Source organism: Streptomyces glomeratus (assembly GCF_021462825.1).
In the GTDB taxonomy this organism is placed as follows: Bacteria; Actinomycetota; Actinomycetes; order Streptomycetales; family Streptomycetaceae; genus Streptomyces; species Streptomyces glomeratus.
The window spans coordinates 228573-286243 of record NZ_JAKEEB010000006.1 but is presented as its reverse complement, the minus strand read 5'-3'; the positions used below and the strand labels follow the sequence as shown (position 1 = coordinate 286243).

The following is a 57671-nucleotide window of genomic DNA, read 5'->3' as shown; positions in this document are numbered from 1 at the left end:
CGACCGTCTCGACCACGGTCTCCGCGGTCCTGCGGGTGCGGCGGCGGCGCGGCTTGACCGGCTCGGCAGTGTCCGCCACGGCCTCGGCCGCCTCCGGCGCCGTCGGCTCCACCGTCTCGGTCACCGTGGCATCCGGCTCCGGCGCCACCCCGCCGCGCGTACGGCGACGGCGGCGCGGCGTGCGCGGCTCCACGGCCCCGGCCGTGTCGTCCGGCGTGTCCGTGGCGGTCGGGGCCTCGGCCTCGGTGGCGGCCGGTGTGTCGAGCGGTGCCCCGCTCCGGGTACGGCGACGGCGGCGCGGCGTACGCGCCGGACGCTCGGATTCTGCTTCCGCGGGCGGGACCGAGCCGCGGCGGCCGCGCGGCCCCCGGCCGCCCGTCTCGCCGAGGTCCTCCAGCTGCTCCGCGGCGAGCCCCGCACGCGTGCGCTCCGCGCGGGGCAGCACACCCTTCGTGCCCTCGGGGATACCGAGGTCGGCAAAGAGGTGCGGGGAGGTGGAGTAGGTCTCCACCGGGTCGTTGAAGTCCAGCTCCAGCGCCTTGTTGATCAGCTGCCAGCGCGGGATGTCGTCCCAGTCGACCAGCGTGATCGCGGTACCGGACGCGCCCGCACGGCCCGTACGGCCGATGCGGTGCAGGTAGGTCTTCTCTTCCTCGGGAGACTGGTAGTTGACGACGTGCGTGACGCCCTCGACGTCGATGCCGCGCGCGGCCACGTCGGTGCACACGAGCACGTCCACCTTGCCGTTGCGGAAGGCCCGCAGCGCCTGCTCGCGCGCGCCCTGGCCCAGGTCGCCGTGGACCGCGCCGGACGCGAAGCCGCGCCGCTGGAGCTGCTCGGCGATGTCGGCCGCCGTCCGCTTCGTACGGCAGAAGACCATCGCCAGTCCGCGGCCCTCGGCCTGCAGGATGCGGGCGACCATCTCGGGCTTGTCCATGGAGTGCGCGCGGTAGACGAACTGCTTGATGTTCGCGACCGTCGCGCCCTCGTCGTCCGGCGCCGTCGCACGGATGTGCGTGGGCTGCGACATGTAGCGGCGGGCCAGACCGATGACCGCGCCCGGCATCGTCGCCGAGAACAGCATGGTCTGCCGCTTGGCCGGCAGCATGTCCATGATCTTCTCGACGTCGGGCAGGAAGCCCAGGTCGAGCATCTCGTCGGCTTCGTCGAGGACCAGGCACTTGACGTGCTTCAGGTTCAGCTTCTTCTGGCCGGCCAGGTCCAGCAGGCGGCCCGGGGTGCCGACGATCACGTCGACGCCCTTCTTCAGGGCCTCCACCTGGGGCTCGTACGCCCGGCCGCCGTAGATCGCCGTGACCCGCACATTGCGCACCTTGCCCGCGGTGAGCAGGTCGTTGGTGACCTGGGTGCACAGCTCACGGGTGGGCACGACGACGAGCGCCTGGGGGGTGTCGGTGAGGGCCTCGGGCTTGGCGCGGCCCGCCTCGACATCGGCGGGAACCGTCACGCGCTCGAGGAGCGGGAGGCCGAATCCGAGCGTCTTTCCGGTGCCGGTCTTGGCCTGGCCGATGACGTCGGTGCCCGAGAGGGCTACAGGGAGCGTCATCTCCTGGATGGGGAAGGGATGGACGATGCCGACGGCCTCCAGGGCCTCGGCCGTCTCGGGAAGGATTCCGAGTTCTCGAAAAGTCGTAGTCAGGGTGCTGCCTCTTCTGTGTACGCGGTGCGAGGCGAGCGCGAGGGTCGTGACCATGCCGGATGACGTCGGCCGCTTGGGGGACGGGCCTGTGGCAGGGGACCACTCCGACGCTCCAGCGCTCGTACCGCTGAGGGTCCCTCCGGGTGCCGTACGCACGGTGCCGTACGGCCGAGGAGGGCTGTCGGGTCGGAGCCGATCGGGCCACCGACCGGGCATCCTCATACATGCGGCCCGTCGAGATACGTCAACGTACTCAGCAGGCGCATTACCACCATACCCCGGAATCACGCACACGCGATGGCCGATTCGGTCACGTAGTCGTCGTCACACTGATTGACCAGGGACTTCCGAGGGGCGGTGAGCGGGCTATTGTGCGCTTCATGACCACGCCTGACAACGCCCCCGAGGCATCCGCCGAACCCACCGGAGTCGCCGCCCAGGACTGGGCGACGGCCTCTGTCGATCCCCAGTACCGTGCCGCGGTCGTGGACCTGCTCGGCGCCCTGGCGTACGGGGAGCTGGCGGCGTTCGAACGTCTCGCGGAGGACGCGAAGCTCGCGCCCACGCTCGCGGACAAGGCGGAACTGGCCAAGATGGCGTCCGCCGAGTTCCACCACTTCGAGCAGATCCGGGACCGGCTGACCGAGATCGGCGTCGGGCCCACCGAGGCGATGGAGCCGTTCGTCGCGGCGTACGACAGCTTCCACAAGCAGACGGCGCCCTCGGACTGGCTGGAGGGGCTCGTCAAGGCATACGTGGGCGACTCGATCGCCAGCGACTTCTACCGTGAGGTCGCGGCCCGCCTCGACACCGACACGCGCGGGCTCGTGCTCGCCGTGCTCGACGACACCGGGCACGCCAGCTTCGCCGTCGAGAAGGTGCGCGCCGCCATCGAAGCCGAGCCGCGCGTGGGCGGCCGTCTTGCGCTGTGGGCGCGGCGGCTCATGGGCGAGGCACTGTCGCAGTCGCAGCGTGTGGTCGCGGAGCGGGACGCGCTGTCGACCATGCTCGTCGGCGGTGTCGCGGACGGCTTCGACCTCGCCGAGGTCGGCAGGATGTTCTCGCGGATCACCGAGGCGCACACGAAGCGGATGGCGGCGCTGGGCCTGGCCGCCTGACGACGTTTCCCCACGCTCGGCGGCCCGGCCGCCGAGCGTGCCGTCAGAGTCTGCGTGGGCGCCGGCTTCCGGCCTCAGGCCGTCGCCGACCGGCGCCGAAACCGCTCCGCCGGCCGCAGCAGCAGCGACAGTGAGGCCGCGGAGACGACCAGGGCACCCAGAAGGACCACCAGGAGTCCCGCGGCACCCAGGGCGCTGTGGGTGACGAAGGCGCCGAAGAGGGCTCCCGCCACGCCCGTCGAAAGCACCAGGGCCCGGGCCGGCAGGCGGTGCGGCAGCCGGTACGCGGCAGCCCATGCCAGGGCGAATCCGAGGACGGCGGAGCCGAGCGCTTCCAAGAACATGAGCGGTTCCCTCCCGCACGGCTGCTGCCAGGGCAAATCGGTCGTAGCCGGTCCTACCCGTGGCGCGCGGAAGACAATCCTCGGCTGTGCGCCGGATGTGCTCCATCCGTGCACGCCGCATCGGGGCGGAGGGCCGGACGCCCCTGCGGCGACGGGACGGGAAAGGGGCCCGGCGCCGTGCGCCACCGAGCCCCTCCACTGCTCCGTTCGGATCTACAGCGTGCCGAAGCCCACCTTGCGCGGGGCCGGCTCGCCGATCTCCACGTACGCGAGACGGTCGGCCGGGACCAGGAGCTTGCGGCCGTGCTCGTCCACGAGGCTCAGCAGAGCCGACTTGCCCGACAGCGCCTCGGCCACGACGTGCTCCACCTCCTCGGCAGTCTGACCGCTCTCCAGCACGATCTCGCGAGGCGCGTGCTGCACGCCGATCTTGACCTCCACGGCTTTGTCCCTCCGACGGTCAGTGATGTGCGCGGCCGTCCGCGCCGTACCAGCACACATTAGCCCGGTGAGGGGACGCACACGCTCTGCCCCGGAACGCCAGGAGCGAACAGCCGACGGGAACAAAAAACCGTGCGGCCCCACCCGGTGGGGCCGCACGGTCCAGCTCAGTGGTGCCGCACGGTCCGGCTCAGTGGTGCCGCACGGTCCGGCTCACTGGTGTCGCACGGTGCGGCTCACTGGTGCTGCTCGCTGTTGTACAGCGGGAAGCCCGCGATGCCCCGCCAGGCGAGTGACGTCAGCAGCTGCACCGCCTGGTCGCGCGGCACGCTGCGGTCGCTGTGCAGCCAGGAGCGCGCCACGACCTGTGCGAGGCCACCGAGCCCGGAGGCCAGCAGCATCGACTCGGCCCGCGACAGGCCCGTGTCCTCGGCGATGACGTCGCAGATCGCCTCAGCGCACTCGTGCGTCACCTTGTCGACGCGCTCGCGCACGGCGGGCTCGTTCGTCAGGTCCGACTCGAAGACGAGCCGGAACGCCCCGCCGTCGTCCTCCACGTACGCGAAGTACGCGTCCATGGTCGCCCGGACACGCTGCTTGTTGTCCGACGTCGACGCCAGCGCGGCGCGCACGGCCTGCAGCAGGGCGTCGCAGTGCTGGTCCAGCAGGGCCAGATAGAGCTCGAGCTTGCCCGGGAAGTGCTGGTAGAGCACCGGCTTGCTGACGCCTGCGCGCTCGGCGATGTCGTCCATCGCGGCCGCGTGGTAGCCCTGTGCCACGAAGACTTCCTGCGCGGCACCCAGCAGCTGGTTCCGTCGGGCACGGCGCGGCAGGCGAGTGCCCCGCGGGCGCGCCGCCTCTGTCTGCTCGATGGCTGTCACGCCGCCTCCCAAAATCGTCCACATGCGGTATGCGCCGCGCCGCCATCGTACTTTTCGGTAACCGTGCTGTGCGCGGTGCGAGCGCAGAATTTCATGGACCGGACGCCGGCAAAACCCCTGCGGAGCGTGCCCAACGGGGATGGGGCGGACAGATCGCCCCCTCGGGGCCGTCCGGCGACAGCCGGCTCTTACCTTGAGTGCCCGGCCTCTTACCTTGCGTGACGTCCCGCCCGGGCCGCTCGGCCCGTCCGGTGTGCCCGACCCGTCCGGCGTAGCCGTCCTCTCCGGCGTGGTCGCCGTCCCGTCTCACCGTTACCGAAACGAAGAGCGATGCCGAAACGAACACCGATACCGACGCGCACACCGATACCCACACGAATACCCACACGAACCCCGATGCCGAGCGCATGTGCCGCCGGGGCTCATCGATAGTCGTCCTCGTCGATGGAGACGACACGCGTCTGCTCCACGAGATCCGCCTCGTTGGCGCGCAGGATGTCCTCCTCGGTCAGTGGTTCGTCCCGCTCCGGGGCAAGCTCCCGGTGCTGATCGGCGGCGTCGTTCTCCGGGGCCTCCACGTCGAGTTCGTCGAGTTCCTCGAGTTCGGTCTCTTCGCCCTCGAACGTCTCGGGATCGGTGGGGTCTACGGCCATCATGGGCTCCCTTCCCAGAACTCCTGGAACGTTCCTGAAGAGGCAGGGTCCACATCCGGGTGCCCCGTTACGAGCCTAGGAGACACCCGATTCGGACGCTATGTGTGGTGAAAGGGGGCTCGTCGCGGTTGGCCGAAGCGTTACGGCGGCCGGTGTGCCGGGCCACGTCGCGTGTGACGGCGAACACATGAGCGTCTGCGTGATCGTCTCGTAACATTGGCCCATGTCTTCGACCGAGTTGCCGTCCGTCCCGGCCGCCACCGTTCTGCCGAGGGTGGCGCCCGTCCGGGTCGAGGAGGGCGAGCGGCTCAGGTCGGTGGAACTGCCCGGGATCACCCTGACGGTGCGGTCCAGGCCACCGCGGCACGCGGACCTGCCGTCCGCGCTGTATGTCCACGGGCTCGGCGGCTCCTCCCAGAACTGGTCCGCGCTGATGGCGCTGCTGGACGGGCTCGTCGACGGCGAGGCCGTCGATCTGCCGGGCTTCGGCGACTCCCCGCCGCCCGACGACGGCAACTACTCCGTCACCGGACACGCGCGCGCGGTCATCCGTTATCTCGACGCGGCCGGACGCGGGCCCGTGCACCTGTTCGGCAACTCGCTGGGCGGAGCCGTCGCCACGCGTGTGGCGGCCGTACGGCCCGATCTCGTCCGTACGCTGACTCTCGTCTCGCCCGCTCTCCCGGAGATCTTCGTGCAGCGCGGCGCGGTGCCGACGGCGCTGCTGGCGGTGCCCGGGGTCGCGGCCCTGTACACCCGGTACACCAGGGGATGGACGCCCGAGCAGCGCGTCCGCGGCGTCACGGCGTTGTGCTACGGCGACCCGGGGCGCGTCACGCCGGAGGGCTTCCGCAACGCCGTCGAGGAGATGGAGCGGCGGCTGCAGCTGCCGTACTTCTGGGACGCGATGGCCCGCTCGGCGCGCGGGATCGTGAACGCCTACACGCTGGGCGGACAGCAGGGGCTGTGGCGCCAGGCGGAGCGGGTTCTGGCGCCGACCCTGCTGGTGTACGGCGGACGGGACCAACTCGTGGCGTTCCGCATGGCGCGGCGTGCGGCGCGCGCCTTCCGCGACTCCCGGCTGCTGACGCTGCCGGAGGCGGGACACGTGGCGATGATGGAGTACCCGGACCTTGTGGCCATGGCCTTCCGTGAACTCCTCGTGGACACCGGTGAGTTGCCGCGGAGCGCGCGCGGCCTCGATGCGGGCGCGGTGCGGGGCGGTTCCGGGTCCCGCGGTGCCGGGGCGGGGAGCTGAGGCGCGGGGTGGGACGACACAGCCGCAAGGGGCGGGGCACCAGGGGCAACAAGGACACGGACACGGGCGCGGTGCCGGGTATACCGGCACCGGCCTCACCCCCGCCCACCTCCGGTACGACACCGCCGCTGACCCGTTCGGCGGCCGAGGCGACGGAACGCCGGGACGCGATGGCACGACCCCGGGAGGCGGCGGCACGCGGCCGGGTGCCGGCGAGGCCGGCTTCTCCACAAGGGGCGCGCCCTGCCGACGGCGCGCCCGCGCAAGGCGTGCGCCGTGCGGCCCAGGGCACTGCGGCCGTGGGCGCCCCGCGTTTCGCCGACGGCACCCCCGCCCACGGCGTGCCCCGCTTTCCGGCCGACGCCACCCCCGCGCACGGCACCCGCCCCGTCCGCGGCGATCACCCCCAGCAGCGTGAACCCGGCGGTGGCTGGGGCGACTTCGGGAGCGGCACCGGGTCCACGGGGGCGGCCCAAGCCGCGCCCACCGGCCGCCCCGTGCCCCGGATTCCACGCCAGCGGACGCAGAGCGGGCCCCGCCAGGACTATCTCGACGCCTTCGAACAGGACGCTTCCCCCCGCCGGGTCACGGAGAACCCGGCCGACGGCCCGGCGGCGACCGAGGGCGGTGCCGAACCCCGCAGAGGATCCGGCAGGGGACGTACCTTCGCCGGTATCGCCGCCGCCGCGGTCACCACCGCGCTCGCCGTCGTCGTCGCCCTTCAGGTCGCCGGAGGACACGGCGGCGCCGCCGCGCGCTCGCAGTCACCCACCGGCCAGGCCCGTGACACCCACGGCTCCGCCCTCGGCGGCGACGGCACCCGGCCGTCCGCCTCGCCCAGCGCCACGCCGCTGACGTACGAGCAGGCCATGGGCCGGACGTACCCGCTCGGCGCCACGCTGAAGGGCCCGGGCAGGTTCGCCGCCGTCCCCGGCTTTGCCAAGGCGCCCGGCACCGGGCGGAAGTACACCTACCGCGTTGACGTGGAGCAGGGGCTCGGCCTGGACGGCCGCCTCTTCGCCGAGGCCGTCCAGAAGACCCTCAACGACGACCGCAGCTGGGCCCATCACGGCGCCCGTACGTTCGAGCGCGTCTCCTCCGGCAAGCCCGACTTCGTGATCACGCTCGCCAGCCCGGGCACCACCGCCTCCTGGTGCGCGAAGTCCGGTCTGGACACCTCGGAGGACAACGTCTCCTGCGACTCGGCCTCCACCGAGCGGGTGATGATCAATGCCTACCGGTGGGCACAGGGTTCCACGACATACGGGGACAAAATTCACGCCTACCGCCAGATGCTGATCAATCACGAGGTCGGCCATCGCCTCGGCTACGGCCATGTCACCTGCGACAAGGACGGCGAGTTGGCGCCGGTCATGCAGCAGCAGACCAAGTTCCTCGACCACGACGGAATCCACTGCCTGCCCAACCCCTGGCCGTACCCCAGGAGTTGACCGGACCCGCTTTCGTCGGGGCCCAGGCGCAGGTCGTCGCCTTGCCGGGTGAACTGCAACGCGAACAGGGGCCCGTGCGCGGCCGAGCGGCGTGGACCGAGCGGCGCGCGGCCCGGGAGGTGCTCGCGACGGCTGAGCCGCCGTCCGGCAGGAGGTGCCGCACGATGGCTCGCGATCGCGCGATTCCTTGACACGAGTGAACGCGGTCTGCACGCGAAAGTTACGACCGTTCACCCCTTTTGATGGCGCGACGGACAACCGTCCGTCGCGCCACCGCCTCGTCCGCTTACGTTCGTCCCGCTGCGAGCCGTCGGCGCAACGGCGGCTCCCATATGGGAGATCGGGGGTGCACTCGTGCGCATCGGACTGCTTACGGAGGGTGGCTATCCGTATGTGAGCGGTGACGCCAGGCTTTGGTGCGACCGGCTCGTGCGCGGACTCAGGCAGCACGAGTTCGAGATCTACGCGCTCAGCCGCACCGAGCGGCAGGAGGCCGAGGGCTGGATCCCGTTGCCGCCGCAGGTCGCCCGGGTGCGGACGGCCCCCCTGTGGACCGCGGGGGACGACGGGTCCATCCAGGGGCGCCGGGCACGACGGCGGTTCACCGAGACGTACGCGGAACTGGCCGCCGTCATCTCCACGGCACGGCAACCAGGGGCGCCGCAGGACGCTCCGGAAACCGACGGCCCCGAGGCGGACCGTTTCGGCAGTGCGCTGTACGCGCTTGCCGAACTCGCCCGCGACACGGGTGGACTGATCGGCGCCCTGCGGTCCGAAGCCGCCGTGCGGGCCCTGGAACAGGCCTGCCGCGCACCACGCGCCCTACAGGCGGTGCGCACGGTGCGCGTCTCCGAGCTGCTCCGGACGGCCGCCCATCTCGAACGTGCCCTGCGCCCCCTCTCGCTCGACTGGTACGAGGACGACGGGCTCGGCTCGGTCGACCTGTGCCATGCCACCGCGGGCGGCACCGCGGCCCTGCCCGGGCTCCTCGCCCGGCACTTCACCGGAATCCCGCTGCTCGTCACCGAGTACGGCGTACAGCTCCGGGCGCACTACCTGGGGACCTCTCACGAGACACCCCCCGCGGTGCGCGCACTGCTCGCCTCCTTCCACCGCCTGCTGGCCGCGGAGGTCTACCACCGGGCCGCGTGCGTCACACCCGGCAACACCCACGCCCGCCGCTGGCAGGAACGCTGCGGCGCCGACCGCGACAAGCTCCGCACCGTCTACCCCGGCATGGAGGCCTCCCGCTTCACGGAGGTGGGCGAGGCGACCGACCGCGTGGACCCCCGCACGCTGGTCTGGGTCGGCCGCGTCGAACCGGCGAAGGACCTGATCTGCCTGCTCCACGCCTTCGCCGAGATCCGCAAGGAGGAGCCGAGGACCCGGCTGCGGATCGTCGGGGCCCCGGCGGGCGCCGAGGGCACGGCCTACCTCGGGCAGTGCAGGACGCTGGCCGCGCAGCTCTTCCCCGACGAAGCCGACGGCGTGCACGAGATCGGTGACAACCCGGTGTCCTTCGAGGAGATCGGCGGCCCGGAGGCGCCCGATCTGCCGGACGCCTACGCGGCGGGCGCCGTGGTCGTCCTGTCGAGCGTCGTCGAAGGCTTTCCCATCAGCCTGGTGGAGGCCATGTTCTGCGGCCGCGCGACGGTGTCCACGGACGTGGGCGCCGTGGTGGAGGTCATCGGCGGCACGGGCCTCGTCGTCCCGCCGCGCAACCCGCGCGCGCTCGCCGAGGCGTGCCTGGCGCTGCTGCGCGACCCCGAGCGCCGTGAGCGCCTCGGCGCGGCCGCCCGCGCCCGAGCCCTCGAACTGTTCACCGTGGAGCAGAACGTCGCGGCCTTCCACGACCTGTACCTGGAGATCGTCTCCCACTCGCCCGTGCGGCGCGTACTCGTGGACCGCACCGGTGAGCCGCTGCCCTTCGGGGCACCGGCGGAGGCCCATCTGCCCGGCCGCTGGACCGAGCCGAGACTGCCGCGCGGCCGCCCCCGCTGGGCGTGGGAGCCGGGAGAGGCGACGCCCACCGTACGCGCCACCGGCTTCCAGGAAGCCGTCCCGGCGGCGAAGGGCGCGTGATGAGCGGCTTGGAAGAACTGCACCGCCTCGGCACCACGGCCCCCGCAACCACCCAGGACCCGGCTCCGGCCGACGGGCTCACGACCGGCCTTGCCGCGGTCGAGCCCAGGCTTGCCGAGGGCACGGACCCGGCCCCCGGCCCCTCCGTCCGCCGTGGCGTCGCGGGGTCCGGGTCGCCCGGGGGTGTGGACCCGTTCTCCGTGCCCCCGTCCTGCGGTGACGCAGCCGAGTCGGTCCCAGCCCGCCGTGGCGCCGCAGGGTCCGGGTCGCCCGGGGGTGTGGACCCGTCCCCCGTGCCCCCGGCCTGCGGTGACGCAGCCGAGTCGGTCCCCGCCCGCCGTGGCGCTGCGGGGTCCGGGTCTCCCCGGGGTGTGGACCCGTCCCCCGTGCCTCCGGCCTGCGGTGGCGCAGCCGAGTCGGTCCCCGCCCGCCGTGGCGCTGCGGGGTCCGGGTCTCCCGGGGGTGTGGACCCGTCCTCCAGGTCACCCGCCCGCGGTGGCGCGGTAGACCCCGTGAAGGCCCTCATGCACCGGCACCGCGACCTGTGCGAGCGGGCCGTCGACCCCCTGGAGATCGCGGCCGGGCTCGAGGCCCACGGGCTGACCGACCGCGCCGCCGCGCGCTTCCGGCACCGGGATGTGTTCTCGCTCGCCGAGGAGATGTACGCGCGCGTACCCCGTGACGGCGAGCGCCCCCCACCGTCGCCGGCCCCGGCGGACGCCCTCCGTGAGTCCTGGGCGTGGGCCGCACCGGCTCTGCTGCCGGGCGTCCTGTGCACAGCCGCCGTCATCGCGTTCCGGCTCACCGACGGCAGGCTGCGCCTCGCGGCCGCCGCACTGGGCGCCCTCGCCGTCGCGCTCGGACTCCGCGCGGCCCTCGCCCGCGGCGCCCTGCGCGCCCCGGCGCGCCACTCACCCGCCGCCACGCGCGCGTGGACATGCTGGCTCCTCGTCTACGCACTGCTCGGCGACGGCCTGCTACGCGCCGCACTGGACGGCGGTCCCCACGGGCCCTGGCCTCCGGCCACCGCGCCGCTCCTCGGCCTCGCCCTGGCCTGCGCACCGGCCATCTGGTGCGCCCGGCTCTTCGCCGCGGGCGCCCGCCGCCGGCTCGCCGCCAGCCGGGGACTGACGGAGTTCACATCGTCGGTCACCCCGCTCCTCCTCGCCGTCGTCGCTCTCTTCGTCTGCGCACTGGCCGCCCTGCTCACGCTGTGCGCAGCCGTCCTCCACCAAGGCGCCGGCTACGCCGGAGCCGGCGCCCTGGGCACGCTCCTGCTGCTCGCCCGGCTGCTCACCGCCTACGGCCACAGCCGCGCCCCGGCCGTCGTCCTCGGCGCCGCGACCGCCGCCGAGGCCACCGCCCTGGCCACGGCCTTCGCGGGCCGCCTGCCCGGCTGCGGATTCCTGGCCACCCCGGTGCGCGCCCTGGCCGACGCCTTCGGCACGAACGCCGTCCCCGCCCTGGTCTGCGCGCCGGCGGCCCTGGCCCTGCTGATCCACGCGACCCGCACCCTGACCCGGGCCTCGGCCCATGCCCGGCCCCCGGGATCACCCTGAGCCCGGCCAATGGCAGCCCGCACCGCCGGCGCCATGAGCCGCAACCGCTGCCCGGGACCCGCTCCCGTGCACGTTCCTCCCGCGGGGCCGACACCGCGGGCCCCTCTCATCCCACGGCACCACCCCTGAAGGAGAAAGCCAGATGATCACCTCCCGAATCGGAGAATCCGCCCCGGGAGCCGCCCGATGAGGGTCCTGCTGATCGGAGCCAACGGATACCTCGGCCGCTTCGTCGCCGACCGCCTGCTCGCCGATCCGGCCGTGCAGCTCACCGCGCTCGGCCGCGGCGACGACGCCGACGTACGGTTCGATCTCGCGTCCGGCAGCCCCGGCGCACTCACCCGCTTCCTGGACGCCGTTCACCCCGGCGTCGTCATCAACTGCGCCGGCGCCATCCGCGGCGGCGCCCGCGAACTCGCCCGGCACAACACCGTCGCCGTCGCCACCATCTGCGAGGCCCTGCGCCGCAGCGGATGCGGGGCCCGCCTGGTGCAGATCGGCTGCGGCGCCGAGTACGGGCCCAGCCAGCCCGGCTCCTCCACTGCCGAGGACGCCGTGCCGCGGCCCGGCGGCCCGTACGGCGTCAGCAAGCTCGCCGCCACCGAACTCGTCCTCGGCTCCGGGCTCGACGCCGTCGTACTCCGCGTGTTCTCGCCCGCCGGGCCCGGCACACCCGCCGGATCCCCGCTCGGCCGCCTCGCCGAGGCGCTGCGCCGCGCCATGCAGTCGGGCGACGGCGAACTCAAACTCGGCGGCCTCGGCGTACAGCGCGACTTCGTCGACGTACGCGACGTCGCCCGCGCCGTCCACGCCGCGTCCCTGTCCGCCGCGCAAGGCGTGATCAACATCGGCTCGGGCCGCGCCGTGCGCCTGCGGGACGCGGCCTCCGTGCTCGCGCGGGTGGCCGGCTACGGCGGGGCCCTGCACGAACTCGACGGACCTCCCGGGCCGGTGCGGCCGTCCATCGGCCACCCCCGCACGGAATCGGAGCATCCCGCCCCGATCGCCTACCCCTACCCCGACGGCTGCGGCAGCTGGCAGCAGGCCGATGTGCGTACCGCCCGCGACCGGCTCGGCTGGCGGCCCCGGATCAACCTCGAGGAGTCCCTGGCCGACATCTGGATGGAGGCGGCGTGCCGCATCTGACCAGCACCACGACAGACACCGCGAGCACCGGTCTGGGCGTCGGCCTCGGCATCCCCGGATACGCGCACCCCCTGGTCGCCCCCGCGGAATGGGGTGCGCTCACCCGCCCGGGCACCCCGGTGCACTGGGCCGTGCTCAATGTGAGCGACGGCCCCGGCACCCTCCCCGACCCGCACTGCCTGGAGGCCACGGGACGCCTGCGCACCGCGGGTGTCCGGGTTCTCGGTCACCTCGACGTCACCCAGGGCGCACGACCGTTCGGGGAGGTGATCTCCGACGCTCACCGCTACCTCGACTGGTACCGGGTCGACGGCTTCCTCCTGGACCGGTGCCCCACCGACCGCGTCGCGCTCCCCGAGATCCACCGCGTGATCACCACGCTCCGGGCGCTCCTCGGCCACGGGCACATCGTCCTGGGGCACGGCACCCACCCCTACCCCGGATACGCCGAGAACGCCGACCAGCTGGTCACCTTCTCCGGCTCCTGGAACGACTACCGCTGGTCGCAGGTGGCCGAGTGGACCGCCGAGTACCCGCCCGAGCGGTTCTGCCACTTCGTGCACGGGGTGCCGCGCGGCCATCTGGAGGAGGCGCTGCGCATCGCCCGCTGGCAGGGCGCGGGAACCATCTGGTTCACCGACCGCACGGCCCGCGGCGGCTGCAGCGACCCCTGGGAGACCATGCCCGGCTACTGGGACGACATCGTCTCGCGCCTCGGAACAGGTGTCTCGGAATGAAGAAGGGCGTGGCAGTGTTACGAGGAGAACAACCGTAGTGATTGACCGACCAACGGAGTCCCCGTGTCGCTGCCACCCCTGGTCGAGCCGGCTGCCGAGCTCACCGTAGACGAGGTTCGCAGGTACTCCCGCCACCTGATCATCCCGGACGTCGGGATGGACGGGCAGAAGCGGCTGAAGAACGCCAAGGTGCTCTGTGTGGGCGCCGGCGGTCTGGGTTCGCCGGCGCTGATGTACCTGGCCGCGGCGGGCGTGGGAACGCTCGGCATCGTGGAGTTCGACGAGGTCGACGAGTCGAACCTCCAGCGGCAGATCATCCACAGCCAGGCCGACATCGGCCGCTCCAAGGCCGAGTCGGCGCGCGACACGGTCAAGGGCATCAACCCCTACGTGAACGTGATCCTTCACGAGGAGCGGCTCGAGGCCGACAACGTGATGGACATCTTCAGCCAGTACGACCTGATCGTCGACGGCACGGACAACTTCGCGACCCGCTACCTGGTCAACGACGCGTGCGTGCTGCTGAACAAGCCGTATGTCTGGGGCTCGATCTACCGCTTCGACGGCCAGGCCTCCGTCTTCTGGTCGGAGCACGGCCCCTGCTACCGCTGCCTGTACCCGGAGCCCCCGCCGCCGGGCATGGTCCCCTCCTGCGCCGAGGGCGGCGTGCTGGGCGTGCTGTGCGCGTCCATCGGCTCCATCCAGGTCACCGAAGCGATCAAGGTCCTCACCGGCACCGGCGAGCCGCTGGTGGGCCGGCTGATGGTCTACGACGCCCTGGAGATGCAGTACCGCCAGGTCAAGGTCCGCAAGGACCCCAACTGCGCGGTCTGCGGCGAGAACCCCACCGTCACCGAGCTGATCGACTACGAGGCCTTCTGCGGCGTCGTCTCCGAGGAGGCCCAGGCGGCGGCCGCCGGCTCGACGATCACTCCCAAGCAGCTCAAGGAGTGGATCGACGACGGCGAGAGCATCGACATCATCGACGTCCGCGAGCCGAACGAGTACGAGATCGTCTCCATCCCGGGCGCCCGGCTGATCCCGAAGAACGAGTTCCTCCTGGGCGCGGCCCTGCAGAACCTGCCGCAGGACAAGAAGATCGTCCTGCACTGCAAGACGGGTGTCCGCAGTGCGGAAGTCCTCGCCGTCCTGAAGTCGGCGGGCTTCGCGGACGCGGTTCACGTCGGCGGCGGCGTCATCGGCTGGGTCAACCAGATCGAGCCGGACAAGCCGGTGTACTGACCGGCGGTCCCGCCGACCAGCACGACAGAACAGGCCCACGGCTCTGACCGGTTCAGATGCTGTGGGCCTCTGTCGTGGCCGGACGCTCAGCCGTCTCGCACCGGGCGGTGGGCCCTATCCGCTCAGGCCAGGCCTTCGGGGAACCAGGTCACTCCGCGGCCCGCCCGGAGGCGTGCGCGCGCAGCCTCAGGCACAGATCTCGCCGTCCTTCGGAACCGTGCCGTCCAGGAGGTACCCGTTCACCGTCGAGTCCACGCAGGCGCTTCCGCTTCCGTACGCGCCGTGGCCCTCGCCCTTCCAGGTGAGCTCGACACCGACGCCCTTGCCCAGCCCGTCGGCCATCTTGCGGGCGCCCTCGTACGGAGTCGCCGGGTCCCCGGTGTTGCCCACCAGCAGCACGGGCGCGGCTCCCGGCGCACTGACCTCCGCGTGGTCGACCTGTCCGGCCACCGGCCAGTCGTGGCACCAGCCGACCGTGTCCCAGCCCAGATAGTCGCCGAACACGGGCGAAATCCTCTCGAACTCCGGCAGCAGTCGCCTCACCTGCCCGGCCGTCGGCCGCTGCTTCTCGTCCAGGCACGATATGACCCGCTGTGAGTGCGTTGTCGTGCCGTAATGCCCGAGGGCGTCGCGGTCGTTGTACTCGTCGGCCAGCCGCAGCAGTTCGGAGCCGTTCCCGTTCTGCGCTGCCTTGAGGGCGCTGGTGAGGATGGGCCAGCTCTCCTTGCTGTAGAGCGGCAGGACGATGCCGGTGAGGGCCAGGGTCTGGGTGAGCTTGCGACCGGACGACGTGGGCAGCGGCTTGGCGTCGATCCGCTTGAGCATGGCCGCTATCTTCCGGGAGCCCTGCCGGGGGTCCTGGCCCGTCGACGCGAGGTAGTTGTCGAGCGCGCGCTGGAAACCCCGGGTCTGGTTCTTCGCATGGCCCAGGCTGTCGGCGGTCGGGTCGACCACGGCGTCCAGCACCATCCGCCCCACGTTCTGCGGGAACAGGTGGGCGTACACACCGCCCAGTTCGGTGCCGTACGAGATGCCGAAGTAGTGCATCGTCCGGTCGCCGAGGACCTGGCGCATCAGGTCCATGTCGCGTGCGGTGTCGGTCGTCGACACGTGTGCGATCAGCTTCCCGGCCGCCTTCGCACACCCCCTGCCGAAGTCGACGGCGTCATCCAGGTACGCCTTCTCCTCGGCGGCGTCGTCCGGTGTGGCGTCGATGGACTCGGCCGCCTGGATCGCCCTGTCGCTGCGGCAGCGGACGCCTTCGCTCCGGCCGACTCCGCGCGGATCCCAGCTCACCAGGTCGTATCGCTCGTGGAGCGTGGAGACCGCGCTCGCGTACGACGGCATCGTCGCGATGCCGGAGCCGCCGGGGCCCCCGAAGTTGAACAGGAGCGAGCCTATGCGCTGGTCGCCGGTCGCCTTCGATCGGATCAGTGCGAGGCCGATCGTGTCACCGTCCGGCTTCGACCAGTCCAGTGGCGCCTTCAGCGTCGCGCACAGCCAGTCGCCGCCCGGCACCGAAGCGCCCTTGCACCGGCTCCACTTGAGCTTCTGGCCGGTGAGCGAGGCGGGCAGTCCCGGCCCTTCGGCCTGCCGCGGCGCCGACACCGGCGCACCCGAGCGGCCCTTGCCGTCGTCGTCCGTCCCCGAGCCGGACGAACCGCTGCCGCAGCCGGTGATCAGCAGAGCGGCCGCGACCGCGGCCGTCCACCGTGCGAAACGTGGCATGTGCATCCCCCTCACGAGCTCTCCGCACGGAGCAGCGGGGAGCGGTCAGGCCATAGTAGGCGGATCGAACCGAGCCCATGGCTGCCTGTGGACAACAGTCTGACCTGCACTTTTCCTCCGTCCGGGGATCAGGAGCAGACGGTGCCCGCCGCGGGGACCCTGCCGTTCAGCAGGTAGTTGTTGACGGCGGTCTGCACACACTTGTTCTTGCTGTCGTACGAACCGTGCCCCTGGCCCTTGTACGTCAGCTCCACGCCGACACCGGGTCCGAGCGCCTGCACCATCCTCCTCGCCCCCTCGTACGGGGTGGCCGGGTCGCCGGTGTTGCCGATCACGAGAATCGGCGGGGCGCCGGGTGCGCTCACGTCCGGGTGGACGGCGGCTCCGGCCACGGGCCAGTTGGTGCAGCTGAGCAGGCCCCAGGCCAGATAGTCGCCGAACAGCGGAGAGGCGGCCCGGAACCGCGGCAGCTGCGCCTTCACATCGGCGACGGTGTACCGGGGCTTCTGGTCCGCGCAGTTGATCGCGACGTTCGCGGGGATGAGATTGCTGTACTGGCCGTTCTCGTTGCGCCCGTTCAGCGCGTCCGACAGCGCCATCAGCACCTTGCCGTTGCCCGCGTACGCCTGTACCAGCCCCTCGGTGAGGTATCCCCAGAAGTCCTTGGAGTACAGGGCCTGCGCGATGCCGTTGGTGGCGGCGGTCTGGGTCAGGCGACGGGGGAAGATGCCGGGGATCGGCTTCTCGTCGAGGTCCTTGAGCAGTTTGGCGATCCGGTTCTTGACGTCGCTCGGGGTGCGGCCGACCGGGCAGCCCGTGCTCTTCGAGGTGCAGTCCCGGGCGTAGTTGTCCAGCGCGAGCTGGAAGCCCTTGGCCTGTGCGAGCGAGCCCTGTACCGGGTCGCCCGTCGGGTCGACGACCGCGTCGAGGACGGCCCGTCCCACGTTCTTGGGGAACAGGTGTGCGTAGACGGCGCCGAGTTCGGTGCCGTACGAGATGCCGAAGTAGTGCAGCCTGGCGTCGCCGAGCACCTTGCGCATCAGGTCCATGTCGCGGGCGGCCTCGGTGGTGCGCACATAGGGCAGGACGCGGCCCGAGCGCTGCCGGCAGCCCTTGTTGAACTGCTTGATGCTGTTCAGGAAAGTGCTCTGCTCGGCCGCGGTGTCGGGCGTCATGTCCTGCTGGAAGAACGCGTCGAGCTGCTGGTCGTCCTCGCACTCGACGCCCGCGCTGCGGCCGACCCCGCGTGGATCGAAGCTCACCAGGTCGTAGCGGGTGCGCAGGGTCTCGTAGTCCGGCGCGAAGGCGGGCAGTGCGGTGATTCCGGAGCCGCCGGGACCGCCGAAGTTGAACACGAGGGACCCGATCCGCTTGCTCGGGGGACCGCTGGACTTCACCCGGATCAGTGCGATCCCGATGGTGCCGCTGGTGGGGTCGTTCCAGTTCAGGGGCGCCTTCATGGTCGTGCACTGCCACCGGCCGCCGTGCGGCAGGGGAGGGGGAGCACTGCCGCCGCCCTCCGACTCGGACGGCGCGGGGCAGTCCTTCCAGATCAGCTTCTGACTCGACAACTCCCCGTCCACGAAGCCGCCGGCGCAGCCCGCCATCAAGGAGGGCAGGACGACGGCGGCGGCGGTCAGGGCGGCGGTCCGGATGCGGAAGCGGTTCGGCATGCTCCCATCGTGGGGCCGTACGGGGCGGAGCGCTCGGGGCATGACCCGTGCGGGTGAGCCGCCCCCTCCACGGCGGCCGCCCTCGTACGCGTGCCTACAGCGCTTCCTTGCGCGTCAGATGGTTGAAGAACAGCCACCCCGGCAGGACCGGCAGCCACAGGGTCAGCAGCCGGTACAGCAGCACCGCGGGCGCCGCGACCTCCTTGGGCAGGCCGACGGCGATGAGACCCACCGTGAGCGTCGCCTCGACCGCGCCCACGCCGCCGGGGGTGGGGGCGGCCGAACCGAGCGCGTTGCCCGCCAGGAACACCACCGCGACACTGGCCAGGCTCAGGGTGGTGTGCTCCTCGTGCCCGAACGCCCGGATCGAGGCGTCCAGGCACATCACGAAGCACGCGGTCAGCAGCAGCATGCCGCCGATGCCGGTGACCAGCTTCTGCGGCCGCTGCAGCACGTCGAGCATGCGCGGCACGACACCCGCGAACAGCGACCTCACGCGCGTGACGACGAATTTCCGCAGGAACGGCACGGACGTCACGACCAGCACGAGCACCGCGACCGTCAGCAGACCGGCGATGACGGTGCGGGACGGCGACAGCGACGGCGTCTTCTCGGTGCCGGTGAGATAGCCGAACGAGAGCAGCATCAGCACATGGCAGCCGAGCCCGAACAGTTGCGAGGCGCCGACGCTCGCCACCGCCAGCCCCGGCCGCACTCCCGCCCGCTGCAGGAAGCGCGTGTTGAGCGCGACACCGCCGACCGCCGCGGGCGCCACGATCTTCACGAACGACCCGGCGACCTGTGCCGCCACGGCCCGCAGGAACGGCACCCGCTCGGGCACGAAGCCGAGCAGCGCCATCGCCGCCGCGACGTAGCTCAACGCGGAGAAGAAAACGGCGGCCGCCACCCAGCCCCACTGGGCGTTGGCGAAGAGCGTGCCGAACTCGATGTGTGTGAGCTGTGTCAGCAGGAAGTACGCGCCGATGGCGCCGGCGATGAAACTGATCAGCGTGCGCGGCCGCACCCGCTCCAGACGGGCCGGTTCGACCGGCGCCTGCGGCCTGATGCGCAGTACCTGATGGCGGATCTGGGTGAGGAGATCCTCCTCGCGCGCCTCCTCCAGGGCCTCGTCGATCGCTCGTTTCTCCGCCCGCTGCTCGGCACGTACGGCTTTCTTGTCGGGCTTGTCCAGGACGACCCCGGTGGTGTCGCCCGCTTCCGCACGGGCCAGCTTGTCCTGCCGGGAGGCCTCCAGAACCGCTTCCCGCTCGCGCTGGGACCGCTCCCGGGCCAGTTTCCGCAGCGTCGCGCGCGTGGAGCGCGTCAGGGCGATCGGCTGCAGCATGGGCAGGCAGTCGGCGACCGCGTCCGGGCCGAGCACGGTGACCGCGGAGGCCACCGCCCGTCGGGCGCCGACCCGCAGTCCGAGCGTGGCCAGCAGCTGTGCGATGTCCATCCGGAGCACCAGATCGCCGGCCGCGATCTCGCCACTGCGCAGGTCGGTGAGGATGACGGTGCCGGAACGATCCACCACGATGGCGTCGCCGGCGAGCCGGCGGTGCGCGATGCGCCGCGACTGCAGCGCCCGCACCTGGTGCCAGGTGTCGTGCAGCAGCCCGTCGGTGATCTCCTCGTCGGCCAGCTGGTCCAGAGTGCGGCCGCCGGTGTGTTCGTAGACGAGCATCACCGCGTCGGGGCCCAGCTCGGACGTCGCGATCAGCTTGGGCGCGTTGGCGCCGGCCGCGATGGCCGCGTACGCGAGGAGCGCCTCCTGCTCCAGGGCCTGGCGCAGCGACTGAAGGCTGCTGCGGGTGGTGATCCCGCGCAGTGTCAGGCGCCGCCACACCCGGTAGAAGAAGCCCTGTGCCTGCTGCTCGCGGTCGACGACCGTGACGTCCAGGGGCGGGCCGTCTTCCAGCGTGACGAAGTAGCGCCGGCCGCGGTCGCCGTTCTCCGCCGTGTCGGGCGTCTCCTCGCGCGCCGCGCTCACCGGGCGGAAGCCCACGGTGCGCAGGCCCGCCATCAGGGTCCGCCCGGTGGGCCGTACGTTCGGCGAGCCGACCGCGTACAGCGTCCCCGCCGCGACGCTCCAGCCGATCAGCACCGTCAGGATGATCGAGAACGGTGTCGTGTAGCCCGTGACCAGCATGGAGAAGGCGTCGAGCAGCAGCACCACCCACAGCACGGCACGCCAGCGCGGTCTGCGGGACATGCCCACAGCCGTCATATAGGCGATGACGGGCGCGAGATAGCCGTGCACCGGGTCGGTCAGGGCGTGGATGTCCCCGGGGGAGGGCTGGGTGAGCGCGTCCTGGATCGAGGGCGGTGCGCCCCTGGCGACCCACAGGTCCGTGGCGAGGGTCACCCCATGGGCGAGAACCGCCGCGAGGACGCCGTCGGCGATGCGCAGACCGTCCCGCTTGATCAGCCGTTCGATCGCGAAGGCGACCGGCACCAGCAGGATGGCGATGCTCGACGCCAGACCCGCGATATTGATCAGGAGATCGGGTGCCTGTCCCGTGCCCTTGTTGATGTCCTGTTCGAGCCCCGAGGTGGTGCCGTGCGCGAACGCGGCGATGGCGAGCAGCACCGCGATCGCGAGGATGCCCACCAGGAGGCGCATCAGGTCGGACGGACGGTGCACGCGTGCGGGGAGCAGCGGTTCGTCGCCCTCCACCTCGTCGTTGGGGGCGTCGGCAGGGGCCGAGTGAGGGGCGTGCGGCAGCGGAGCGTCCTTCTCCGGGCCGCCCTGGGCGTCCGTCCCCGGGTCTTGGGTGTCCTTCGCCGGGTCTCGGGTGTCCTTCGCCGGGTCCTGGGTGTCCTTCCCCGGGTCTTGGGTGTCCTTCGCCGGGTCCTGGGTGTCCTTCCCCCGCGGGCCGTCGTCCTCGTCGTGTGTCTGCGCTTCGTCGTGTGCCTGCACTTCGTCGTGCGCCTGCACTTCGTCGTGCGCCTGCGCTTCGTCGTGCGCCTGCGCCTCCTCGTGCGCCCGCGTCTTCTTGTGCGCGTCTTCGCCCGCGTCACGCCCCGCGGCGGCGGTGTCCGGGCGCGACGAACCCTCAGAGGTACCCTCCGCTCCGTCGGGGTGCACTCCCTGCTGCTTCATCGTCTCTTCTTGGTCTCGTATCACCGGTCACCGCCCGCACGATGGTGGCATGCTCCCCCGACACACGGGGGCATCAGGGTGCAAATGCGGGGGCGCACAGTCTGCCCGAAGCGCCGCGCCCGGGCGAGGGCCGTGCCCGGCCGCTCTCCCCTCACATTGTCGGTGGCGTGCGGCAGGATGGGGCGGATGAGCGAGCAGAGCCCTCCGGTGGACGCCCTGCCGGAATACGCGGAACGGGTCCTTGACCTGGCCGAACGCATCCCGCCGGGGCGCGTCATGACGTACGGGGACGTGGCCGAGTGGCTGGAGGAGGGTGGCCCGCGCCAGGTGGGCCGTGTGATGGCCCTCTACGGGGGAGCGGTCCCCTGGTGGCGCGTGGTCCGTGCCGACGGAGTGCTTCTTCCCGGCCACGAACTGGACGCCCTCGGCCACTACCGGCAGGAGGGCACCCCCTTGCGGGAGGCCGGCCGCGCGTCCGAGGGGCATCTGCCGCGCGTGGACATGAAGCGGGCGCGATGGGACGGCGACGAATGCGCGAAAGGTCACACCTGACAGCTTCCGGCATCGGAGGCGCCTGAGGGGAAGCCGTGGCCCGTACGGGGGAAGCGCGGCACGTCCGTGACATGTCGTACGTTCGTGCAATGAGGGACTGCGGGGATCGGAGGGTCCATCGGGAACAGAGTGACGCCAGGGGCCTCCGGCAACAGGGTGACCCCAGGGGCGTTCGGCAACAGGATGACCCCAGGGACCTTCGGGAACAGGGCGAAGGCCTGCTTCCGCAACCTTCCCGGGCGTAGCGTCAACGGCGCGCGTCCCCCTCATCCCACGGCCACCGCCGTCCCCGCCCGGTGGCTCCGCCACCCGCGGCCCGACCACCACCCCCCGACGACGGCGCCCCGCGCCGACAGCGATAAGTCCGAGCACGACCACCAGGACCGGCGAACCACGTGAGCTCCTCTTCCTCCACCAGGCGCCTGCCGCACCCCGAGGTGCGGCAGGGGAGCCGTGGCGCTTACCGACTGGTGCGTACCCCGCCCGTCCGGGTGGATCCCCCTCGACTGGACGCAACGCAGCGCGACGTGGTTGACCACCGGGCCGGCCCCCTGCTCGTCCTCGCGGGCCCGGGCACCGGCAAGACGACCACGCTCGTGGAGTCCGTGGCCGCCCGGATCGCCCGCGGCGGTGACGCGGAACGCATCCTGGTGCTGACCTTCAGCCGAAAGGCCGCCGTCGACCTGCGGGACCGCATGGCGCTGCGCACGGGCACGGCACACGCACCGCAGGCCACCACGTTCCACTCGTTCTGCTACGCCCTGGTCCGCGCCCACCAGGACAGCGACCTCTTCGTCGAGCCCCTGCGGCTGCTGTCCGGTCCCGAGCAGGACGTGGCCGTGCGCGAGCTGCTCGCCGGGCAGCCCGACCTCGAGCGCCTCGGCCTCGCGCATGTGCGCTGGCCCGACGAACTCCGCGCCTGCCTCACCACACGCGGCTTCGCCGACGAGGTGCGCGCCGTGCTGGCCCGCAGCCGTGAACTCGGCCTGGGCCCCGGGGCCCTGCGCCGCTTCGCCCGGCGCATAGGCCGCCCCGACTGGGAGGCCGCCTCCGCGTTCCTCGCCGAGTACCTGGACGTCCTCGACCTCCAGGGAGTCATCGACTACGCGGAGCTGGTCCACCGCGCCGTGCTGCTGGCCCGCCGCCCCGAGGTCGCCTCGCGGCTGGCCGCCCGGTACGACGCGATCTACGTGGACGAGTACCAGGACACCGACCCGGCGCAGGTCCGGCTGCTGCGGGCCCTCGCGGGCGGCGGGAGGACCCTGGTGGCCTTCGGCGACCCCGACCAGTCGATCTACGCGTTCCGGGGCGCCGACGTGGGCGGCATCCTGGACTTCCCGAGCACCTTCCCCCGCCCGGACGGCACCCCCGCGCCCGTGCACGTCCTGCGGACGTCCCGTCGCTCCGGCGCCACTCTTCTCGCCGCCACCCGGCTGCTGACCCAGCGCATGCCGCTCACCCGCCTCCCGGCGGACAAGGTGCGCGCCCACCGGGAACTCGCGGCGGTTCGGGACGGGGGCCGCGTCGAGGTCTACACGTACCCCACGCCCGGTACGGAACTGGACAACATCGCGGACATCCTGCGCCGGGCACACCTGGAGGACGGCGTCCCCTGGCGCGAGATGGCCGTTCTCGTACGCGCCGGAGCCCGCAGCATCCCGACGGTCCGCCGCACCCTCACCGCCGCCGGAGTCCCTCTCGACATCGACGGAGACGACCTGCCGCTGCGTCACGAGCCGGCCGTGACACCCCTGCTGACGGCACTGCGCGCGGTGGCCCGGGCGGAAGCCGGGCACATCGACCCCGGCACGCACGCCCGTCCACAGTCCGGCGGGGACGCGCAGGGCGCCGCGTACACCGATCACGGTACGCACGCCCGTCCCCAGTCCGACGGGGACGCGCAGGGCGCCGCGTACACCGATCACGGCACCGGTGAGGCCGCACACGACGAGACGCCTCCCGAGCCCTGGCTCGACACCGAGACCGCGCTCACCCTGCTCACCTCCCCCCTGGCCGGGATGGACGCCGCCGACCTGCGGCGCCTGGGCCGTGCCCTGCGCGAGGAGGAGCGGGCCGCCGGCAACCCCGTACCGCCGCCCTCCGACCAGCTGCTCGCGCGGGCCCTGGCCGAACCGGAGCGTCTGGTGGCGCACGACCCCGCGTACGCGCGCGGAGCCCAGCGCCTGGGCGCGCTGCTCCGGAAGGCACGTGAACGGCTCGCGGGCGGCGGCACGGCCGAGGAGGCCCTGTGGGAACTGTGGGACGGCACCCCATGGCCCAAGCGACTGGAGAGCGCCTCCCGGCGCGGCGGTGCCGCAGGCCGCAACGCGGACCGCGACCTCGACGCCGTATGCGCCCTGTTCGCGACCGCGGCGCGCGCCGAGGAGCGCACCGGCGGCCGGGGCGCCCTCAACTTCCTGGAGGAGATCGAGGCCCAGGACATCGCCGCCGACACGCTGACCCGCCGGGCCGTACGCCCCGACGCCGTACGCCTGATGACCGCGCACCGCTCCAAGGGCCTCCAGTGGCGCCTGGTCGTCGTCGCCGGGGTCCAGGAAGGCCTGTGGCCCGACCTGCGCCGCCGAGGCTCCCTGCTGGAGGCCGACCGCATCGGCCGCGACGGACTCGCCGAACCCCTCACCCCCGGCGCACTGCTGGCGGAGGAACGCCGACTGTTCTACGTCGCCTGCACACGCGCGCGTGAACGCCTGGTCGTGACCGCGGTCAAGGCTCCCGCCGACGACGGCGACCAGCCCTCCCGCTTCCTCACCGAACTCGGTGCCGAACCCAGGGACGTGACCGGCCGCCCGCGTCGCCCGCTGTCCGTCGCCGCTCTCGTCGCCGAACTGCGCGCCACCACCGTCGACCCGAGCGCTTCCGACGTCCTCAGGGACGCCGCCGCCCGGCGGCTGGCCCGGCTCGCCGCGCTCACGGACGACGACGGCCGGCCCCTCGTGCCCTCCGCGCACCCCTACCGCTGGTGGGGCATGTGGGACCAGACCGAGAGCAAGGTGCCGCTGCGCGACCGCGACCACCCCGTGGTGCTCTCCGGCAGTGCGCTCGACCAGCTCGCGAACACCTGTGCCTTGCAGTGGTTCCTCGGGCGCGAGGTGAAAGCGGACGCACCAGCGACGGCCGCCCAGGGCTTCGGCAACGTGGTGCACGTCCTCGCCGACGAGGTCGCCTCCGGACGCACCCCCGCCGACCTCGACGTCCTCATGGAACGCCTCGACTCGGTGTGGAACGCGCTCGCCTTCGACGCGCCGTGGAAGTCCGAGCAGGAGAAGCACCACGCGCGCGTGGCGCTCGAACGCTTCCTGAAGTGGCACGTCGACTCCAACGGCGTCCGCGCCGGGCGCACCCCGGTGGCCAGCGAGCACGACTTCGACGTCACCCTCGAGGCGGGCGACTACCAGGTCCGTGTCCGCGGCTCGATGGACCGTGTCGAGACGGACGGCGAGGGCCGCGCCTACGTCGTCGACTTCAAGACCGGCAAGCAGACGCCCAGCGCCGCCGAGGTGGCCCGCCATCCGCAGCTCGCCGTCTACCAGCTGGCCGTGCGCGAGGGCGCCGTCGACGACGCCTTCGACGGCCGGCGGCCCGAACCGGGCGGCGCCGAGCTCGTCCAGCTGCGTCAGGGCGCAGCCAAGAAGGACGGCGGCGACGGCCTGCCCAAGGTGCAGGCGCAGGAGCCCCTCGACGGGCAGTGGGCCGGCGAGCTGCTGGCCACCGCCGCGGGCAAGGTCCTCGACGAACGGTTCTCCCCGGCCGCCGGGCAGCACTGCACCCACTGCGCCTTCCGCGCCTCGTGCAGCGCACGGCCCGAGGGCCGCCACGTCGTGGACTGAGCCGGAGGCCGGAGGCCGGAGGCCGGAAAGGTGAGCGGGTACCGGCACAGTGGCCGACTACCGACTACCGACTACCGACTACCGGCACAGTGGCCGACTACCGGAACAGTGGCTGATTATCGCAACAGTGAGCGCATGCACGAGTACCGCGGTGTGACACACGGCACCAGGCGCGCCGACCAGCGCTTCTCCAGCCCCGGCCGACGATCCGGCGCCCGCTGTCAGTGGCCCCCGCTAGCCTCTCCGACGTGCCCGCCCGTATCACCGACCCCGAGCAGCTCAAAGAGCTCCTCGGCATCCCGTTCACCCCGGAGCAGACGGCCTGCATCATCGCGCCGCCCGCCCCGCAGGTGATCGTGGCCGGAGCCGGATCGGGCAAGACCACGGTGATGGCCGCCCGCGTGGTGTGGCTGGTGGGCACCGGACAGGTCGCACCCGAGCAGGTCCTCGGCCTCACCTTCACCAACAAGGCGGCCGGTGAACTCGCCGAGCGCGTCCGCACCGCACTGGTCAAGGCGGGCGTCACCGACCCGGACGTCATCGACCCCGACAACCCGCCCGGCGAACCCGTGATCTCCACGTACCACGCCTTCGCCGGCCGCCTGCTCACCGACCACGGCCTGCGCATCGGCCTGGAACCAGCCTCCCGGCTCCTCGCCGACGCCACCCGCTACCAGCTCGCCGCGCGCGTGCTGCGCGAGGCCCCCGGCCCCTACCCGGCGCTCACCCGCTCCTTCCCCGACCTCGTCAGCGACCTCCTCACCCTCGACTCCGAACTGTCCGAACACCTCGTACGGCCGGAGGAGCTGCGCGCCCACGACGCCGCACTGCTGCACACCCTGGAGCGCGTCCGGCTCACCAACGCCGACCTGCGCAAGGTCCCCGAGACGGCCGCCGCCCGCCGGGACCTGGCCGAGCTGGTCGGTCGGTACCGCGCGGCCAAACGCGAACGCGACCTCTTGGACTTCGGCGACCAGATCGCCCTCTCGGCGGCCCTCGCGCGCCTCCCCGAGGTCGGCCGCATCCTGCGCGACGAGTACCGCGTCGTCCTCCTCGACGAGTACCAGGACACCTCGGTGGCCCAGCGCGTCCTGCTCGCCGGGCTCTTCGGCGGCGGCACCGGCCACCCCGTGACCGCCGTCGGCGACCCCTGCCAGGCGATCTACGGCTGGCGCGGCGCGTCCGTCGCCAACCTGGACGACTTCCCCGAGCACTTCCCGCACGCCGACGGCCGCCCCGCCACCCGCCAGGCCCTCAGCGAGAACCGCCGCAGCGGCGGCCGCCTGCTCGACCTCGCCAACGGCCTCGCCGAGCCGTTGCGCGCGATGCACGCGGGCGTGGAGGCCCTCCGCCCCGCCCCGGGTGCCGAACACGACGGACAGGTCCGCTGCGCCCTGCTGCGCACCCACGCCGAGGAGATCGACTGGATCGCCGACTCCCTCGCCCACCTCGTGCGCACCGGCACCGCGCCCGGCGAGATCGCGGTCCTGTGCCGCACGGCGACCGACTTCGCCCAGATCCAGGGAGCGCTCGTCGCCCGCGACATCCCGGTCGAGGTGGTGGGCCTGTCCGGACTGCTGCACCTGCCCGAGGTCGCCGACCTCGTCGCGGTCTGCGAAGTCCTCCAGGACCCCGGCGCCAACGCCTCCCTGGTCCGCCTGCTCACCGGGCCGCGCTGGCGCATCGGCCCCCGCGACCTCGCACTCCTGGGCCGGCGTGCCCGGCTCCTCGTCTCCCACGCACGCGCGGGAGACGACGACCCGGACCGACGGCTCGCCGCAGCCGTCGAAGGCGTGGACCCCTCCGAGGTGATCTCGCTCGCGGACGCCCTCGACACCTTCCTGGAGCTGCCCCTGGAGGCCGGTCGCGAGGACGACGGGCTGCCGTTCTCCACCGACGCGCGCGTACGGTTCGCCCGCCTCGCCACCGAACTGCGCGAACTGCGCCGCTCCCTCGCCGACCCGCTGATGGACGTCCTGCACCGCGTGCTCGCCGTCACCGGCCTGGAGGTCGAGCTGTCCGCCTCCCCGCACGCCCTGGCCGCCCGCCGCCGCGAGACGCTGTCGAACTTCCTGGACGTCGCCGCGTCCTTCGCCGCCAACGACCCAGACGCCTCCCTGCTGGCCTTCCTCGGCTTCCTGCGCACCGCCGCCCAGTACGAGAAGGGCCTCGACAACGCACTGCCCGGCGGCGAGAACACCGTCAAGGTCCTCACCGCGCACAAGTCCAAGGGCCTGGAGTGGGACGTCGTCGCCGTCCCCGGACTGGTCACCGGCACCTTCCCCAGCAGCCAGGGCCGCGAGAAGTGGACCGCCCAGGGCAAGGTGCTGCCCCACGCCCTGCGCGGGGACGCCGACACCCTGCCGGACGTCGAATCCTGGGACTCCCGGGGCATCAAGGCCTTCCACGAGGCCATGAAGGAACACCAGCACACCGAGGAGCTCCGCCTCGGCTACGTCACCTTCACCCGCCCCCGTTCCCTGCTGCTCGGCTCCGGCCACTGGTGGGGCCCGTCGCAGAAACGCCCCCGCGGGCCCTCCGCCTTCCTCCGGGCTCTCCACGACCACTGCGCCGCCGGGTACGGCGAGATCGAGGTCTGGGCCGACGAGCCCGCAGAGGACGAGGAGAACCCGGCACTGCACGAGGCCGCCGCCGACCAGGCATGGCCGCTGCCGCTCGACGAGGCGGCACTCGCCCGCCGCAGGGCCGCCGCCCAGACCGTCCTGTCGCACCTGGAGCAGGTCACGTCGCCGGGCGCCCCCCACACCGCTGCCGCCCACGGCGTCTCCGCCCACAGCCCCTCCGCCGACGACCCCTCCGCATACGACGACCCGGAGTGGCCGCCTCCACCGGACGACGAAGAGCTGTACGGGCCGGACGAAGAAGATCGCCTCGGGCCGGACGACGACACGTACGACCCGGACGACGACGCGTACGGTCCCGACGCCGACCCGTACGGACCGGACGACGAAGACCCCCACCGGCCGGACATCGGGACGAGCCACCGGCCGCCGGCCCCGCCGGCAGCCGCACCTCACACGCGCGTGCCCCCCGCCGTCCGCACCCCGGCCGTCCCGCACCCCCGCCGGCACCCCGCCGAGGACGTCCCCGCGCTCACCCCGGAGGAGACCCGCACCGTCGCCTCCTGGGATCGCGACCTGGACGCCCTCACCGGGGAACTGCTGCGCGCCCGCACGGCCGTCACCGACGTACCCCTGCCGCCGTCCCTGACCGCCTCCCAGGTACTGCGGCTGGCCGCCGACCCCGACGGGCTCGCACAGGAACTCGCACGCCCCATGCCCCGCCCCCCGCAACCCGCGGCGCGCCGAGGCACCCGCTTCCACGCCTGGGTCGAGGCGCGCTTCGAGGAACTGCGTCTGCCCATGCTGGAGCCCGAAGAGCTGCCCGGCAGCGAGGCCGAGATCGCCGACGAACGCGACCTGGAGGCCCTCAAGGGCGCCTTCGAACACACCCCCTATGCACAGCGCACCCCCTACCGCGTCGAAGCCCCCTTCCAGCTCGCCATCGCCGGACGCGTCGTCCGCGGCCGCATCGACGCCGTCTACCGCACGGACGACGGCGACGGGACGTCGTACGAGATCGTCGACTGGAAGACCGGCCGCACCCGCACCGGCGACCCGCTGCAGCTCGCCCTGTACCGGCTCGCCTGGGCCGAACAGCAGAACGTTCCCCTGGACACCGTCAAGGCCGCGTTCCTCTACGTCCGCAGCGGCGAGGTCGTACGCCCCGAGGGCCTCCCGGACCGGGCCGCGCTCGAGCGGCTGCTGCTCGGGGAGCCCCCCGGCCGGGAACCGGCGGACCAGGACGACGGCGCGGGCCGATAGGCTCGTCGGCATGAGCCAGACCCCGGACAGTGCCGTCCGCACGTACATCGACAGCCACCGCGCCGCCTTCCTCGACGACCTCACGGAGTGGCTGCGCATCCCGTCGGTGTCCGCCCAGCCCCGGCACGCGGCAGACGTACGGCGCAGCGCCGAATGGCTCGCCGCCAAGCTCCGCGACACGGGCTTCCCCACCACCGAGGTCTGGCCGACCGACGGTGCCCCCGCCGTCTTCGCCGAGTGGCCCGCCGACGACCCGCAGGCACCCACCGTCCTCGTCTACGGCCACCACGACGTGCAGCCCGCCGCCCGCGAGGACGGCTGGGACAGCGACCCCTTCGAACCGGTGATCCGCGAGGGCCGCCTCCACGCGCGCGGGGCCGCCGACGACAAGGGCCAGGTGTTCTTCCACACACTCGGCGTCCGCGCCCACCTCGCCGCCACCGGCCGCACCGCCCCCGCAGTGCACCTCAAACTGCTCATCGAGGGCGAGGAGGAGTCCGGCTCCCCGAACTTCCGCACTCTCGTCGAACAGCACGCGGACCGGCTCGCCGCCGACGCCGTGATCGTCTCCGACACCGGCATGTGGTCCGCCGACACCCCCACCGTGTGCACGGGCATGCGCGGCCTCGCCGAATGCGAGATCGTCCTCCACGGCCCCGACCAGGACATCCACTCCGGCTCCTTCGGCGGCGCAGTCCCCAACCCCGCCACCGCGGCCGCCCGCCTGGTCGCCGCCCTGCACGACCCGCACGCCCGCGTGGCCATCCCCGGCTTCTACGACGGCATCACCGACCTCACCGACCGCGAACGGGCCCTCTTCGCCGAACTCCCCTTCGACGAGGAACAGTGGCTGCGCACCGCCAGATCCACCGCCACCCACGGCGAGAGCGGCTACACCACCCTGGAGCGCATCTGGGCGCGCCCCACCGCCGAGGTCAACGGCATCGGCGGCGGCTACCAAGGTCCCGGCAGTAAGACGATCATCCCGTCCTCGGCCACGGTGAAACTCTCCTTCCGGCTCGTCGCCGGACAGGACCCCGACCACATCGAGAAGGCCGTCCGCACCTGGGCCGCCGACCAGCTGCCCACCGGAATCCGGCACGAGATCACCTTCGGTGCGGCCACCCGCCCCTGCCTCACCCCCCTCGACCACCCCGCCCTGCAATCCGTCGTACGCGCCATGGGCCGCGCCTTCCAGCAGCCGGTCCGCTTCACCCGCGAAGGGGGCTCCGGACCGGCCGCCGACCTCCAGGACGTACTCGGCGCACCCGTCCTGTTCCTCGGCATCTCCATCCCCTCCGACGGCTGGCACGCCCCCAACGAGAAGGTGGAACTCGACCTGCTCCTCAAAGGCGTCGAAACCGCCGCATACCTGTGGGGCGACCTCGCGGAGAACTGGCGCCATGCCGACTGACGACCCAGGGGACAGGCGGCGCCATGGCGACTGACGATCTCGCGGGCCGGACGGCCGGCCGCACGGGCCGCGCGGCACGGCACACTGGAAAGGCCGCCCCGCACGCCCAAGCCCCGCCGGACCCGGTCCCACCCCAGCCGAACGTCCCGCCGAACCGCCCGCCGAAACAACCGTTGCACCGGGGGAGTTGGAAACACTCGTGACCACCTGGACCGACCACACCGCCGACCGGCCCATCTCGCTCACCGCCCCGAGCGGCATCGACCGGGCCGCCCACCACCGGCTCGACGAGGCATGGCTCGCCGCGGCGTGGAGCCACCCCACCACCCGCTGCTTCGTGGTATCCGGCGGCCAGGTCCTCATCGACGAGACGCCCGACGGCCGGACCGAACTCGTCATGACCCCCTCCTTCGAAGCACCCCTCACCGAAGCCCACCGCTACTTCCTCGGCACCGACGAGGACGGCGTCAGCTACTTCGCACTCCAGAAGGACGCCCTCCCCGGCCGCATGGACCAGTCCGCACGCCCGGCCGGCCTGCGCGAGGCCGGACTGCTGCTCTCCCCCCGCGACGCCGGCCTGATGGTCCACGCCGTCGCCCTGGAGAACTGGCAGCGCATGCACCGCTTCTGCTCACGCTGCGGCGAACGCACCGTCATCGCCGCCGCCGGACACATCCGCCGCTGCCCGGCCTGTGGCGCCGAACACTACCCGCGCACCGACCCCGCGGTGATCATGGCCGTCATCGACGACAAAGACCGCATCCTCCTCGGCCGCCAGGTGCACTGGCCCGAGGGCCGCTTCTCCACCCTCGCCGGCTTCGTCGAACCGGGCGAGTCCATCGAACAGTCCGTTCGCCGCGAAGTCTCCGAAGAGGCAGGCATCACCGTCGGCGAGGTCCGGTACATCGCCAGCCAGCCCTGGCCCTTCCCCTCCAGCCTCATGCTCGGCTTCCTCGCCCACGCCACCACCACCGACATCAACGTCGACGGTGACGAGATCCACGAGGCCCGCTGGTTCTCCCGCGAGGAACTGAGCGCCGCCTTCGAGTCCGGAGAGGTACTGCCCCCCTACGGCATCTCCATCGCCGCCCGCCTGATCGAACTCTGGTACGGCAAGCCCCTGCCCACCCGGAGCGTGTGACGAAGAAGGCGGTCCCCGGGAAACCCCGGGGACCGCCTTCCGCACAACCGTGACGCGCGGCCTTACACGCCGATCTTCTGCTTGACCTGCGCCAGCGACGGGTTCGTCAACGTCGACCCATCCGGGAACAGCACCGTGGGAACCGTCTGGTTTCCGCCATTCGCCTTCTCCACAAATGCCGCGGACTCCGGGTCCCGCTCGATGTTGATCTCGTTGTACGCGATGCCCTCACGGTCCAGCTGGCTCTTCAGCCGATGGCAGTAGCCACACCACGAGGTGCTGTACATCGTCACAGTGCCCGGCATGTCGGTCGCGCTCCTTCACGGCTAGGGATGCGTGCTCTGCTTGCTCGCTCAGGGGGCAACATACGTGAACCCTCCACCATTCCCGCCCTCCCCATACAGCCCGCCGCTCGCCCTCCCTGTGCTCCGATACCGCCGCCCGCCGTCCGTGCACCCCGATACCGCCGCCGCCCGCCGCCCCTGTCGGCCGCTCGGCGGCACCCCGGACCCCACCCCGGCATTCATACGACTGCAAGCGCCCCCCTGTGGACAACCCACCGCACCCGTCTCCCCAGACCTGGCAGCATGGCGGGGTGACAGCAGCAACGCACTCCACCCTCTTCCCGCAGGTTCCGGACTCGGCCGACGCGGTGCTCGAAGGGCTCGATCCCGAGCAGCGCGCCGTGGCGACCGCCCTGCACGGCCCGGTGTGCGTGCTGGCAGGAGCCGGCACCGGCAAGACACGAGCCATCACCCACCGCATCGCCTACGGAGTCCGCGCCGGCATCCTCCAGCCGTCCAGCGTGCTCGCCGTCACGTTCACCAACCGCGCCGCGGGCGAGATGCGCGGCCGCCTCCGCCAGCTCGGCGCCGCCGGCGTCCAGGCCCGCACCTTCCACTCCGCCGCCCTGCGCCAGCTCCAGTACTTCTGGCCGAAAGCCGTCGGTGGCAGCCTCCCCCGCATCATCGACCGCAAGATCCCCATCGTCGCGGACGCGGCCGCCGCCTGCCGCATCCGCCTCGACCGCAACGAACTGCGGGACATAACCGCCGAAATCGAATGGTCGAAGGTCACCCAGACCGTCCCTGCCGACTACGCCGCCGCAGCCGCCAAAACCGGCCGTGAATCCCCCCGCGACCCCGCCGAGACCGCCCAGCTCTACGCCACCTACGAAGACCTCAAACGCGAACGCGCCCTCATCGACTTCGAAGACGTCCTGCTCCTCACCGTGGGCATCCTCCAGGACCGGCACGACATCGCCGAAGAGGTCCGAGCCCAGTACCAGCACTTCGTCGTCGACGAATACCAGGACGTCAGCCCCCTCCAGCAGCGCCTGCTCGAACTGTGGCTCGGCGACCGCGACAACCTGTGCGTCGTCGGCGACGCCAGCCAGACCATCTACTCCTTCACCGGCGCCACCCCCGACCACCTCCTCGACTTCCGCATCCGCCACCCCGGAGCCACCGTCGTCAAACTCGTCCGCGACTACCGCTCCACCCCCCAGATCGTCCACCTCGCCAACGGCCTCCTCGCCCAGGCCCGCGGCCGCGCGGCCGACCACCGCCTCGAACTCGTCTCCCAGCGCGACCCAGGACCCCAACCCGTCCACACCGAATACGCCGACGAACCCGCCGAAGCCGAAGGCGCCGCCCGCCGCATCCGCGACCTCCTCACCCGCGGCGTACCCGCCGCGGAGATCGCCATCCTGTTCCGCACCAACTCCCAGTCCGAGATCTACGAACAAGCCCTCGCAGACGCCGGCATCCCCTACCAGCTCCGCGGCGCCGAACGATTCTTCGACCGCCCCGAGGTCCGCAAAGCCGGCATCGCCCTGCGCGGCGCAGCCCGCTTCGGGGGCAACGACTCCCTCCTCGACGGCGCCGTCGACCTGCCCTCCCAGGTGCGCGCCGTCCTGTCAGGCGAAGGCTGGACCCCCACACCCCCCGCCGGCTCCGGCGCCGTCAGAGAACGATGGGAGTCCCTGGCCGCACTCGTGAACCTCGCCCAGGACTTCGCCGCGGCACGACCCGCCGCCACCCTCGCCGACCTCGTCGCGGAACTCGACGAACGCGCAGGAGCCCAGCACGCCCCCACCGTCCAGGGCGTCACCCTCGCCTCCCTGCACTCCGCCAAGGGCCTGGAATGGGACGCCGTCTTCGTCGTCGGCGTCGCCGAAGGCATGATGCCGATCACCTACGCCAGAACCGACGAGCAGATCGAAGAGGAACGCCGTCTGCTCTACGTCGGCGTCACCCGGGCGAGAGAACACCTCCACGTCTCCTGGTCCCTGTCCCGCGCACCCGGCGGCCGACCCAACCGGCGCCCCAGCCGCTTCCTCGACGGACTGCGCCCCGGCTCGTCCGCCGCCCCCGGCCGTTCCCCATACGGCGGCACCGGCCGAACCAGCGCGATCGAACACGGCTACGGCATCCCGGCCGGGAGCCCCGCCCCTCGTCGCACCAGCAGGACCCCCGCCCGCTGCCGCGTCTGCGGGCGCACCCTCTCCGACGCCGGCGAGATGAAACTGATGCGCTGCGACGACTGCCCCTCCGACATGGACGAGGGCCTCTACGAGAGGCTGCGGGCGTGGCGGGCCGAGCAGGCTCACCGCAGCGGCCAGCCCGCGTTCTGCGTCTTCACCGACAGGACCCTGATCGCCATCGCCGAAGCCGCCCCCGACGACGAGGGCGAACTGGCACGCATCCCCGGCGTCGGAGTCCGCAAGCTCCACCGCTACGGCGCCGAAGTTCTTGCCATCTGCGCAGGTCGCGACGGACACGAACAGGACAACGACGACTGATACCAACTCGTCGAAAAAATAGTTTGCGCATGCCCCAGCAATCCCCATAGGTTCTAAGCCACGGGAACGGCGGCCTTCTCGAAGGCCACGATTCCGTGCTGTACTTACGTATCCGTCGGACTGGCTCAGCCCAGTCCCCCGAGACGCCGAGAGGAGGCGATTGAAGTGATCAGCATCAAGACCAGCTCCGCCCGCACCGCCAAAATGACCGATCGCTCGGTCGTCTCCACGTGCATGCTCGGCGCCTCCGGCCTGGGCACCGGTCTGTCCGGCATCCGTGCCGACCGCCCGGCGTCCTCCCTGTCTCTCGCGGGTCTTCCCATCCGTGAGCGCAATGAGCGACCGACCAAGGCACTGGAAGCAGTAGCGGCACAGGCGCACGCCTATGCCTTTGCGGCGGCCGGTGCCGGACTCCGGAAGCAGACGACGCAGCACCACCTGAAGTGGGCCTTCCGTGGGCCAGAACCCTGGAGTGATCCAGCCTGACAGCCGATCAGGCCGGCGCCTTCAGGGCCGCGGAACCCCACCCGGGATCCGCGGCCCTTCTGTTTTCCCCCAACGGGGACGGCAGACCGAAGGGGCCTCGGGACAAGAAAAGAACCCGGTACCAAGCCGCCACCCGGCCCAACAGGGCCGGAACGACAGACGAGGAAGACGACCCGTGCAACTCGAAGCGCACGCCCCGTCCGTACCGCCTTCCGAAACGATCCCCCCGCCCGGCCTCACGGAGGACTCCACCTTGACCCCCCTCACCGCGCTCACCGCGCTCGACGACGCCATCGAGAACCTCGGCGTACCCGTCCCCTGCCGCTCCTACGACCCGGAGGTCTTCTTCGCCGAGTCGCCGGCCGACGTCGAGTACGCCAAGTCCCTGTGCCGCACCTGCCCGCTGATCGAGGCCTGCCTCGCCGGCGCCAAGGAGCGGCGCGAGCCCTGGGGCGTCTGGGGTGGCGAGCTGTTCGTCCAGGGCGTCGTCGTCGCCCGGAAGCGGCCCCGCGGCCGCCCGCGCAAGAACCCGGTCACGGCATGAACACCCCAGGAACGATCGACCGCCCCCTCACGCACGACCCCAAGAAGCAGGCCCCGATGAAGCCGTCCACCAGCGAGCCCGCAGGCTCCGCGATCCCAGACGTCACCACCACCGGCGCGAACGCCTCGCGTCAGAACAGGACCCGAGAGATGCAACTCATCCCAGAAGCCTTGGCTCGCGCGCATATGCGCGAGCGAATGCAGGAGGCCGAGCGGGACCGCCAGGCCAGGCGCCTGGCGGTGGCCCGCCGGATGCAGCGCAGGGCCGAGCGCGCCTCGATGCGTGCCCGCCGTGCGCTGGCCATCGCCGTGATGCAGTAGCCGACCACCGTCGTCGGCGGGAAGACCCTGCGGGGGCCGGTCCGAAGGGACCGGCCCCCGCGCTGTGTTGTGTGTCATGCATCATGCCGACGGCGGTATCGGTACCGGGTGGCTCCGGTCCCGAAACTTCGCTTCGGGGGGCTTCCCCCCTCCCCCCACCCTCCCCGCCCCCCCCGAGAGCCCGCGGTTCAGCCCGCTCGCTCAGGCCTCGGCTGCCGGTTCCTCCTCATCTGGAAGGAAGCCCGGGAGCCACTCCTCGAGTTCGTCGCGCAGCCGGACCGTCGCGCCCAACTGGCACAGCACGCCGATCGTGCTCAGCGTCACCCGGTGTATGAGCAGGTACGCCGGGGGCAGGTTCAGCTGCTTGCCCAGCTGGTAGGCGGGGGAGCGCGGGTCGGCGATGCGGGCCGCCTGGCTGCGCATCCAGCCGCGGGTGAAGGTGAACTCGTCGGCCTGGGCGGGCTCGATGATCGGCAGGAGGTAGTCGAGGACCGCGTCGGGGTCGAGGTCGATGGATTCCTTCACGAAGCCCTCCTCGCAGAGGAGTTCGTAGACCGACTGGGCGTCACCCTCCAGGGTCATACGCAGGGAGGGGCCGATCGGGGCCGGCAGCCCGCCGGGGAGGCGGTCGACCGTGCCGAAGTCGAGCACGCCCAGGCGCCAGTCGTCCTTCCGGGGGGAGCCGGCGGGGCCGGGCAGGAGACGGAAGTTGCCGGGGTGCGGGTCGGCGTGTAGCAGGCCCGTGCGGGCCGGGCCGGAGAAGAGAAAGCGGGCCAGCAGCTGGCCGGCGCGGTCGCGCTGTTCCCGGGTGCCGCTCGCGATCACCTCGGACAGCGGTGTGCCGTCGACCCATTCGGTCACCAGGACCTGCTCGCACTGGTGCACCACGTCCGGCACCATCACGTCCGGGTCGTTCGCGAATTCCTCCGCGTGCGCCCGTTGGGCCTGTGCCTCCAGGCCGTAGTCCAGTTCTTCCGAGACCCGGTCGCGTAGTTCCGTGATCAGCGGTTTGATGTCCATGCCCGGGACCAGGGGGCCGAGCAGACGGGCGAATCGGCTGAGCTGGTTGAGGTCGGACAGCAGTGCCTCGCCGGCGCCCGGGTACTGCACCTTGACCGCGACCTCGCGGCCGTCGTGCCACACCGCGCGGTGGACCTGGCCGATCGACGCGGCCGCCGACGGCTTGTCGTCGAATTCCTGGAACAGTTCCTGCCAGTTGTCGCCGAGGCGCTCTTCGAGTACCCCGTGCACCGTGCGCGTCGGCATCGGCGGGGCCGCCTCCTGAAGCTTGGTCAGGGCGGCGCGGTACGGCCCGGCGACCTCCTCGGGGAGGGCGGACTCGAACACGGACAGAGCCTGTCCGAACTTCATCGCGCCGCCTTTGAGCTCGCCGAGCACCTTGAACAGCTGCTCGGCGGTGCGCTGCTGGAGTTCGCGGCCGACGATCTCCGCGGATTCCCCGACGATGCGTTTGCCGAGCCCCCACGTGGCCCGCCCGGCGAAGCCGAGCGGGAGCGCGGCGAGCTTGGCGGTTCGGGTGACCGCCTTCCGGGGAAGATCAGACATGCGCCCTCCAAGTCCCAGACAGCCGTGCCGGGTGTGTCCTGCGGGACGAGTTCCTCGACGGCCGTTGCTCCGCCATTCTCTCGTGTGGCTCCCTGTCCTTTGAGGTGTGTTCCTTCTTACCTTTCTCCGCGGTGCCGCACGCGCATGCGGGGTGGGGCCACACCGGCCGTGCGTGCCAGTGCAGTCGTGGCACGGATGTCTCCCAGCGGGCGTCGGCGCTGGAGGGCGCGTCGCCGTCGAGGAAGGCGAGTGCGTGTCCGGCGGCGACTCCGGCGACGGCCGTGGCCAGGGCGAGGTCGCAGGCCTGGACCTGCCGGTGGCGTCCCGAGCGCCATTGGGCTACCAGCCGGGGCCAGGTCTCGTCCCGGTCGGTGCGTGTCCGGTCGAGGCAGCCCGCGCAGGCCGTGTCGCCCGGCAGGACGAAGGGGCCGACGACTCCGGTGCCCTCCACGACGCCCGCGTAGAGGTGGGGTGTTCCGGAGGTGATCAGTGGTTGGGCGGTGAACGGGTCGGGCGCGTGGACGTCGAGGCCGTCGCGTGGGGCGAGGATCACCAGGGAGAGGGTGGGGAGCGGGTCGTCGTGGGGGGAGCGCCGGGAGGTGCGCTCCCGGCGTGGTGGCCGGTCCGGGGCGGCTGCTCGTACGGCGCGGCGGGCCGCTTCCTCGCGGCGTGCGCCGACCGAGTCGGCCGGCAGGCCGCCCGGTGCGACGTCCCACGGTTCGACGCAGCCGGTGTCACGGACGTCGACCTCGCCGACGCCCGCGCCGGCGAGCAGGGAGGCGAGGACGGCTCCCACGCGGCCCGCGCCGCGGACCTGGACGCGATGGTTGCGGCGGGCGGCGAGGCGTCGGGCGGGCTCGCCCGGTGGGCGGGTCACGAGTGACAGGGAGGCCAGGTCGGCCCGGAGGCGGTCCAGGACGGCGGTTTTCGCGCGCAGGGCGTCGGCCTGTGGGCCGCCGCCGGTGGCGTCGTCCAGCAGGCCCGAGCCGGAGAGGTTGTCGACCAGTGCGTCGACGTGGCCGTCGGGCATGCCCATGCGGCGGGCTTCCTGGCGCAGCAGGGGCAGGCCGCGGGTGCCGTCGAGCAGGGTGAGGAAGCTGCCCGTCGCGGTGTCCATGGGCCCCAGCACCATGGCGTGTGCGGGTGCCATCCCGAACTGCACGGTGTTCAGATCGCGCCAGCCGCGCCGCAGCGCGGGTTTCACCATCGGATGCATGTGTGGCCCCCGTAGCCCTGGTAGGTCGCTTTGGTCGGCGGTGGTCAGGAGTGCCGACGGGTGTCAGGATGCCTGGGGAGGGTGGCGGCGTGGGGAAAGTTGTCCACAGGCGGGGGTGTTCTTCGTATAAATCGAGCGCTTGGAGTGCGGATCGGCACGGAACCGTTCCAGAGGGGGGACTTCCCCTGTGCGCAGCGGGTAACGTCGGGGCGTGCCCGCCGACCCACTGCACAGCGCCGGAAAGTCACAGCGCAGCACGACGAGCCAGCCGCCGAGCGGCTCGAGGGCGAGCGCGATCGAGGTTCGCAGGAGTGCGCGCCGCCGCAGAACGGTGTCCGCGTACCGCGAGGGCGATCGCACCGTCGTGCTGATCCCCGCCCGGATGTCCGAGGCGGAGGAGCAGCGCTGGGTCACCGTCATGCTCGACAAGCTGGCCGCTCAGGAGAGCAAGCGGGTGATCGGCGACGTGGAGCTGGCCGAGCGTGCGGAGCGGCTGTCGGCGCAGTACTTCCAGGGGCGGGCGCGGCCGGTGTCGGTGCGCTGGGTCACCAACCAGAACACGCGCTGGGGCTCGTGCACTCCGTCCGAGGGCAGCATTCGTCTGTCGCACCGGTTGCAGGGCATGCCGGAGTACGTGGTGGACTATGTGCTGCTGCACGAGCTGGCGCATTTGCTGGTGCCGGGGCACGGGCCGGATTTCTGGCGGCTGCTGGAGGCGTATCCGCGTACGGAGCGTGCCCGGGGGTTCCTGGAGGGGGTGGTGGCGGCCGGCCGGCTGCCGCACCAGCCGGTTTCCCGGGCCGAGTAGCCGGGACGGTCGCGTTCCGCCGGGGAAGCGGTTGTGTACCGGGTCTGTACCGGCTGCGTCCGTTGTGGGTGTTTGCCGTTAGCCTGGCGCGACGCACTCACATTCGGGATGGGGGACGGTCGTTACGCATGGCCAGGGAATTCCAGCGCGGCCACAAGGCCAGGATCAGTGACCTCACCGCGGGCACGGATCTGTACGTAGGCGTGCAGATCGCCGGTCCCGGACTGACCTTCGACATCAGCTGCTTCGGTCTGGACGCCGACGAACGGCTCTCGGACGACCGGTACTTCGTCTTCTTCAACCAGCCGAAGTCGCCGGAGGAGGCCGTGCAGCTGCTGGGGGCGCAGGCGGGCGACACGGAGTCCTTCCGGGTCACCCTCGACAGGGTCCCCGCGCACATCCGGAAGCTGTCCTTCACGGCGACGATCGACGGTGCCGGGCAGATGTCGCAGGTCGGCCCCGGGTATCTGCGCATCGTGGCGGGCGGTGAGGAGGTGGCCCGTTACCCGTTCAGCGGCTCGGAGTTCACCACCGAACGTGCGGTGATGCTGGGCGATTTCTATCTCAAGGACGTCTGGCGGTTCGCCGCGGTCGGCCAGGGCTTCGACGGCGGCCTGGAGGCGCTGCTGAAGAATTTCGGCGGGGAGGTCCTCCAGGAGGAGGAGCAGACGAGCGCGCCGCAGCAGTCGCAGCAGGCGCCGGCCGGTGCGGGCCCCGGGTTCGCGCCGCCCGGTCAGTCGTCCGCGCCGCCCGCGTTCGCCGCGCCGTCGACGCCCGCCGCCCCGGCGCCGCAGCAGCCGCAGTCCGCGCCGCAGGGCTTCGCGCCGCCACCGCCGCCCCCGCCCGCGCCGGCCCCGCCCGCACCGTCCGTGCACGCCGCGCCGACCATCGTGGCGCCCCTGACCACCCCGCCCGGCGGTTCGGTGCCGCCGCCGGGTCCCGCGCCCTACGCCCAGCCGCCCGGGCAGCCGGGGCCGCCGCCGGGCTACGGCGGGCAGCCGTCCGCCCCGGTGCCCCCCGGTTACGGTCAGCAGACCCCGCCTCCCGGTTACGGTCAGCAGACCCCGCCTCCCGGTTACGGTCAGCAGACCCCGCCTCCCGGTTACGGTCAGCAGACCCCGCCTCCCGGTTACGGTCAGCAGACCCCGCCCCCCGGTTACGGCCAGCAGCCGCCCTACGGCCAGGTTCCCGGCCAGGCAGGCGCTCCCTCCCCGTACGGCGCTCCCCAGGGAGCCCCGCAGGGCGGTACCGGCGTGGCCGCCGCGTTGCAGGCGTTCAAGGAGGCACCCACCGGTCAGCGGTGGACGCAGCAGAACAAGAAGCTCGTCCGTGTCGACCTCGGCATGGGCGGCCAGCCCGTGCTGGCCCGGCAGGGCAGCATGGTGCTCTACCAGGGCAAGGTCGACTTCGGTTACAAGGGCGCCGGTTTCGTCGGGCGCATCGTCGGCAACGCGACCGGCCAGGAGATGCAGCTGATGCGCTGCACCGGCCAGGGCCAGGTGTTCCTCGCCGAGAGCGCCGCCCATCTGCACCCGATCGAGCTCCAGGGCGACGCGATCTGCGTCTCCGCGGAGAGCGTCCTCGCCTTCGACGAGTCCCTCCAGTACGAGGTCCGGCGCATCGAGGGGCACGGCATCCCGGGCGGCGCGCTGTTCACGATGCAGTTCCAGGGGACGGGCACGATCGTGGTGAAGACGCACGGCGCGCCGGTGGTGCTGCCCGTCACGCCGACGACGTTCGTGGACTCCAACGCCGTCGTCGCCTGGTCGGCGGCCGCCCAGGTGATCGTCTCCAGCCAGGTGCGGATGCGCCGCAACGCCTATCCCGGGGACACCGGGGAGGGCGTCAACCTGCAGTTCCGTGCCGCGCCCGGCAATTTCGTCGTCGTCCAGCCGTACGAGGTCTAAAGGGAGCCCGTCATGAACCAGCCGCTCGCGGGCTTCGCCCCCGCACCCGTCACCGCCCGCATGGAGAACCACGGCAGCCATATGCTGAAGGTCGCCATGCAGACCGGGAACGACCTCCTCGCGCGCGTGGGGTCGATGGTCGCCTACGAAGGGTTCGTCACGTACGAGCCCAACCCGCCCGCCGTGCGCCAGATCGCGCGGGACTGGATCACCGGTGAGGGCGCTCCCCTGATGAAGTGTTCCGGGGACGGTCTGCTCTACCTCGCCGACTACGGGGCGAACGTCGTCGTCATCAACCTGGGCGGGGACGCGATCTCCGTCAACGCCACCAACCTCCTCGCCTTCGACGCGCACCTCCAGTGGGGTGTCGAACGCGTCAAGGGGCTCGCCAAGTTCGCCGGGCAGGGCCTGTGGAACACGAGGATCTCCGGTCAGGGCTGGGTCGCCCTGACCTCCCGGGGCAAGCCGATCGTCGTCGACTGCGGTGGTGGTGAGGACGAGACGTACGTCGACCCGGACGCCCTCGTGGCCTGGTCCCCGAACCTGAAGGTGAAGGGCAAGCGCAGCTTCAAGGCGCAGTCGCTCATCGGGCGCGGCAGCGGCGAGGCGTACCAGATGGCGTTCTCCGGGCAGGGCATCGTGGTCGTCCAGCCCAGCGAGGACAGCACCGACCGCCTCCGGATCCGGGGCTGAGGGGGAACCGCACACCATGCAGAGCACGCTTTTCGGCTACAACGAGCAGCAGACCCAGGAGCGCTACAGCCTGCAGAACCCGCAGCTGCTGCGCGTCCTGCTGGAGGGCCACGACGACGTCCTGGCGCGCAAGGGCACGATGGTCGCCTACCAGGGGCTCGTCGAGTTCGACGCCGAGTACCAGAGCGGCGGCCAGCGCCGTGCGCTTGCGCACACCGGTGAGGGCCTGGACCTGATGCGCTGTCACGGGCAGGGCACGGTCTACTTCGCCAACCTCGCGCAGTACGTGCACATCATGGACGTCGAGCAGGACGGGCTCACCGTCGACAGCAGCTATGTGCTGGCGATGGACTCCTCGCTGCACCACGAGGTCATCGCCGTGGACAGCCAGTACGGCATCTCCGGCTCGGGCAAGTACCAGCTCAACATCACCGGGCGCGGCAAGGTCGCGCTGATGACGTCGGGCGCGCCCTTGGTGATGCAGGTGACGCCGGACAAGTACGTCAACTGCGACGCCGACGCGATCGTCGCCTGGTCCACCGGCCTGCGCGTGCAGATGCAGGCCCAGACGCACTCCACGGGGGTGTGGCGCCGGCGCGGCAACACCGGTGAGGGCTGGGAGCTCAGCTTCATGGGCAGCGGCTTCGCGCTGGTGCAGCCCAGCGAGCTGCTGCCGCCGCAGAACGCGGTGATCGGGCAGGGGCTGCGGGCCCAGTACGGAATGGGGCAGTACGGGGCGCGCGGGCAGAACCAGGGCAACGTCTGGAGCTGACCGCCCAGGGGTGTGGAAGGGGCGACCGCCACGGCGGTCGCCCCTCGCCCTCAGAGCCTGGCGCGTGTCCCGGCCAGCAGGCGCACGACCGAGTCGTCCGCCACGGCCGCCACCTCGTCGTAGGCGAACCAGCGCAGGTCCAGCGACTCGTCGCTGATCGCCTCGACGGCGCCCGCCGGAGCGAGCGCCGCGTACTGGACGTCGAGATGCCAGGCACACGGCGTGTGATGGCGGTCCAGCCGCACCGGGCCGCCGGGCAGCAGGGTCAGCCCCGTGATGCCCGACTCCTCCGTCGCCTCCCGCAGGGCGGCGACGGCCAGCGTCCCGTCGGACGGCTCGCAGTGGCCGCCCATCTGCAGCCACATCCGCAGCTTGCGGTGCAGGGTCAGCAGCACACGGCCGCGCTCGGGGTCGATCACCAGGGCGCTCGCCGTGACATGCCCGTCGCGGCAGGCCTTCCACATGCCGTCCGGATGGGCCGCCAGGTGGTCCAGGTAGATCCGGCGCAGCTCTTCCTGGTCCTCGTAGCCCTTCAGGACGAGGACCGCGTCGTCGTGGAGGCTCACTCGGCGTCGTCGTCCTCGGCGTCGCCGTCGTCCTTCTTCCTGAGGTCGGTCTTCCCGCCGGAGCCGCCCGCCGCCTCGCCGAGCATCTTGTCCAGTTCGGAGAAGTCGAGCTGCTCACGGTGCACGAAGCCGTCCGGGTCGTCCAGGTCGGACGCCGTGGGCAGCATGTCCGGGTGCGCCCACAGGCCGTCCCGGCCGTCCACGCCGCGCGCGTCCGTGAGTGAGGCCCACAGGCGGGAGGCGTCCCGCAGCCGGCGCGGACGCAGCTCCAGACCGATCAGCGTGGCGAACGTCTGCTCGGCCGGACCGCCCGAGGCGCGGCGGCGGCGCAGGGTCTCCCGCAGCGCGTCCGCGGAACCCAGACGCGGCTTCGCGGCCGCGTGCACCACAGCGTCCACCCAGCCCTCGACCAGCGCCAGCGCGGTCTCCAGACGGGCCAGGGCCGCCTTCTGCTCCGGGGTGTCCTCCGGCTGGAACATGCCCTGCTGCAGCGCCTGCTGGAGCTCCTCCGGGTTCTGCGGGTCGAACTGGCCGACCACGTCCTCCAGCTTGGCCGTGTCGACCTTGATGCCGCGCGCGTAGCCCTCGACCGCGCCGAACAGATGCGACCGCAGCCAGGGCACATGGGCGAACAGACGCTGGTGGGCGGCCTCCCGCAGGGCGAGATACAGCCGCACCTCCTCCTTGGGCACGCCCAGGTCCTTGCCGAGCGCCTCGATGTTCAGCGGCAGCAGCGCGGCCTTCCCGGCCGGACCGAGCGGCAGCCCGATGTCGCTGGACCCGACGACCTCGCCGGCGAGCACGCCGACGGCCTGCCCGATCTGCGTGCCGAACATGGCACCGCCCATGGAACGCATCATGCCGATCAGCGGGCCCGCCATGGCCTGCATCTCCTCCGGCAGGACGTCGCCCATGGCCGAGCCGACGCGCTCGGCGACCGGGTCGACGAGCTCCTTCCACACCGGCAGGGTCGCCTCGACCCACTCCGCGCGGCTCCAGGCCACGGCGGAGCCCGCGCCGGACGGCAGCGACGTCACATCGTCGAGCCACAGGTCGGCAAGGCGGACGGCCTCCTCGACCGCGGAGCGCTCGCCGGGGCTCACGCTCGCGTCCTTCGTGCCGTCCGGGGTGCCCTGGGAGACCGTCTGGCGGGCGATCTGCTTGGCCATGTCCCAGTTCACCGGGCCGCCCTCGTAGGAGAGCATCTGGCCCAGCTGCTGGAACGCGGCGCCCAGGTCGTTGGGGTTCAGGGAACCGAACATCGCGGCCAGCGGGTTGTCGGCGCCGGCGCCGCCGGCCCCGGACAGCCCGAAACCGAACGGGTTGGCCGGTCCCTGACCACCACCGCTCTGCTGGTCCTTCTTCTTGCCCTCGTCGCCGTTCTCCGGCTCCTCCGGCGGAAGGCCGAATCCGAATGGGGTGTCACTCACGGGATTCCTCGGCTGGTAAGGCCACCGGCTCTTCCGGCGGCTGGCTGCCCGACAACACACCCAGCGTAGACACCCCCGCGCGATCGGGCCTGGGTGCTTCACCGACACCTGGCCTGCGGCAGGATGGATGCCACCTGGTACGGCTCGCGTGCGTCGTGTCCGTACTGAAGACAACCGCTGGAGACGCCCGGTGAGTTCCCCAGATCCGCAGGTTCGCGCAGCGCGAAACCACTCGGCCCGCCCGTCGCCCGACGACCAGCCCCGCGCGGCGGCGCTGCGCGGCGACGAGGCCCCCTCCCTGCGCGGGCCCGTCGTCGCGGTCACCGGCGCCGCGTCCGGTGTGGGCGCGCTGCTGACCGAGCGGCTGGCCGCGTCCGAGGAGATCAAGCAGGTCGTCGCCATCGACGAGCGGCGCGGGGAGTGTACGGCGGCGCAGTGGCACATCCTGGACGTGCGGGACCCGGCGATCGCGGAGAAGCTGCGCGGCGCGGACGTCGTGGTGCACCTGGCCCTCGACCTCGATCTGGAGACGGATCCCGCGGCCCGTACGGCGTACAACGTGCGCGGGACGCAGACCGTGCTGACCGCCGCGGCGGCGGCCGGGGTGCACCGGGTGGTGCTGTGCACCTCGGCGATGGTGTACGGGGCGCTGCCGGACAACGAGCTGCCGCTGTCGGAGGACGCCGAGCTGCGGGCCACGGCGGAGGCGACGGGGGTCGGGGACCTGCTGGAGATCGAGCGGCTGGCGCGGCGGGCCCCCCGCGCCCACCCGGGACTCAATGTCACCGTCGTCCGCCCGGCCGTCCTGGTCGGCGGCACGGACACCGCGCTGACCAGGTATTTCGAGTCGCCGAGGCTGCTGGTGGTGGCGGGGTCGCGGCCGGCCTGGCAGTTCTGCCACGTCGAGGACCTGTGCGGCGCCCTGGAGTACGCCGTCCTGGAGAAGGTCGAGGGAGAGCTGGCCGTCGGGTGCGACGGATGGCTGGAGCAGGAAGAGGTCGAGGAACTGAGCGGGATCCGGCGGATGGAACTGCCGTCGGCGGTCGCCCTGGGGGCCGCGGCCCGGCTGCACCGGATCGGGCTCACGCCCTCGCCCGCCGGGGACCTCGCGTACACGATGTACCCGTGGGTGGTCAGCGGCAGCCGGCTGCACGACGCCGGGTGGCGGCCGGGGTGGACGAACGAGGAGGTCCTCGCGGAGCTGCTGGAGGAGGTGTCCGGGCGGCACACCGTGGTGGGGCGGCGGCTCGGGCGCAAGGACGCGACGGCGGCGGGTGCGGCGGGCGCCACGGTGGCCCTGCTCGGCGCCGCAGCGGTGGTACGGCGGGCGCGGAAGGCCCGGCGGCGGATCTAGCGGGTTTCGTTCGGATCGGCCGGGTCCGCGACGCCCGGCACGGCAGCCGCGGTGTCCGGCCGGTGCGAGCCCCTGGGCCCGCCGGTGGATCTTCTCTTCCTCGCCGCCGCAGGCGTACGGCACGATGGGGGCATGGCACCCCACAGCGACCACCCCGGTGAGCGGGCGGCGGACGATCCCATCAAGCTGCTCGCGATCCGGGACACCCCGCTCTCCGTCGACGAGGTCTTCCGGGCCGTAGGGGACGACGCGGCCGGAGGGACCGCGCTGTTCGTCGGGACGGTGCGCAACCACGACGGCGGGGCGGACGTCGACGAGCTGGGGTATTCCTGCCATCCCAGCGCCGAGACGGAGATGCGGCGGATCGCGGAGAAGGTCGCCGCCGACTATCCGGTCCGGGCCCTCGCGGCCGTGCACCGCGTCGGCGACCTCAGGATCGGCGACCTGGCCGTGGTCGTCGCCGTGGCCTGCCCCCACCGGGGCGAGGCCTTCGAAGCCTGCCGCACGCTGATCGACGACCTCAAGCACGAGGTGCCCATCTGGAAGCACCAGAGGTTCTCCGACGGCACGGAGGAGTGGGTGGGCGCCTGCTGACCTGGGGAGCCGCCCGGCGGCACCGCCGGGCGGCGCGCGCATTCCTCTCATAGGGTTAACCAAGCTCTCACCCGGCCTCCGGTTGCGTAACCGCACCCCTGACGTGAGCGTTGACATGGCAGACGATTAATCTGCTGATCAGTCAGTTGCGGTCGCTCATGGGGTTGGGAGGTCGGCATGGCGGCGCTCGCCTGGTTGCTGATTCCGCTGTTGGCTGCGATCGGTGCCGGACTGTGGGGCAGTTGGGCCGGCAGACACCGCAATACCGCGGGCGACGGCTCCGAGCTCGCCGGATACGCCCGTTTCCGCGAGGCCATGGAGAAGTCCCACTCCGGCACCTGAGGACCCTGCCGCCCGGGGGGCCGCCCACGCGTACGGACGGCCCCGGCGGTGCACCCACAGGACCGTCCCGTACTGTCGTTCCATGCCACGCCGCACCGCGACGATGCTCGCCTCCACCCTGATGCTGATCGCGCTCCTGTGCGCGGGAGTGTTCATCAAAGTGCCGTACTCGGAGATGTCACCGGGTCCGACGGTGAACACCCTGGCCGAGCACGACGGCGAGCCGGTGCTGCAGATCTCCGGGCGCAAGACCTATCCGACGACCGGCCATCTGAACATGACCACCGTCCGGGTCACCAGCGCCGACTACAACATGAACCTGGTCGAGGCCGTGTACGGCTGGCTTGCACACGACAACAAGGTGGTGCCGCACGACACGCTCTACCCGGACGGCAAGACCGAGCAGCAGTCCACCCAGGAGAACGCCGAGGAGTTCACCCAGTCCCAGGAGAGCGCCAAGGTCGCCGCGCTGAAGAAGCTCGGCATTCCCGTGCGGTCCTGGGTGATCGTCGCCACCGTCCTCAAGGGCTCGCCCGCCGAGGGCAGGCTGCACGCCGGTGACGTCGTCAAGGCCGTCGACGGGACGGACGTGAAGGCGCCCGGTGACGTCGCCAAGCTGGTCACCAGGCACAAGGCGGGACAGGACGTCGTCTTCACGATCGTGCCCGCCAAGGAGCAGGCCGCCGCCGAGAAGGCGCAGAAGACCGCCCTCCGGACCCGGAACGTGACGATCACCACGGCGAAGTCCCACGACAGCGGCCAGCAGCGGGCCATCGTCGGGATCTCCGCCGGGAACGACCACACCTTCCCGTTCACGATCGACATCAAGCTCGCCGACGTCGGCGGCCCCAGCGCGGGCCTGATGTTCGCCCTCGGCATCGTCGACAAGCTCACCCCGGGCGACCTCACCGGCGGGAAATTCGTGGCCGGCACGGGCACCATCGACGACGACGGGCACGTCGGCCCGATCGGCGGGGTCGAGATGAAGACCGTCGGCGCGCGCAGCAAGGGCGCCCGGTTCTTCCTCACCCCCAAGGACAACTGCGCGGCCGCCGCCAAGGACGGCCCCGACGGCCTCACCCTGGTCCGGGTCGACACCCTCGACGACGCCCTGAAGGCGCTCGAGGACATCCGCACCGGCAAGACCGCCGACCTGCCGGAGTGCACCACCGAGGGCTAGATCCGGCACGGCGGCTCACAGCACGGGGGCGCCCCCCGGCTTCCGGGTGCGCCCCCGTCCTCGCAGGCCCTGACCCCGCGGGCCGTGCGGACTCAGTCCTCGAACGTCGCCGACAGCGCCTGCGCGAGCCCCGGCACCAGGTCCGGGCCCGTCAGCACCTCCGTCGGCGAGTCCTTCTCGCGCAGTCGCAGCGCCGATTCGCGCGCACCGTCCCGCAGCACCGCCACCGTCATGCGCACCTCCTGGCGGTCCGGGTGCTCGGCGACCCACCGGGCCAGCTTCTTCTCGCTCAGCCCCTGCGGAACCTCGGCCTCCGCGGACGGCGGCAGCATCAGCCGCTCCACCGTGAGCGCGCAGCCGGTCACCGCGTCGGGCCAGGCGATCGTGGCGAGGAACTCGTCCAGCGGGCTGTCGGCAGGGATCTCCTCCTGCTCGATCGGGGTGAGGCCCGCGGCCTCGGGCTCGTCCTCCAGGCCGAGCTGGGCCGCGAGCGAGGGTTCCTGGGCCCGCAGCTGCGCGGTGTCGACGAGGGCGAAGAGGCGAGCGGGCTGGTCCCACCCGAGGCCGGAGACGTACTCGTCGATCTCGAGGACGGCCCGGGTGAGGGGACTCGCTGCCATGGGAGTGTTGGACATGGTCACAATCCTGCCTCCTTCCGACCCGGAAGCGGGAACCGAGCAAAGCGCCAGTAAGTTGCATAGGTGGGGCTCCGCGATCGTGGAGCCTCATCCCTGGTCCGCGTTCACGGGGGCCTGACGGATCAACACGGATCAACAGCGAACTTCGAGGTGCGCACCTTGGCTTTCCAGATGCCGGACCGCGGCGGAGGCCCGACGGGGCCACGGATCAGAGTGGGCCGCCCGTCCCGGCGTGCCCGGACCCTGCTCATGACACTGGGGGTCCTCGCCGTCCTCGGCATGGCGTTCGTCATGTTCGCCGGCTTCTGGACGGACTGGCTCTGGTACCGGTCGGTGAACTACTCGTCCGTCTTCACCACCACGCTGTGGACCAAGATCGGGCTGTTCTTCGTCTTCGGCCTGCTGATGGCGGCCGCGGTCGGCCTCAACATCTGGCTCGCCCACCGGCTGCGCCCGCCGCTGAGCGCCATGTCCATGGAACAGCAGAGCCTCGACCGCTACCGGATGGGGATCGCGCCCTACAAGCGGTGGCTGCTCCTCGCCATCACCGCCCTGGTCGGCCTGATCGCGGGCGCCTCCGCCGCGGGCCAGTGGCAGACCTGGCTGATGTGGGTCAACGGCGTGCCCTTCCACCAGAAGGACCCCCAGTTCCACCTGGACGTCGCCTTCTACGCCTTCGACCTGCCCTGGTACCGCTTCCTGCTCGCCTTCGGCTTCGCCGCCACGGTGCTGTCGCTGATCGCCGCCGCGCTGACCCACTACCTCTACGGCGGCCTCAGGCTCACCTCCCCGGGGGCGCGCGCCACCGCCGCCGCGACCGGACACCTGTCGGTCCTCCTCGGCGTCTTCGTCGCCCTGAAGGCGGTCGCCTACTGGCTCGACCGGTACGGACTCGCGGTCAAGTCCAGCGACTTCAAGGCGACCGGCGACTGGACCGGCCTCAGGTACGTCGACGCGAACGCCTACCTGCCCGCCAAGACCATCCTGTTCTGCATCGCGGTCATCTGCGCGCTGCTGTTCTTCGCCACCCTGTGGCGGCGGACCTGGCAGCTGCCCGTCATCGGCTTCGGCCTGATGGTCCTGTCGGCGATCCTCATCGGCGGGCTGTACCCGGCGATCGTGCAGAAGTTCCAGGTCCAGCCGAACGAGCAGGCCAAGGAAGCGCCGTACGTCACGAAGAACCTCAGGGCGACCCGCGAGGCCTACGGCATCGACGACGCCCAGGTCGCCGAGTACGACGGCACGAGCAGCACCCAGGACAAGAACAGGCTGCGTGCGGACGCCGACGCCACGGCGAGCATCCGCCTGCTGGACCCGAACGTCGTCTCGCCGACGTTCCAGCAGCTGCAGCAGATGAAGAACTACTACGCGTTCCCGACCAACCTGGACGTCGACCGCTACACCAAGGCGGGCAGGAACGCCGGGGACCAGGACACGGTCATCGGTCTGCGCGAGCTGAACCTGGCGGGCATCCCGAAGCAGAACTGGATCAACGACCACTTCCGCTACACCCACGGCTACGGTGTGGTCGCCGCCAAGGGCACCACCGCCGACGCCAACGGCCAGCCCGTCTTCACCGAGTCCGACCTGCCGTCCTCCGGTGACCTCGGCACCTACCAGCAGCGGATCTACTACGGAGAGAAGACCACCGAGTACTCGATCGTCGGAGGCCCTCAGAAGGAGATCGACTACTCCGACGACAGCGGCGAGAAGACCACCTCCTACCGGGGCAAGAGCGGCGTCAGCCTCTCCAACCCGGTCAACCGGGCCGCGTACGCGGTGACGTTCGGGGAGCCGCAGATCCTCTACTCCGGCGCCATCGGCGACGGCTCGCGGATCCTGTACAACCGCACGCCCAAGCAGCGCGTGGAGGCGGTCGCGCCCTGGCTGACCATCGACGGCGACGCCTACCCGGCGGTCGTCGACGGGCACATCCAGTGGATCGTCGACGCCTACACCACGACGAACGGCTACCCGTACGCCTCGCGTACGACGCTCGGCGACACGACGGCCGACTCGCTCACCGCGGGCAACACCCAGCGCGCGGTGATGGCCCAGCAGAACCAGGTCAACTACATCCGCAACTCGGTGAAGGCGACCGTCGACGCGTACACCGGCGAGGTCAAGCTCTACCAGTGGGACACCGAGGACCCCGTCCTGAAGACCTGGATGAAGGCGTTCCCGGGCACCGTGGAGCCGCGGAGCGACATCTCGCCCTCGCTGATGTCCCATCTGCGCTACCCGCAGGACCTGTTCAAGGTCCAGCGTGAACTGCTCACCCGCTACCACGTCAAGGACGCGCAGACGTTCCTCAGCGGCAGCGAGGTGTGGCAGGTGCCGGACGACCCCACCAACAAGTCGGGCAACGCGGTGCCGCCGTACTACCTGAGCATGAAGATGCCCGACCAGTCCGCGCAGGCGTTCTCCCTGACGACGACGTTCACGCCGAACGGCCGCGACAATCTGAGCGCCTTCATGGCGGTCAACGCCGAGGCGGGCAGCCCGGATTACGGCAAGATCAGAATCTTGAAGCTGCCGACGAGCAGAACGGTCGACGGGCCCAAGCAGGTCCAGAGCCAGTTCAACTCCGAACAGGACATCGCCGAGTCGATCAGGCTCCTCAAGGGCGGTGACTCGGACATCGAGTACGGCAACCTGCTCACCGTCCCGATCGACGGCGGCCTGCTGTACGTCGAGCCCGTCTACGTGCGGGGCGGCGGCCTCAAGTACCCGCTGCTGCGCAAGGTGCTGGTGACCTACGGCGGCCACACGGCGTTCGAGGACACCCTCGGCCAGGCGCTCGACAAGGTCTTCGGGGCGCAGGCCGCGACCACCCCGCCGGGGACGGGTACCACGACCCCGCCGCCGGCCGGCAACCCGACGGTCCAACAGGCGCTCCAGGACGCCCAGAAGGCCTTCGACGCCGGTCAGGAAGCCCTCAGGAAGAGCGACTGGGAGGCGTACGGACGGGCGCAGAAGGACCTTCAGGACGCACTGAAACGAGCCCAGGAGGCCCAGTCCAAGGCCCGCACCTCCGGCGGCGGCAGCGGAGGCGGACAGAGCGGAGCGACCCCGTCCGCCGGTCCGAGCGGTTCCCCCAGCGGTTCACCGAGCGGCGGCCCGAGCGGATCACCGAGCGGCTCGGGCGGCGGCTGAGCCGAAAGCCCTCCCGCGCCGTGATACGGTTGCCTGACAACGGCGCGGGGTGGAGCAGCTCGGTAGCTCGCTGGGCTCATAACCCAGAGGTCGCAGGTTCAAATCCTGTCCCCGCTACTGAAGTCGAGGGCCCGGATCCTGATCAGGATCCGGGCCCTCGACGTGTGCGACGACACGACGGGAGCGTGTGGTGGGAGACGGGGGCGTACGACGACACGACGGGGCGTACGGCGTGACCTGGCGACTCACGTGAAGTGCGGCCGGTTGCAGGGGCAGTTGGCCGTTCTGTGTTTGACTTGTCTCTCTGTGGGCATGTCGACAAAACGCTGAAGTGACCTCACTGGCTGCGGTATACCAGGTGTACCCAGGTTGCAGGTGGTGCGACGATGGACGTTATGGGGGACAAGGCAACTCTGTTCGAATCGGGGCGAATTGTGCAGCCCGCCGAGCAGGACGAGGCGGGCGAAACCGGCGAGGCCGGTGAGACCGGTGAGGCGATCGAGGAGGCGCGCCACCGGCTCGCCGCCGAAGCCGGCGACATCGAGGCGATGAGCGTCCTCGGGGCGATGCTGCTGCGCCGTGGCGATCTGGACGGAGCCGAGCCCCGGCTGCGTGCCGCGACCGCCGCCGGTGACCGTGCCGCCGCCAACAACCTGGGGGTCCTTCTGCACCAGCGGGGCTACGCCGACGAGGCCGCGGGCTGGTGGCGGGTCGCCGCCGTCGCCGGGTCCGCCGCGGCCGCGCACGCGCTCGGACGGCACCACCGTGAGCGCGGCGACGAGCCCGCCGCGGAGTACTGGCTGCGCCAGTCCGCGGAACAGGGGCACACCCTCGGCGCCTACGCGCTCGCGGATCTGCTGGAGCACCGCGGTGACGAGGGCGCCGAGCGATGGATGCGGGCCGCCGCCGAACGCGGCCACCGCGAGGCCGCCTACCGGCTGGCGCGCACCCTGGACCGCAGGGCCCTGGAGGCTCAGGAGAGCGGCGGTGACAACGGTGTCGCCGCCTCCGCCCTCGACGAGGTGGAGCAGTGGTACCGGCAGGCCGCCGCGCGCGGACACCGCCGGGCCGCGCTGCACCTCGGGGCGATCCTGGAGAAGCGGGGCGACCTCAAGGAGGCCGGGCGCTGGTACCTGACGAGCGCCAAGGACGGCGAGGCACGGGCCGCGTGCGCGCTGGGCTTCCTGCTGCGGGACGCGGGGGACACCGAGAGCGCCGCCGTGTGGTGGCTCAGGGCCGCGCAGGAGGGAGACGGCAACGCGGCGAACGCGCTGGGCGCGCTGCACGCCGAACGCGGCGAGACGCAGACCGCCGAGCGCTGGTACCGGGCCGCGATGGACGCCGACGACATCAACGGCGCCTACAACCTGGGGCTGCTCTGCGCGGAACAGGGACGCACCGCGCAGGCCGAGCAGTGGTACCGGCGGGCGGCGTACACCGGGCACCGCGAGGCGGCGAACGCGCTCGCCATCCTGCTCCTCCAGGGCGGGGACGCGACGGGCGCCGAACCGTGGTTCTCCAAGGCCGCGGAGGCGGGGAGCGTCGACGCCGCCTTCAACCTCGGCATCCTCCACGCCGGACGCGGCGACGACGAGACGGCCCTGACCTGGTACGAGCGGGCCGCGGCCGCCGGGCACACCGAGGCGGCGCTGCAGGTCGGGATCGCGCGACTGCGGGAGGGGGACGAGCAGACGGCCGAGCGGCACCTGCGGTGCGCCGCCGGGGGCGGCAGCGCCGAGGCCGCCTACCGGCTGGCCACCCTGCTGGACGCGCGGCGGCCGCCCGCGCCCGCGCACGAGCTCGGCGAGCCGTCGCACGAGAAGAGCGAATGCGAGGAGTGGTACGAGCGGGCGGCGTCGCAGGGGCACCGGCGGGCACAGGTCCGCGTCGGGATGCTGGCCGCCGCGCGCGGCGATGTCGTGGAGGCGGCCCGGTGGTACCGGGAGGCCGCGGAGGGCGGCTCGCGGAACGGGGCCTTCAACCTGGGGCTGCTGCTCGCCCGGGAGGGAAGCGAGCCGGAGGCGGCGCTGTGGTGGACGCGGGCTGCGGATGCGGGGCACGGCCGGGCCGCGCTGCGGCTGGCCCTCGTGTACGCGCGGCGGGGGGAGCTGGCGGAGGGGCAGCGGTGGGCCGACCGGGCCGTGTCGCTCGGGCCCGCCGAGGTCTCCGAGCGGGCCACTCGGCTGCGGGACGCACTGCGGCAGGAGCTGTCGGCGTGACGCTCCGCCGTGGCGCGGCCGCGGTGGGGTCCCCGGCTCCCGTCACCGGCCCGCCCGCGGGTCGGTGACGGGGCGGCCTCCGAGCGGCCGGTGGAAGTGATTTGCATCTGTCCACGCCGTTGACGTAACGTTGCGTTCACCGACGCGGGGTGGAGCAGCTCGGTAGCTCGCTGGGCTCATAACCCAGAGGTCGCAGGTTCAAATCCTGTCCCCGCTACTGAAGTCCAGGGCCGGAATCCGAAAGGGTTCCGGCCCTGGCGCGTTCACGCCCGGTGACAGCCCGTCCCGGCGGTTGTCGTCCACAGGGAAAACGCCGGCCCCGGCACCTGTGCAGTGCCGGGGCCGGTGGAAGATCCGCGGTCAGGCCGCCGCGCAGTCCGGGCACAGCCCGCGATACGTCACCTCGACGTCCGACACCGTGAAACCGAAACGCTCCGAGGACGGAAGGTCCGCCATCGGGTCGCCCGTCGGATGGACGTCGCGGATCGCGCCGCAGCCGGCGCAGACCAGGTGGTGATGGGGCCGGTGGGCGTTCGGGTCGTACCGCTTGGCGCGCTTGTCCGTGGCGACCTCGAGCACCTCGCCGAGGGACACCAGTTCACCCAGCGTGTTGTAGACGGTCGCCCGGGAGATCTCGGGCAGCCTGGCGACGGCCCGGGCATGCACCTCGTCGGCCGTCAGGTGGACGTGTTCGCCGTCGAGGACCTCGGCCACGACGCGCCGCTGCGCGGTCATCCGCCATCCGCGTCCGCGCAGCCGTTCCAACAGGTCACTCATACAGGCCAGCCTAACAGCAAGGGGAACAGATCCCGAACAGGTGTGACTTTGGAGCTTTACTTGACTTAGACATTGTCCATTGTAGGATCGACGTCGGCTTTGGCCAAGTGACAGGGTTGGTCAGCGACGACGCAGGAGGCGCAGTGACGCAGGGACCGCTTACGACGGAGGCCGGTGCTCCGGTAGCTGACAACCAGAACAGCGAGACCGCGGGCGTCGGCGGCCCGGTTCTCGTCCAGGACCAGCTTCTTCTGGAGAAGCTCGCCCACTTCAACCGGGAGCGCATCCCGGAGCGTGTGGTGCACGCCCGCGGCGCGGGTGCCTACGGCACCTTCACGATCACCGCGGACGTCACCCCCTACACGCGCGCCAAGTTCCTGTCCGAGGTCGGCAAGCAGACCGAGGTCTTCCTGCGCTTCTCGACCGTGGCCGGCAACCTGGGTGCCGCGGACGCCGTCCGTGACCCGCGCGGCTTCGCGCTGAAGTTCTACACCGAAGAGGGCAACTACGACCTCGTCGGCAACAACACCCCGGTGTTCTTCATCAAGGACGCCATCAAGTTCCCCGACTTCATCCACACCCAGAAGCGCGACCCCTACACCGGTTCGCAGGAGCCGGACAACGTCTGGGACTTCTGGGGCCTGTCGCCCGAGTCGACCCACCAGGTGACCTGGCTGCACGGCGACCGCGGCATCCCGGCGTCGTACCGCCACATGAACGGCTACGGCTCGCACACCTACCAGTGGAACAACGAGGCCGGCGAGGTCTTCTGGGTCAAGTACCACTTCAAGACCGACCAGGGGATCAAGAACCTCACCACCGAGGAAGCCAACAAGCTCGCGGGTGAGGACCCCGACTCCCACCAGCGCGACCTGCGCGAGGCCATCGAGCGCGGCGAGTTCCCGAGCTGGACCGTGCAGGTCCAGATCATGCCGGCGGCGGACGCGGCGACGTACCGCTTCAACCCGTTCGACCTCACCAAGGTCTGGCCGCACGAGGACTACCCGCCGATCGAGATCGGCAAGCTGGAGCTCAACCGCAACCCGGAGAACATCTTCGCCGAGGTCGAGCAGTCGATCTTCAGCCCCGCGCACTTCGTGCCGGGCATCGGCCCCTCCCCGGACAAGATGCTCCAGGGCCGCCTCTTCGCCTACGGCGACGCCCACCGCTACCGCGTCGGCATCAACGCCGACCACCTGCCGGTGAACCGTCCGCACGCCACCGAGGCGCGCACCAACGCCCGTGACGGCTACCTGTACGACGGCCGCCACAAGGGCGCGAAGAACTACGAGCCGAACAGCTTCGGCGGCCCGTTCCAGACGGACCGTCCGCTGTGGCAGTCGTTCAACGGCTTCACGGCCGCCACCGGCAACCACGAGGCCCCGGTCCACGCCGAGGACAACGACTTCGTCCAGGCGGGCAACCTGTACCGCCTGATGTCCGAGGGCGAGAAGGAGCGTCTGATCGCCAACCTCGCGGGCGCCATCTCGAAGGTCTCGCGCGACGACATCGCCGAGCGCGCGATCAACAACTTCCGTCAGGCCGACGGAGACTTCGGCAAGCGCCTGGAGGCCGCGGTCCAGGCCCTGCGCGGCTGACCCGGGTTGGACCGCTTGTCGTAGGGGACGGGCCGGAATCCCTCAGGGGTCCCGGCCCGTTCGCGCGTGCGGAACTAGTGGGTCGTGGCCGGGACCCGCCGGGCAGGGGCCCAGCAGCGGATGATGTCGCGGACCGAGACGACCCCGACCGGTTCGTCGCGGTCGAGCACGACCAGATGCCGGAAGCCGCCGTGGGCCATGGCGCCCGCGGCCTCCTCGAGGGTCCAGGTGGGCGCGGCGAACACCACGTCCATGGTGGTGTGGGCGCCGGCCCACTCGGTGTCGGGATTCTGGCCGAGGCCGACGGAGTTCAGGATGTCGCGCTCGGTGAGGATGCCGAGACCACCGGCGTCCGGATCGAGGACCACGGCCGCGCCGACACGGCGGGCGGACATCAGGGTTGCTGCCTGGCGGAGGGTGTGTGCGGGGCCGATGGTGAGGACCATCGTGCTCATGGCGTCACGGACGAGCATGGGGCGGACCTCCTGGGATGCGCGCCGGGATGCGCTGGCTCAGGGCTCCGGATCCGCTGGATGCCGCCCGCCGGAGGCGCCTGTTCAACGCTTCACAAATTCACAAGTGGGGGATTCCCAGAGTCGCAGGCAAAGCGCGGGTCAACAAGAGGGCGCGCGTCGTGAGTTCAGGGGCGCTCGCGGTGCACAGCGGTACCGCTGGTGTCTAGTACCGGTCGTTCAGGTAGTCGAGCAGGGTGTCGTGGAGCAGCCCGTTCGACGCGGCCGCATTGCCGCTGTGCGGGCCCGGGCGGCCGTCGAGCCCCGTGAAGGAACCGCCGGCCTCGGTCACGATGATCGCGTTCGCCGCCATG

45 protein-coding genes and 2 tRNA genes (2 of these 47 cut by a window edge) are annotated in these 57671 nt (G+C 71.8%); 30 read left to right on the top strand and 17 right to left on the bottom strand.

Annotated elements, in window-relative coordinates; translation table 11 throughout:
- Positions 1–1714, bottom strand: the 5' portion of a protein-coding gene (locus LZ604_RS10280) for a DEAD/DEAH box helicase (RefSeq protein WP_234514286.1). The gene continues 683 nt to the left of window position 1, outside the view; the window shows 1714 of its 2397 coding nt (coding positions 1–1714); the start codon lies at positions 1712–1714; its stop codon lies beyond the left edge, outside the window.
- 326 nt (positions 1715–2040) lie between these two features.
- On the opposite strand from LZ604_RS10280, the gene LZ604_RS10275 reads away from it, so the two are divergent.
- The gene (locus tag LZ604_RS10275; RefSeq protein WP_234514285.1) at positions 2041–2778 is read left to right on the top strand and encodes a ferritin-like fold-containing protein; all 738 of its coding nucleotides are present in this window, start codon (positions 2041–2043) and stop codon (positions 2776–2778) included.
- 74 nt (positions 2779–2852) lie between these two features.
- On the opposite strand, the gene LZ604_RS10270 is transcribed toward LZ604_RS10275, so the two are convergent.
- From LZ604_RS10270 to LZ604_RS10255, 4 genes are all read right to left on the bottom strand, one after another.
- A complete protein-coding gene (locus LZ604_RS10270; protein ID WP_234514284.1) occupies positions 2853–3122 on the bottom strand; it encodes a hypothetical protein in 270 nt (89 codons plus the stop codon).
- A gap of 213 nt (positions 3123–3335) precedes the next feature.
- Positions 3336–3563: a DUF3107 domain-containing protein gene (locus LZ604_RS10265; protein ID WP_234514282.1), complete on the bottom strand. Its 228-nt coding sequence runs from the start codon at positions 3561–3563 to the stop codon at positions 3336–3338.
- A gap of 236 nt (positions 3564–3799) precedes the next feature.
- Complete coding sequence (locus LZ604_RS10260; RefSeq protein WP_234514281.1) at positions 3800–4444, bottom strand: TetR/AcrR family transcriptional regulator; 645 nt, start codon at positions 4442–4444, stop codon at positions 3800–3802.
- Between the two features lie 422 nt (positions 4445–4866).
- Positions 4867–5097, bottom strand: a complete 231-nt coding sequence (locus tag LZ604_RS10255) for an Rv3202a family protein (protein ID WP_234514370.1) — start codon at positions 5095–5097, stop codon at positions 4867–4869.
- Positions 5098–5320: 223 nt separating this feature from the next.
- Between LZ604_RS10255 and LZ604_RS10250 the strand changes: the two genes are divergently transcribed.
- From LZ604_RS10250 to moeZ, 7 genes are all read left to right on the top strand, one after another.
- Positions 5321–6355 carry an alpha/beta fold hydrolase gene (locus tag LZ604_RS10250; protein WP_234514280.1) on the top strand — a complete coding sequence of 345 codons (1035 nt, stop codon included), beginning with the start codon at positions 5321–5323 and terminating at the stop codon, positions 6353–6355.
- 170 nt (positions 6356–6525) lie between these two features.
- The gene (locus LZ604_RS10245) at positions 6526–7806 is read left to right on the top strand and encodes a DUF3152 domain-containing protein (protein ID WP_267971203.1); all 1281 of its coding nucleotides are present in this window, start codon (positions 6526–6528) and stop codon (positions 7804–7806) included.
- A 354-nt stretch (positions 7807–8160) separates the two neighbouring features.
- Positions 8161–9888: a GT4 family glycosyltransferase PelF gene (pelF, locus tag LZ604_RS10240; protein WP_234514278.1), complete on the top strand. Its 1728-nt coding sequence runs from the start codon at positions 8161–8163 to the stop codon at positions 9886–9888.
- A gap of 512 nt (positions 9889–10400) precedes the next feature.
- Complete coding sequence (locus LZ604_RS10235) at positions 10401–11447, top strand: hypothetical protein (RefSeq protein WP_372482121.1); 1047 nt, start codon at positions 10401–10403, stop codon at positions 11445–11447.
- A 186-nt stretch (positions 11448–11633) separates the two neighbouring features.
- A complete protein-coding gene (locus LZ604_RS10230; protein WP_234514277.1) occupies positions 11634–12593 on the top strand; it encodes an NAD-dependent epimerase/dehydratase family protein in 960 nt (319 codons plus the stop codon).
- Positions 12581–13330: a spherulation-specific family 4 protein gene (locus tag LZ604_RS10225; RefSeq protein ID WP_234514276.1), complete on the top strand. Its 750-nt coding sequence runs from the start codon at positions 12581–12583 to the stop codon at positions 13328–13330. The genes LZ604_RS10230 and LZ604_RS10225 overlap by 13 nt, the downstream gene beginning before the upstream one ends.
- 63 nt (positions 13331–13393) lie before the next feature.
- Positions 13394–14572: an adenylyltransferase/sulfurtransferase MoeZ gene (gene moeZ, locus LZ604_RS10220; protein WP_234514275.1), complete on the top strand. Its 1179-nt coding sequence runs from the start codon at positions 13394–13396 to the stop codon at positions 14570–14572.
- Positions 14573–14758: 186 nt separating this feature from the next.
- On the opposite strand, the gene LZ604_RS10215 is transcribed toward moeZ, so the two are convergent.
- The 3 genes from LZ604_RS10215 to LZ604_RS10205 form a co-directional block, all read right to left on the bottom strand.
- Complete coding sequence (locus LZ604_RS10215; protein WP_234514274.1) at positions 14759–16300, bottom strand: alpha/beta hydrolase; 1542 nt, start codon at positions 16298–16300, stop codon at positions 14759–14761.
- A gap of 128 nt (positions 16301–16428) precedes the next feature.
- Positions 16429–17973: an alpha/beta hydrolase gene (locus LZ604_RS10210; RefSeq protein ID WP_234514273.1), complete on the bottom strand. Its 1545-nt coding sequence runs from the start codon at positions 17971–17973 to the stop codon at positions 16429–16431.
- Positions 17974–18067: 94 nt separating this feature from the next.
- On the bottom strand, positions 18068–21076 hold the full coding sequence (locus LZ604_RS10205) for a lysylphosphatidylglycerol synthetase family protein (protein ID WP_234514272.1): 3009 nt from the start codon (positions 21074–21076) through the stop codon (positions 18068–18070).
- A gap of 186 nt (positions 21077–21262) precedes the next feature.
- Here LZ604_RS10205 and LZ604_RS10200 point away from each other — a divergent pair, with 186 nt between their 5' ends.
- From LZ604_RS10200 to nudC, 5 genes are all read left to right on the top strand, one after another.
- Positions 21263–21628, top strand: coding sequence for an MGMT family protein (locus LZ604_RS10200; RefSeq protein ID WP_234514271.1), 366 nt, complete (start codon positions 21263–21265; stop codon positions 21626–21628).
- Positions 21629–22023: 395 nt separating this feature from the next.
- Positions 22024–25476, top strand: a complete 3453-nt coding sequence (locus LZ604_RS10195; protein ID WP_234514270.1) for an ATP-dependent helicase — start codon at positions 22024–22026, stop codon at positions 25474–25476.
- 248 nt (positions 25477–25724) lie between these two features.
- The gene (locus LZ604_RS10190; RefSeq protein WP_234514269.1) at positions 25725–29321 is read left to right on the top strand and encodes an ATP-dependent helicase; all 3597 of its coding nucleotides are present in this window, start codon (positions 25725–25727) and stop codon (positions 29319–29321) included.
- Between the two features lie 10 nt (positions 29322–29331).
- Positions 29332–30735, top strand: coding sequence for a dipeptidase (locus LZ604_RS10185; protein ID WP_234514268.1), 1404 nt, complete (start codon positions 29332–29334; stop codon positions 30733–30735).
- Positions 30736–30934: 199 nt separating this feature from the next.
- Positions 30935–31876 (top strand): NAD(+) diphosphatase, encoded by a 942-nt coding sequence (nudC, locus tag LZ604_RS10180; protein WP_234514267.1) that lies wholly within the window; start codon positions 30935–30937, stop codon positions 31874–31876.
- Between the two features lie 62 nt (positions 31877–31938).
- Here the strand turns inward: nudC and LZ604_RS10175 are convergent, their stop codons facing one another.
- Positions 31939–32181 carry a mycoredoxin gene (locus tag LZ604_RS10175; RefSeq protein WP_234514266.1) on the bottom strand — a complete coding sequence of 81 codons (243 nt, stop codon included), beginning with the start codon at positions 32179–32181 and terminating at the stop codon, positions 31939–31941.
- Between the two features lie 290 nt (positions 32182–32471).
- On the opposite strand from LZ604_RS10175, the gene LZ604_RS10170 reads away from it, so the two are divergent.
- The 4 genes from LZ604_RS10170 to LZ604_RS10155 all read left to right on the top strand — a co-directional run bounded on the left by LZ604_RS10170 (position 32472) and on the right by LZ604_RS10155 (position 36029).
- A complete protein-coding gene (locus tag LZ604_RS10170; protein ID WP_234514264.1) occupies positions 32472–34679 on the top strand; it encodes an ATP-dependent DNA helicase UvrD2 in 2208 nt (735 codons plus the stop codon).
- 165 nt (positions 34680–34844) lie between these two features.
- A complete protein-coding gene (locus tag LZ604_RS10165; RefSeq protein WP_234514262.1) occupies positions 34845–35165 on the top strand; it encodes a hypothetical protein in 321 nt (106 codons plus the stop codon).
- Positions 35166–35340: 175 nt separating this feature from the next.
- Complete coding sequence (locus LZ604_RS10160) at positions 35341–35709, top strand: WhiB family transcriptional regulator (RefSeq protein WP_019072119.1); 369 nt, start codon at positions 35341–35343, stop codon at positions 35707–35709.
- A complete protein-coding gene (locus LZ604_RS10155) occupies positions 35706–36029 on the top strand; it encodes a putative WhiB-interacting protein (protein ID WP_234514260.1) in 324 nt (107 codons plus the stop codon). Before LZ604_RS10160 ends, LZ604_RS10155 begins: the two co-directional genes overlap by 4 nt.
- Before the next feature lie 201 nt (positions 36030–36230).
- Here the strand turns inward: LZ604_RS10155 and LZ604_RS10150 are convergent, their stop codons facing one another.
- Positions 36231–37595, bottom strand: a complete 1365-nt coding sequence (locus LZ604_RS10150; RefSeq protein WP_234514259.1) for an ABC1 kinase family protein — start codon at positions 37593–37595, stop codon at positions 36231–36233.
- Positions 37588–38811, bottom strand: a complete 1224-nt coding sequence (locus LZ604_RS10145; RefSeq protein ID WP_234514258.1) for a TOMM precursor leader peptide-binding protein — start codon at positions 38809–38811, stop codon at positions 37588–37590. Before LZ604_RS10145 ends, LZ604_RS10150 begins: the two co-directional genes overlap by 8 nt.
- A 211-nt stretch (positions 38812–39022) precedes the next feature.
- Here LZ604_RS10145 and LZ604_RS10140 point away from each other — a divergent pair, with 211 nt between their 5' ends.
- The 4 genes from LZ604_RS10140 (at position 39023) to LZ604_RS10125 (ending at position 42991) form a co-directional block, all read left to right on the top strand.
- Complete coding sequence (locus tag LZ604_RS10140; protein ID WP_234514257.1) at positions 39023–39619, top strand: M48 metallopeptidase family protein; 597 nt, start codon at positions 39023–39025, stop codon at positions 39617–39619.
- 128 nt (positions 39620–39747) lie between these two features.
- The gene (locus LZ604_RS10135; protein ID WP_234514256.1) at positions 39748–41526 is read left to right on the top strand and encodes a TerD family protein; all 1779 of its coding nucleotides are present in this window, start codon (positions 39748–39750) and stop codon (positions 41524–41526) included.
- Positions 41527–41538: 12 nt separating this feature from the next.
- Positions 41539–42219 (top strand): AIM24 family protein, encoded by a 681-nt coding sequence (locus tag LZ604_RS10130; protein WP_234514255.1) that lies wholly within the window; start codon positions 41539–41541, stop codon positions 42217–42219.
- Positions 42220–42235: 16 nt separating this feature from the next.
- A complete protein-coding gene (locus tag LZ604_RS10125) occupies positions 42236–42991 on the top strand; it encodes an AIM24 family protein (protein WP_234514254.1) in 756 nt (251 codons plus the stop codon).
- A gap of 50 nt (positions 42992–43041) precedes the next feature.
- On the opposite strand, the gene LZ604_RS10120 is transcribed toward LZ604_RS10125, so the two are convergent.
- The gene (locus LZ604_RS10120; RefSeq protein ID WP_234514253.1) at positions 43042–43557 is read right to left on the bottom strand and encodes an NUDIX hydrolase; all 516 of its coding nucleotides are present in this window, start codon (positions 43555–43557) and stop codon (positions 43042–43044) included.
- Positions 43554–44987 (bottom strand): zinc-dependent metalloprotease, encoded by a 1434-nt coding sequence (locus LZ604_RS10115; RefSeq protein ID WP_234514252.1) that lies wholly within the window; start codon positions 44985–44987, stop codon positions 43554–43556. The genes LZ604_RS10120 and LZ604_RS10115 overlap by 4 nt, the downstream gene beginning before the upstream one ends.
- A 190-nt stretch (positions 44988–45177) precedes the next feature.
- Here LZ604_RS10115 and LZ604_RS10110 point away from each other — a divergent pair, with 190 nt between their 5' ends.
- The 4 genes from LZ604_RS10110 (at position 45178) to LZ604_RS10095 (ending at position 48457) form a co-directional block, all read left to right on the top strand.
- A complete protein-coding gene (locus tag LZ604_RS10110; RefSeq protein ID WP_234514251.1) occupies positions 45178–46341 on the top strand; it encodes an SDR family oxidoreductase in 1164 nt (387 codons plus the stop codon).
- 132 nt (positions 46342–46473) lie between these two features.
- Positions 46474–46935, top strand: a complete 462-nt coding sequence (locus tag LZ604_RS10105) for a molybdenum cofactor biosynthesis protein MoaE (protein ID WP_234514250.1) — start codon at positions 46474–46476, stop codon at positions 46933–46935.
- A gap of 177 nt (positions 46936–47112) precedes the next feature.
- Positions 47113–47277 (top strand): hypothetical protein, encoded by a 165-nt coding sequence (locus tag LZ604_RS10100; RefSeq protein ID WP_234514249.1) that lies wholly within the window; start codon positions 47113–47115, stop codon positions 47275–47277.
- An 82-nt stretch (positions 47278–47359) separates the two neighbouring features.
- Complete coding sequence (locus tag LZ604_RS10095; RefSeq protein WP_234514248.1) at positions 47360–48457, top strand: YlbL family protein; 1098 nt, start codon at positions 47360–47362, stop codon at positions 48455–48457.
- A 92-nt stretch (positions 48458–48549) separates the two neighbouring features.
- Here LZ604_RS10095 and LZ604_RS10090 read toward each other — a convergent pair whose 3' ends face one another.
- Positions 48550–49092: a PPA1309 family protein gene (locus tag LZ604_RS10090; protein ID WP_234514247.1), complete on the bottom strand. Its 543-nt coding sequence runs from the start codon at positions 49090–49092 to the stop codon at positions 48550–48552.
- Positions 49093–49266: 174 nt separating this feature from the next.
- Here LZ604_RS10090 and LZ604_RS10085 point away from each other — a divergent pair, with 174 nt between their 5' ends.
- The 4 genes from LZ604_RS10085 (at position 49267) to LZ604_RS10070 (ending at position 54687) form a co-directional block, all read left to right on the top strand.
- Complete coding sequence (locus tag LZ604_RS10085; protein ID WP_234514367.1) at positions 49267–52251, top strand: UPF0182 family membrane protein; 2985 nt, start codon at positions 49267–49269, stop codon at positions 52249–52251.
- A 43-nt stretch (positions 52252–52294) separates the two neighbouring features.
- Positions 52295–52368: transfer RNA gene (locus tag LZ604_RS10080), tRNA-Met, on the top strand.
- 269 nt (positions 52369–52637) lie between these two features.
- Positions 52638–54470, top strand: a complete 1833-nt coding sequence (locus LZ604_RS10075) for a tetratricopeptide repeat protein (protein WP_234514246.1) — start codon at positions 52638–52640, stop codon at positions 54468–54470.
- Between the two features lie 143 nt (positions 54471–54613).
- Positions 54614–54687: transfer RNA gene (locus LZ604_RS10070), tRNA-Met, on the top strand.
- A gap of 143 nt (positions 54688–54830) precedes the next feature.
- Here LZ604_RS10070 and LZ604_RS10065 read toward each other — a convergent pair.
- Positions 54831–55247: a Fur family transcriptional regulator gene (locus LZ604_RS10065; RefSeq protein ID WP_234514245.1), complete on the bottom strand. Its 417-nt coding sequence runs from the start codon at positions 55245–55247 to the stop codon at positions 54831–54833.
- A 143-nt stretch (positions 55248–55390) separates the two neighbouring features.
- Here LZ604_RS10065 and LZ604_RS10060 point away from each other — a divergent pair, with 143 nt between their 5' ends.
- Positions 55391–56845, top strand: a complete 1455-nt coding sequence (locus LZ604_RS10060; RefSeq protein WP_234514244.1) for a catalase — start codon at positions 55391–55393, stop codon at positions 56843–56845.
- Positions 56846–56919: 74 nt separating this feature from the next.
- On the opposite strand, the gene LZ604_RS10055 is transcribed toward LZ604_RS10060, so the two are convergent.
- Together LZ604_RS10055 and hisN are read right to left on the bottom strand one after the other, a co-directional pair.
- Positions 56920–57318, bottom strand: a complete 399-nt coding sequence (locus LZ604_RS10055) for a CBS domain-containing protein (protein ID WP_234514243.1) — start codon at positions 57316–57318, stop codon at positions 56920–56922.
- A gap of 205 nt (positions 57319–57523) precedes the next feature.
- Positions 57524–57671, bottom strand: the 3' portion of a protein-coding gene (hisN, locus tag LZ604_RS10050) for a histidinol-phosphatase (RefSeq protein WP_234514242.1). It continues 671 nt past the right edge of the window; the window shows 148 of its 819 coding nt (coding positions 672–819); the start codon falls outside the window, past its right edge; it ends in the stop codon at positions 57524–57526.

Bases quoted from the DNA above. Each gene is read 5' to 3' on its own strand.
- LZ604_RS10275 (WP_234514285.1), top strand. From the start codon at position 2,041: ATGACCACGCCTGACAACGCCCCCGAGGCATCCGCCGAACCCACCGGA.
- LZ604_RS10270 (WP_234514284.1), bottom strand. From the start codon at position 3,122: ATGTTCTTGGAAGCGCTCGGCTCCGCCGTCCTCGGATTCGCCCTGGCA.
- LZ604_RS10255 (WP_234514370.1), bottom strand. From the start codon at position 5,097: ATGGCCGTAGACCCCACCGATCCCGAGACGTTCGAGGGCGAAGAGACC.
- LZ604_RS10250 (WP_234514280.1), top strand. From the start codon at position 5,321: ATGTCTTCGACCGAGTTGCCGTCCGTCCCGGCCGCCACCGTTCTGCCG.
- LZ604_RS10245 (WP_267971203.1), top strand. From the start codon at position 6,526: ATGGCACGACCCCGGGAGGCGGCGGCACGCGGCCGGGTGCCGGCGAGG.
- LZ604_RS10230 (WP_234514277.1), top strand. From the start codon at position 11,634: ATGAGGGTCCTGCTGATCGGAGCCAACGGATACCTCGGCCGCTTCGTC.
- LZ604_RS10215 (WP_234514274.1), bottom strand. From the start codon at position 16,300: ATGCCACGTTTCGCACGGTGGACGGCCGCGGTCGCGGCCGCTCTGCTG.
- LZ604_RS10210 (WP_234514273.1), bottom strand. From the start codon at position 17,973: ATGCCGAACCGCTTCCGCATCCGGACCGCCGCCCTGACCGCCGCCGCC.
- LZ604_RS10205 (WP_234514272.1), bottom strand. From the start codon at position 21,076: ATGAAGCAGCAGGGAGTGCACCCCGACGGAGCGGAGGGTACCTCTGAG.
- LZ604_RS10200 (WP_234514271.1), top strand. From the start codon at position 21,263: ATGAGCGAGCAGAGCCCTCCGGTGGACGCCCTGCCGGAATACGCGGAA.
- LZ604_RS10185 (WP_234514268.1), top strand. From the start codon at position 29,332: ATGAGCCAGACCCCGGACAGTGCCGTCCGCACGTACATCGACAGCCAC.
- LZ604_RS10175 (WP_234514266.1), bottom strand. From the start codon at position 32,181: ATGCCGGGCACTGTGACGATGTACAGCACCTCGTGGTGTGGCTACTGC.
- LZ604_RS10155 (WP_234514260.1), top strand. From the start codon at position 35,706: ATGAACACCCCAGGAACGATCGACCGCCCCCTCACGCACGACCCCAAG.
- LZ604_RS10150 (WP_234514259.1), bottom strand. From the start codon at position 37,595: ATGTCTGATCTTCCCCGGAAGGCGGTCACCCGAACCGCCAAGCTCGCC.
- LZ604_RS10145 (WP_234514258.1), bottom strand. From the start codon at position 38,811: ATGCATCCGATGGTGAAACCCGCGCTGCGGCGCGGCTGGCGCGATCTG.
- LZ604_RS10135 (WP_234514256.1), top strand. From the start codon at position 39,748: ATGGCCAGGGAATTCCAGCGCGGCCACAAGGCCAGGATCAGTGACCTC.
- LZ604_RS10130 (WP_234514255.1), top strand. From the start codon at position 41,539: ATGAACCAGCCGCTCGCGGGCTTCGCCCCCGCACCCGTCACCGCCCGC.
- LZ604_RS10125 (WP_234514254.1), top strand. From the start codon at position 42,236: ATGCAGAGCACGCTTTTCGGCTACAACGAGCAGCAGACCCAGGAGCGC.
- LZ604_RS10105 (WP_234514250.1), top strand. From the start codon at position 46,474: ATGGCACCCCACAGCGACCACCCCGGTGAGCGGGCGGCGGACGATCCC.
- LZ604_RS10100 (WP_234514249.1), top strand. From the start codon at position 47,113: ATGGCGGCGCTCGCCTGGTTGCTGATTCCGCTGTTGGCTGCGATCGGT.
- LZ604_RS10095 (WP_234514248.1), top strand. From the start codon at position 47,360: ATGCCACGCCGCACCGCGACGATGCTCGCCTCCACCCTGATGCTGATC.
- LZ604_RS10090 (WP_234514247.1), bottom strand. From the start codon at position 49,092: ATGTCCAACACTCCCATGGCAGCGAGTCCCCTCACCCGGGCCGTCCTC.
- LZ604_RS10085 (WP_234514367.1), top strand. From the start codon at position 49,267: ATGCCGGACCGCGGCGGAGGCCCGACGGGGCCACGGATCAGAGTGGGC.
- LZ604_RS10075 (WP_234514246.1), top strand. From the start codon at position 52,638: ATGGACGTTATGGGGGACAAGGCAACTCTGTTCGAATCGGGGCGAATT.
- LZ604_RS10065 (WP_234514245.1), bottom strand. From the start codon at position 55,247: ATGAGTGACCTGTTGGAACGGCTGCGCGGACGCGGATGGCGGATGACC.
- LZ604_RS10055 (WP_234514243.1), bottom strand. From the start codon at position 57,318: ATGCTCGTCCGTGACGCCATGAGCACGATGGTCCTCACCATCGGCCCC.